Below are 56,232 nucleotides of genomic sequence, written 5' to 3'. Positions count from 1 at the left end.
GCGCGTGCTCGCCGGGCAGCAGCTCGTCGTGGACCGCCTCGCGGATCAGCGCGTGCCGGAACGCGTACGCCCCGCCTTCGGCCACCTGCAGCACGTTGGCCGCGATGGCCGGCCGCAGCGCGTTCTCCAGGTCCACGTCGGACACGCCGCTGACCGCCGCGAGCAGGTCGTGCCCGACGCGTACGCCGCCGGCGGCGGCGATCCGGAGCACCCGCTGGGTCTCCTCGGGCAGCCGCTCCACAGAGCCGATGATCAGGTCGTGCAGCGAGTCGGGGAACGAGCAGTCGTCGCCGCAGTCGAGCAGCGCCTCCACGAACAGCGGGATGCCGCCGCTGCGGTCGAAGACCCGGTCCACCTTGGCGAACTCGGGGGTCACCCCGAGGATCCCGGCCATCTGCGCGGCGACCTCGCCCTGGGTGAAGCGGGGCAGGTCCACCCGCACCACGCCGTCGACCCGCCCCAGCTCGGCCAGCACCGGCCGCAGGGGATGGGTGCGGTGCAACTCGTCCGAGCGGTACGTCATGACCATCAGGACGGGAGCCGACCTGAGGTTGCGGCTGAGGAAGGCGATGAGGTCCCGGCTGGAGCGGTCGGCCCAGTGGATGTCCTCGATGACGAGCACCACCGGCCGCCGCTCGGCGAGGCGTTCGAGCAGGGCGAGGATCAGCTCGAACAGCCGGGCGCGGGCCGACTCGGTCTCCCCGTCGCCACTCGGCTCGCCGAACTCGGGGAGCAGCCTGGCCAGGTCGCGGGCGGCGCCGTCGGGCAGCAGAGCGGCGATCTCGGGCGCGCCGCACTCCCGGACGAGCTGCCGCAGCACGGCGGTGAACGGCGCGTAGGCCAGGCCCTCGGCGGACAGCTCCACGCAGCCCCCGACGAGCACGTGGGCGCCGTCCTGTGAGGCCTGCTCGGCGAACCGGCCGGCAAGACGGGTCTTGCCCACCCCCGCCTCGCCGCCGACGAGGACCGCCGCGGTGGCCTGCTTGCGGGCCTGGTCGTAGGCCTCGCCCAGGGTTTCCAGCTCCGTGCCCCGCCCGACGAAAACGGGGCTTACCGCCCGGCGTGTCATGTCGCCAAGCATGTCATGACCCTTTGTATTGCTTCGCCTGGTTTTTCGGTCAGACCTGTGTGGCCCGTGGGACTCACGGCGGCTGAAGGGCCCGGCCGGGAGGGAGGCTCCGGCCGGGCCTTCGTGCGCGTTTCATGAGGTGCGGAGCTTGCCGAAGGCCGCACGCAGCCGGCGCTGGCCGGAGCGCTGCTGTGCCTTCATCCCCGCCTGCGCCTGGCGGGCGAGACGGTGGTCGGCGGCCTCCTCCTGAAGCTCGGCCGCCCGGCTGATCATTACCTGGTAGTGCAGTTCCGGACCCATCAGAGCGTCTCCTTGGTTCGGGTCTCTTTCCGTACTCCTCAAGGTTCGGTCTAAGGCGTGGTGCGGCACATCGGGCGGATGCCCTATCTCTGACAGGCCCGGCGGCCTAGGACTTCTAAGGCGGGTAGGGCGATGCCTTAGGAACGCCGGGATCCCCGGGTTTGGAATCATTCCTCGTGGTCGGGGATGCTGGTGTCGTGCCAACTATGACTACTCCGCTCGCGGAGGTCGCCTCCTCACCCTCGACGTTGCGGGCGTTCCTGCACGGCCTTCCCGGGGTCGACAGGGTCGGGGCGGACGCCCGGGCCGCGATGCTGGGCACGCGATCCATCAAGACGACCGCCAAGAAACAGGCCATCGACCTGGCCATCGGCATGGTCGACCTCACCACCCTGGAAGGCGCGGACACCCCCGGCAAGATCAGGGCGATGTGCGCCAAGGCGGTGCGGCCCGACCCCGCCGACGCGTCGGTGCCGCCGGTCGCCGCCGTCTGCGTCTATCCCGACCTGGTGGCGACCGCCGTCGAAGCGCTGGCCGGGTCCGGCGTGAAGGTGGCGTCCGTCGCCACGTCGTTCCCCAGCGGCCGGTCCTCCCTTGAGGTGAAGGTCGCCGAGACGTCCCTGGCCGTGGCCGCCGGAGCATCCGAGATCGACATGGTCATCGACCGCGGCGCGTTCCTCGCCGGCGACTACCTCAAGGTGTACGAGGAGATCGTCGCCACCAAGCACGCCTGTGCCGACGCGCATCTGAAGGTGATCCTGGAGACCGGCGAGCTCGCGACGTACGACAACGTGCGGCGGGCCTCCTGGCTCGCGATGATCGCCGGGGCGGACTTCATCAAGACCTCGACCGGCAAGGTGTCGCCGGCCGCGACGCTCCCGGTGACGCTCGTCATGCTGGAGGCCGTGCGCGACTTCATGGCCGCGACCGGCCGCAAGGTGGGCGTGAAGCCCGCGGGCGGCATCCGCACCACCAAGGACGCCATCAAGTATCTGGTGCTGGTCAACGAGACCGCCGGGCCGGACTGGCTGCACGCCGACTGGTTCCGCCTCGGCGCCTCCTCGCTGCTGAACGACCTGCTCATGCAGCGGCAGAAGATGGCAACCGGCCGGTACGCCGGTCCCGACTACTTCACGCTGGACTGAGGGCTGAGGCATGTTCGAATACGCACCCGCGCCCGAGTCGCGGGACATCGTCGACATCCGGCCGTCGTACGGCCTGTTCATCAACGGCGAGTGGGTCGAGCCGCAGAGCGAGGCACGCCACAAGACCGTCAACCCGGCCACCGAGGAGGTGCTCGCGGAGGTCGCGTGGGCGGGGGAGGCCGACGTCGACCGCGCGGTCCAGGCCGCGGCCAAGGCGTTCCCCGTGTGGTCGGCCATGCCGGGCGCGGAGCGGGCCAAATACCTGTTCCGGATCGCCCGGCTCATCCAGGAACGGGCGCGTGAGCTGGCCGTCCTGGAGACGCTCGACAACGGCAAGCCGATCAGGGAGTCCCGCGACGTGGACCTCCCGCTGGTCGCCGCCCACTTCTTCTACTACGCCGGCTGGGCCGACAAGCTGGCCTATGCGGGGTTCGGCCCTGATCCCCGTCCGCTGGGCGTGGCCGGGCAGGTCATCCCGTGGAACTTCCCGCTGCTCATGCTGGCCTGGAAGATCGCGCCCGCGCTGGCCTGCGGCAACACGGTCGTGCTCAAGCCGGCCGAGACCACGCCGCTGACCGCGCTGGCGTTCGCCGACATCTGCCGCCAGGCCGACCTGCCGCCGGGGGTCGTCAACATCGTCACCGGCGCGGGCGAGACGGGCGCCGCGCTCGTGAATCACCCCGGTGTGGACAAGGTCGCCTTCACCGGCTCGACCGAGGTCGGCCGCCTCATCGCCAGGAGCCTCGCGGGGACCCGCAAGAAGCTCACGCTGGAGCTCGGCGGCAAGGCCGCCAACATCGTGTTCGAGGACGCGCCGCTGGACCAGGCCGTCGAGGGTGTCGTCAACGGCATCTTCTTCAACCAGGGCCACGTCTGCTGCGCCGGATCGCGGCTGCTGGTGCAGGAGTCGATCGCCGCCGACCTGCTGGAGGCGCTCAAGCGGCGCCTCGGCACGATGCGGCTCGGCGACCCGCTGGACAAGAACACCGACATCGGCGCGATCAACTCGGCCGAGCAGCTCGCCAAGATCCGCGAGCTGTCGGAGGCCGGGGAGGCCGAGGGCGCCGAGCGGTGGTCGCCCGCCTGCCCGATCCCCGACCGCGGCTACTGGTTCCCGCCCACCGTCTTCACCGGCGTGGCCCAGTCGCACCGGATCGCCCGGGAGGAGATCTTCGGGCCGGTGCTGTCGGTGCTGACCTTCCGCACCCCCGCCGAGGCGGTGGAGAAGGCCAACAACACGCCGTACGGGCTGTCGGCGGGCGTGTGGACCGAGAAGGGCTCGCTCATGCTGTGGACGGCGTCCCGGCTGCGGGCCGGCGTCGTCTGGTCCAACACGTTCAACCGGTTCGACCCGACGTCGCCGTTCGGCGGCTACAAGGAGTCGGGCTACGGTCGCGAGGGCGGGCGGCACGGTCTGGAGGGCTATCTTGCGCTGTGATCATTCCTCCGGCCGCCCGGCCGGCAGGTGCGACGACGGGCAGCGCCGCCGCCTGGTCCGCCGGGCCCGCGCGGGGGCCGGCGAGGGCTTCTCCCGGGGCCGCCGCTCCCGTCGCTTCGCCGTACGGCACGGGTGGTTCGCGCACCGCGGCGGCGTGTGCCGGTGCGGCCAGACCTATCAGCCGGCCCGTCCACTGGAGATTGGAAGTTTCGATGAGTGAGCGGCTGGCCGTGAACAAGACGTACAAGCTGTTCATCGGGGGCGCGTTCCCGCGTTCGGAGAGCGGAAGGTCGTATGTGGTGACCTCCTCCAAGGGCGACTTCCTCGCCAACGCGGCCAGGGCCTCGCGCAAGGACGCCAGGGACGCGGTCGCGGCCGCGCGGAAGGCGTTCCCCGGCTGGTCGCGCGCCACGGCGTACAACAGGGGCCAGATCCTGTACCGGATCGCCGAGATGCTGGAGGGCCGCCGCGCGCAGTTCGTCGCGGAGATCACCGCCATGGGCGGCGTGGGGGTCAAGCAGGCCGGCGAGATGGTGGACGCGGCGGTCGACCGGCTGGTCTGGTACGCGGGCTGGTCCGACAAGATCGGGGCGGTCCTCGGGTCGGCCAACCCGGTCGCCGGGCCGTACTTCAACCTGTCGAGTCCGGAGCCGAGCGGCGTGGTGGCCGTGGTCGCCCCGCAGGGACCGCTGCTGGGACTGGTCAGCGTGATCGCGCCGGTGATCGTGACGGGCAACACCTGTGTGGTGGTGGCCTGTGAGCGGGCGCCGCTGCCCGCGATCACGCTGGCCGAGGTGCTGGCGACCTCCGACCTTCCGGGCGGGGTGGTGAACATCCTCACCGGCTCGGCCGCCGAGATCGCCCCCTGGCTGGCGGGCCACATGGACGTCAACGGCATCGACCTGACGGGCGCCGACCCCGAGCTGGCGGTCACGTGTGAGGAACTGGCCGCGGAGAACCTCAAGCGGGTGCTCCGGCCGCCGGCCGCTCCCGTGAACTGGCTCGCCGACCCCGGCATCGAGCGGATGACGGCGTTCCTGGAGACCAAGACCGTCTGGCATCCGATCGGGGTTTAGGTCGTGGCTGCCTGACCCTTCGTCAGGGCCAGGAGGAGCTCGCCGTTCGAGCCGGTGTTCTTCATCGAGGCGAGGAAGCGTTCGAACCCCTCCTGGTCCTGCAACGCCCGGCGCAGCCGCCAGATCAGCGGCTGCTCCGCGGGGTGGAGCAGCAGTTCCTCGCGGCGCGTGCCGGAGGCGACGACGTCGACGGCGGGGAAGACGCGGCGGTCGGCCAGGCTCCGGCTCAGCTTCAGCTCCATGTTGCCGGTGCTCTTGAACTCCTCGAAGAGGTTGTCGTCCATCTTCGAGCCGGTCTCGACCAGCGCGGTGGCGATGATCGTGAGCGAGCCGCCGCCCTCGATGTTGCGGGCGGCGCCGAGCACCCTCTTGGGCCGGTGCAGGGCCCCGGCGTCCATTCCGCCCGTGAGCACCCGTCCGCCGCTCGGCGCGGCCATGTTGTACGCCCGGCCGAGGCGGGTGATCGAGTCGATGAGAACGACCACGTCACGGCCCGTCTCCACCAGCCGCTTGGCCCGCTCGACGGCGAGCTCGGCCGCGGTGATGTGGTCCTGCGGCACGCGGTCGAAGGTCGAGGCGACCACCTCGGCCCGGACCGACTCGCGCATGTCGGTGACCTCCTCGGGCCGCTCGTCCACCAGGACGACGATGAGGTGGCATTCGGGGTGGTTGGTCGTGATCGCGTTCGCGATGGCCTTGAGGAACATCGTCTTGCCGGCCTTCGGCGGGGCGACGATCAGGCCGCGCTGGCCCTTGCCGATCGGCGCGAACAGGTCGATGACCCGCGTGGCCAGCACGGTGCGCGTCGTCTCCAGGCGCAGCCGCTCGTCGGGGTGGATCGGCACGAGGTCGGTGAAGTGCGGCCGCGCGGTGTCCACGGGCGCGCCGTTCACGATCGTGACGGCGGTGAGCATGCCGTTCTGCGCGATGCCGCGGATGTGGTCGCCGCGGCGCAGGTCGAGCGCGTCCGCGAGGGCGGCCGGGACGGTCACGTCCTTCGGGCCGGGCAGGTAGCCGTTCGTACGGATCACCGTGTTCCTGCCCGACGTGTCGAACAGGCCGGTGACCTCGGTGGTTCGGGTGTTCGCCGCCCGCGCCGGCCTGGTGCGGGAGACGTTGCGCGGTTTGGGAACGCTGAGAGTGCTGGCGGTCATGGGACTCCTAGGGCTTGAAGATGTCTGGGGAGGGTAGGCGGGACCACGGCGAAGGCCCGGGCGGAGCGGGCTTCACGGGACCGGAGTTCCTCCCGGCGCGGCGTCTCGTACAGATGGACGGACGGCTGACCAGGCATGCTGTGCACGTATGGGCTCGACAGCGTTCACTGGCGGTTGCCAGACCGCGGAGCCAGAACCATACGGCTTGTCGCCGACTATAACAGGCTCACTCCACTCGGCAATTCCCCGGAGAGCTATCGAGCCTGGAGGGCGTCGAGCGCCACGGCCATGGCGATGACCAGGCGGCGGTCGAGGCGCGGGTCGCGGATCTCGATGGCGTACCGGTCGCGCAGGCCCCACCTGCGGTCCACCGAGAACGCGATCGAGGCGCCGATGCTGAAGTCGAAGTGGTACGGCAGCCACTCCAGGGAGTCGGAGAACCGGCGCAGCAGGGCGACCGCCAGGCGCCGCTCCTGCCCGGTCATCGTCGGCAGTCCCGGCTGCTGGAGGTGCCAGGTGGAGCGGAGCAGCGAGCGGCCGAAATCCTTGCGGAACGTCCCGATGGGGTTCCCCGCGTCGTCCACCACGTCGTACTCGCCGGCGAGGTCGAGGACCTTGCGCGCCTTGAACGCGGCCAGCGTCGCCTGCCGGGACTCGTCGGTGTAGAGCGTCACCTGCTCCTTGAGCGTCATCCGCTTCTGCTCGGCGAAGGCCACGGCCTCGCCCTCGGAGCCGTCGGGGAGAGCCGCATGGACGACGTACCGGTTCACCATCATGGTGATCTTCTGACGCAGGTACAGGCGGGTCTGTGCCTGCAGGGTCGCTATATCCATGGGAGTCTCCAAGAACGGTCCTTTGCCTCCCTATATGCCCTCTTCTCGAAGAAGATCACCAGCCGGTTACCCCTCAATCGACCCGTTGGTGACCATAACCACACCTTTCGGGCTTGATGGAACCAGGGAAGATGCCTATAAGGTAAGCCTTACCTAATCTTTACTGTCTCGGCAGGGAGCCCTGTATGTTTCTCCGGCACCGCGGTATCGGTCTCGGTATCGGCGCCGTCGCGGTCGCACTCTCGCTGGCCGCCTGCGGCGCCTCCTCCGGCGCGTCCTCCGGCGCCGGCACCGGTGCGGGCGCCGCCGAGGCCGCCAAGGCCGTCGCCAAGGGCGGCGCGGACTTCGGCACCGCCGCGGAGAAGACCGCCGCGATGGGCACCACCGCGAAGCCGGGCCAGTGGCCGCGCATCATCACCCACGCCATGGGCACGACCGAGATCAAGGCCCCGCCCTCGCGGGTCGTCGTCCTGGACGTCGGAGAGCTCGACAACGTCGTGTCCCTGGGCGTCAAGCCGGTCGGCTTCGCGCCCAGCGAGGGCTCGCCCGAGCTGCCGTCCTACCTGAAGAAGGACGCCGGCACCCCGAAGAACGTCGGCACCATCAACAGCCTCAACCTGGAGGCGATCGCCGGCCTGCACCCGGATCTGATCCTGGGCAGCCAGCTGCGCGCCGCCGAGCAGTACGACGAGCTGTCGAAGATCGCCCCGACCGTGTTCTCCATCCGTCCCGGTTTCACGTGGAAGGAGAACTACCTCCTGAACGCGGCCGCCCTCGACAAGACCGAGGAGGCCAAGGCGAAACTCGCCGAGTACGACCGCAAGGTGAAGGACCTCGGCAGCAAGCTGGGCGACGACAAGCCCGTCGTCTCGATGGTGCGTTTCCTGCCGAACGGCGTGATCCGGCTCTACGCCAACGCCTCCTTCATCGGCACCATCCTCCAGGACGCCGGCATCCCGCGCCCCGTCAACCAGAACATCCCGGACCTCGCCGCCGAGGTGAGCGCGGAGAACATCGACCAGGCGGACGCGGACGTCATCTTCACCGGTGTCTACGGCGATCCGAAGGCGACCCAGAAGTCGGCGGTCCAGGGCAATCCGCTGTGGAAGAACCTCAAGGCGGTCAAGGCCGGGCACGCCTACGAGGTTCCGGACGAGACCTGGTATCTCGGCCTCGGTGTCACCGCCGCGATGGAGGTCGTCGGGGACCTGGAGAGGTACCTCGCCGGATAGGCGCACGTGGTCCCTCACCGGCTCCGAGAAAGCGAACGAATGCCCCGCGCCACCCGACGCCGCATCGGCCCGACCGCCGGCAGCGCGCTCCTGCTGGTCCTCGCCGGACTGCTGCTCCTTGCCGTACTGCTCAGCCTCGCGGCGGGCAGCCGCCAGATCGCGCCGAGCGTCGTGGTGGACGCCCTGCTGCACGGCGGCGGCAGCGACGACGCCCAGGTCATATGGTCGTTGCGGGTGCCTCGCACCCTCATCGGGGTGATGGCCGGCGTCGCCCTCGCCGTGGCCGGCACGGTCATGCAGGGCATCACCCGCAACCCCATCGCCGAACCCGGAATCCTGGGCGTCAGCCAGGGCGCCTCGGTGGGCGTGGTGTGCGCGATCGCCTTCCTCGGAGTGCACTCGCTGAACGGGTATGTGTGGTTCGCCTTCGCCGGCGCGGGGATCGCGGCGGTCGCGGTCTACGTCATCGCCAGCGGCGGTCGCGGCGGCGCCTCACCGGTCAAGCTCGCCCTGGCCGGCACCGCGATGAACGCCCTGCTCGCCTCCGTGGTCTCCGGCATCGCGACGACGGACGCCCGGGCCCTGGACGAGTTCCGGTTCTGGCATGTCGGCTCGCTCAGCGGCCGGAGCGCCGAGATCGCCGGTCAGACCTGGCCGTTCCTCCTCGCGGGGCTGCTGCTGGTCGCCGCGATGGCCCGAGGGCTCGACGCGCTCGCGCTCGGGGAGGACGTGGCCAAGGGGCTCGGCCACAACGTCCCCCTGCTGCGGATCCTCGGAGGTCTCGGCGCCACCGTCCTGACCGGCGTCGCGGTCGCCGCCGCCGGTCCGATCGCCTTCACCGGCCTGGCCGTCCCGCACATCGCGCGAGCGCTCGTAGGCGCGGACCACCGCTGGGTCCTTCCCGCGGCGGCCCTGCTCGGCCCCGTGATGCTCCTGGTCGCGGACGTCCTCGGCCGCGTCGTCTTCCCGCCCTCGGAGGTGCCGGTGGCCGTCATGACCGCACTGCTCGGCGTGCCTTTCCTGATCGCACTGGTACGCAGGAAGGCGGTGGTGGCGGCGTGACGAGCCTTACACGCCCCGTGCGCCCGACCGGCTTCTCCGTCCTGCGCGTGGGACGGGGCAGCTTCCTGCTGCACCGCAGGGCGACCCTCGTCGCCGTCCTGCTCGGCGCGGTGCTCGCGGTGACCGCCGTCGTCTATCTGTGCGTCGGTGAGTCCTTCGTCGGTCCCACGGAGGTCGTCCGGGTGCTCTGCTCGGCTGTCGGAGGGGGGCAGCCGAGCCCCGATGAGTTCGTGGTCGGCACCCTGCGGATGCCCCGCCTCGCGGTCGGCCTGCTCGCCGGCGCCGCCTTCGGCATCGCCGGATCCTTCATCCAGACCGTGGCCCGCAACCCGCTCGCCAGTCCGGACGTGATCGGTGTGACGCAGGGCGCGGGCGCGGCGACCGTCGCCGCGATGACCTTCGGCCTCGCCGCGCCCGGCACCCTGCCGTACGTCTCGATCCTCGGCGGCCTGGCCGCCGCCGCGCTGGTCTACGTCTTCGCCTGGCGCAGGGGCCTGCACGCCGCCCGCTTCGTGCTCATCGGCATCGGCATCTCGGTGGCCCTCGGCTCCCTGACGCAGCTGTTCCTCACCAAGGGCGACTTCCTGGTGGCCCAGCAGGCCAAGGTCTGGCTCACCGGATCGCTCAACGGCCGCGGCTATGACCACGCCGCACCGCTCGCCTTGATCCTGCTCGTGCTGACGCCGGCGCTGCTGTGGGCGGCCCGGGCCCAGCGCACGGTGTTGTTCGACGACGACACGGCGACCGCTCAAGGCGTACGGCTCGGCCGGGTCCGCCTGTGCCTGACCGTCCTCGGCGTCGTCCTGGCATCGGTGGCGACGGCCGCGGCAGGCCCGGTCGACTTCGTCGCGCTGCTCGCCCCGCAGATCGCCCGCCGCCTCACCCGCACCGCACACATCCCCCTGGTCGGCTCCGCGCTGACCGGCGCCCTGATCGTGACCGTCGCGGATCTGCTGGCCCGCAAGCTGTTCTCCCCGATCGAGCTGCCGGTCGGCGTGTTCACCGCGGTGGTGGGCGCCCCGTATCTGATGTGGCTGATCGTCCGCACCCGCAGCCGTTCTGGAGGCACCTCATGACCGGCAACCGCGTGACCGGCAACCGCCTCAGGGCCGAAGGGCTCGTGCTCACCTACGAGGACCGTACGGTCGTGGACGGCCTCGACCTGGAGATCCCGGATGGGCAGGTCACCGTCATCATCGGACCCAACGCGTGCGGCAAGTCCACCCTCCTGCGCGCGTTGGGGCGGCTGCTCAAGCCGCGGCGTGGCTCGGTGCTACTGGACGGCGCCGAGCTGGCGCGCATCCCCACCAGGCGGGTCGCCCAGGAGATCGGGCTGCTGCCGCAGACCCCGGTGCCGCCGGAGGGCATCACGGTCTCCGAACTGGTGACCCGCGGGCGGCAGCCACACCACAAGTGGTGGCAGCAGTGGACGGAGGCGGACGAGAAGGCCGTCGGCGAGGCGATGGACCGCACCGCGACCGGTGACCTCGCGGAGCGGCTGGTCGACGAGCTGTCCGGCGGTCAGCGGCAGCGGGCCTGGATCGCGATGGCCCTCGCCCAGGACACCGGCCTCCTGCTGCTCGACGAGCCGACGACATACCTTGACATCGCGCACCAGGTCGAGGTGCTCGACCTGGTGCGGCAGCTCAACCGCGAGCGCGGCCGGACCGTCGTCGTCGTCCTGCACGACCTCAACCAGGCCGCCCGCTACGCCGACCACCTCATCGCCATGAAGGCGGGACGCATCGTCGCCCAGGGCGCGCCGAGCGACGTCATCACCGCCGATCTGGTCCACGAGGTCTTCGGGCTCACGTCGGTCGTCGTGCCGGACCCGGTCACGGGCGGACCGCTGGTCGTCCCGGCCGCGCCCTGGCAGTGCGGGTAGCCGCAGATTCGTCTCAGGGTCCGGGATAGGGGTTTTCTCAGGGTTCCTCGTGGAACGTGAAGCTCACGGCCGTCCGTTGAACCGGATGACGAAAGGAGCCGATCGATGTACCGATCGAGGCAGCACAAGATCATCGCTGGCGTGTGCGGGGGGATCGCGGACCGGTACGGCATGTCGCCGACGGTCGTGCGCGTGCTGTTCCTGCTGTCCTGCATTCTGCCCGGTCCGCAGTTCGTGGCCTACCTCATCATGTGGGTGCTGTTCCCCAAGGCCCCGGCTGCCGCCGCCCCGGGCTACGACTACTCGTACGGGCGGAGGTAGGCGGCAACCCATCGCGCGGGCCCGTTTATGCTCACATCAGGAGAGGTGAGCGATGATGCGGCAACGGCCCCTGACGCTGGTCCAGGACGACCTGGTCGACTACGAGAAGGCCATGGAGCGCATGGCCGCGCTGGTCGAGGAACGACAGGACGACGCGCGGCCCGACACGTTGTGGCTGCTCAGCCACCCGCCGGTCTTCACGGTCGGCAAGCGGACGCTGGAGACCCACCTGCCCGACCCGTCGGCCGGCATCCCCGTGGTGCCGACCGGCCGCGGCGGCCAGCTCACCTATCACGGGCCCGGGCAGCTCGTCGGCTATCTCATTGTGAAGCTGCGGGCCGGCGAGGGCGTGGTCGACTACATCCGCGAGGTCGAGCTGCGCCTGGTCGAGGCGCTGGGCAAGCTCGGCGTCCCGGCCGAGCGCCGCGACACCCCGCCCGGGTCGGAGCTGCTCACCGGCGTGTGGACCCGCGACACCGGGCGGAAGATCGTCTCGATCGGCATGCGGTCGAGCCGGTCGGTCACCAGCCACGGCTTCGCGCTCAACGTGGACGGCGACCTCACACCGTGGGACCTCGCGATCCCCTGCGGCATGCCCGACGTGGAGATGACCTCGATCGCCCACGAGCTCGGGCGGGCCACCATGGAGGAGACCCGCCCAGTCGTCGCGGAGGCGTTCGAGGCCTCCTGAGGGGTTACGCGACCGGTTCGCGGTCGCCCGCGTCGTCGACCGTACGGCGAGGGCCGGCGAACCAGTGCCTGGCCGACAGGTGCCACCACAGGGCGATGCCGACGAGCACGGCGCCCACGGCGATGGGGGCGTAGTTCACCGAGGTCCAGGCGAAGTCCTTGTTGCCCGGCACGCCCGCGGGGGCGATGGGCAGGATGAAGTAGATCGAGATGATCGCGATCTCGATCACGGCGATCCAGGACAGCGCCTTGTACTTGCGTCCGAGGGTCCACGGCCCGGGCTGGAAGGAGTCCCCGGCGCGCAGGCGCAGCCAGATCGGGATGAGGAACGCCAGGTAGAGCCCGATCACCGCGATGGACACCACCGCGAGGAACGCCACGGGGGTCGTCGTGCCCTCGGGCGCGTAGAGCGCGGGCAGCGTGATCAGCAGTGCGACCCCGCAACCGCCGATGATCGCGTTGACCGGCGTGCGGTTGCGGTCGACCTTCGACCACAGCCGCCAGCCCGGCACCGCGCCGTCACGGGAGAACGCGTATGTCATCCGCGACATCGAGGTCACGCAGCTCATGCCGCAGAAGAACTGCCCGACCGTGGAGATGCCGAAGATGACGGTGGCGAGGGTGGACGACAGCGACGAGGTGAAAATGGCCCCGACGAAGCCGCCCTCGGCGTCGACAGCGTCCACGTTCGTGGCCGCGAACAGGAACGACAGCAGCAGGACCCAGCCGCCGATCGCGGAGTAGAAGATCGACTGCCACAGGCCCTTGGCCGCGGAGCGGGCCGCGCCGTGGGTCTCCTCCGACACATGGGCGCAGGCGTCGAAGCCGGTGATCGTGTACTGCGTGAGCAGGAAGCCCAGCGGCAGCACGTACAGCCAGAACGCCGGGCCCGACTCGCCCTCGCCGAAACCGGAGTGGTTGAACGTCTCGAACAGGAAACCCACGCTCTGGTGCTTCGACGGGCCGAAGATCAGGATCAGCACGACGGCCGCCGCGCCGAACACGTGCCACCACACCGAGACGTTCTGCAGCAGTGAGATCAGGCGGTGGCTGAAGATGTTGATCAACGCGTGCAGCACCAGGACGATCGCGAACAGCAGGAAGGTCTGGTGCAGCGCGTTGCCGTTCGCCCAGGAGTCGCTGAACCGGCCGATCGTGATGTTCAGGAACGTCGCGCAGCCGTAGTCGACCGACGCGGTCACCGCGATCAGGCCGATCAGGTTGAGCCAGCCGGTGAACCAGCCGTGGACGGGCCGGCCCAGCTTCGCGGCCCACCAGTAGATGCCGCCCGCCGTGGGGTAGGCGGAGACCAGTTCCGCCATGCAGAACCCGATGATCAGGATGAACGCCGAGATCAGCGGCCAGCCGAGGGAGATCGCGAGGGGCCCTCCGTTGTTCCACGCCTGGCTGAAGGTGGTGAAACACCCGGCCAGGATCGAGATGATGGAGAAGGAGATCGCGAAGTTGGAGAACCCGCTCCACGTGCGGGCCAGTTCCTGCTTGTAGCCGAGTTCCGCTAGTCGTTTGGCGTCGTCGTCGAGGGCTTGCGCCACTGAGGCCTCCTCTAACTGGTGCGGAGTTTCCGGACGCCGTCGAGCAGGCGTCCGAAGCTGGGATCCCCGAGATCGCGTACGGCCTGGGCGAACTTGTCGGCGGCCTCGGCGGAGTAGTCGAATCCGGGCAGGGTCACTGCGCGGACCAGACCCTCGTGGATGACGAACCAGAGCGCCCAGGTGAGGTTGGACATGATCAGGTTCAGCCGCACCCGGGGGACGTGCTCGTCGTCGCCGAAGTAGGCCCGCGTGAGCCGTACGACCTGGTCGGGGTCGAAGTCGGACTCGGCGGCCAGGTCCCCCAGCTCGAAACAGGGGTCGTTGTTGCCGGAGAGCTGGTAGTCGACGATCCGGACGCCGTCGCCGGTGGTGATGAGGTTCTCGGCCAGCAGGTCGTTGTGGCAGGGGACCGTGGGAAGCGGGCGCCGCGCCAGCGCCGCCTCGACGTCGGCCACGACCGGCAGCACGTCCTCGTATCCGGCGGGGAGGGCCAGGTCGTGGGCGCGGCAGCGCGCCACGTACTCCCGGAGCTTGCCGAAGATCGAGAAGTCGTTGCCGAAGCGAGGACCGGCGTGCAGGCGGCGGCAGGCGTCCGCTACCCCCTCGATCCGCGCGGCCACCGCCCCGGTGTCGAGGGTGACCCCCTCGACGTACTCCAGGAGGAGGGCACCTGGCAGCACGTGGACGACGCGGGGGCCGATCCCGGACGCCGCCGCCGCGACCGTGTTGGCGATCTCCTGGTCGAGCGGGATGCCGAGTCCGGTCTCGGCGATGCGCGGGTCGAGCACCCGCAGGAGCCAGCGGTCGCCGTCCTCACTGTCGAGCCTGGCGATGTGGTGGCTGAGCCCGCCCTTGATCGTCGTGACGGTCAACGGCCGCCCGGCCCAGGCCGTGACGAGATCCATTGCGTCTGCGACGGGATCTGGCATGCCCGGCTCCTTTTGGTCTACCTTCAGACCATTGATCCGATTGTCTGGGCCGGGTGTTACAGGACGGTACCGATGTCGCAACTTCCCGCAGACGCCCGCGCCGTCGTCATCGGCGGCGGAGTGGCCGGATGCAGCGTCGCCTATCACCTCGCCCGGCTCGGCTGGACCGACGTGATCCTGGTCGAGCGACACCACCTCACCGAGGGCACGACCTGGCACTCCGCCGGCTTCGTCGGCCAGCTCAGGTCCACCGTCACGCAGACCCGAATGATCATGTACTCGGCCGGTCTCTACCCCGAGTTGCGCGAGCTGACCGGGCTCGATCCGGGCTGGCACGGCGTGGGCGGGCTGCGCCTGGCCACCACCCCCGAGCGCATGGAGGAACTGCTGCGCCAAGCCGGGGCCGCCGAGACGTACGGGCTCGATCTGGAGGTGCTCGACCCCCGGGGCACGCACGACCGGCTGCCGCTGCTGGAGGTGGGCGACGTCCTCGGGTCGCTGTGGCTGCCCGGGGACGGGTGGCTCGACCCGGCCCGGCTCGGTCACGCCCTGGCCGAGGGCGCCCGCGCGCTCGGCGTACGGATCTTCACCGGTGTGGAGGTCACCGGTATCGACGTCCATGACGGCCGCGTGACCGCCGTACGGCTGCGCGGCGAGGACGGCGAGCACAGCGAGGACGGCGAGCACGTCGTGCGCACGGAGACCGTCGTGAACGCGGCGGGGGCGGCGGCCGGAGTGGTCGGCCGGATGGCCGGGGCCGACATCCCGATCGTGCCGATCAAGCACCAGTACGTGGTGACTCCGGCGTCCGGCGTCCCGGCGGAGACCCCGACCGTCCGGGACCCGGACAACATCGTGTACTTCCGCGAGGAGGACGGCGGCATCCTCGTGGGCGGCTACATCAGGAGCCCTCAGGTCTGGGACACCGACCGGCCGTTGTCCGAGCCCCGGACCCTCTTCACGCCCGACATGCCGAAGTTCCGCGAATCGTGGGACTCGGCGGTCCGGCGGGTGCCGTCACTGAAGCCGGTCGGGGCCGGCGACGACCCGGCGGCGTTTCGCAAGGTCGTGCACGGACCGGAGGCGTTCACGCCCGACGGGGAGTTCCTGCTGGGGGAGACCGCGGTCGCCGGGCTCTGGGTGGCGGCCGGCTTCTGCGTGCACGGCCTGGCCGCCGCCGGCGGCGTGGGCAAGGTCATGGCCGAGTGGATCGTCGAGGGCGCTCCGGAGTATGACGTCTTCGGCATGGACGTGCGTCGTTTCGGCTCTTACGCCCGGTCGGCCCACTGGGCCCGCGCCAGAGCTCTGGACTCCTACAGCACGTACTACGACATCGTCTATCCCGGCGAGGAGCGCACCGCCGCCCGGCCGCTGCGCCGTTCGCCGGCCTGGGTGCGGCATGAGGCGCTGGGCGCTACCTTCGGTGAGAAGGCCGGTTGGGAGCGGGCCAACTGGTACCCGCCCACGCCCGACGCCGGGACTGCGCATAGTGCACAGAGTGCACAGGCTGCACAGGCAGTGCGGACTGTGCGGCCGAGGGGCTGGGCGGGCCGCGTGTGGTCTCCGGCGATCCGGGAGGAGTGCCTGGCGACGCGGGACGCCGCCGGGCTGTTCGACCAGACGTCCTTCGCCAAGCTGGAAATATCCGGATCTGTCGCTGACCTGGAGCGGCTCGCCGGCAACGCTCTGGACCGGCCCGTCAGCGCAGAGGTCTCCGCGCGGGGCTACCCGGTGGTCTACACGCAACTGCTCAACGAGCGCGGTGGCATCGAGGCGGACGTGACCGTGACCCGGCTGGCGGAGGACCGGTTCCGCCTCGTCACCGGCACCGCCTTCGGGGTCCACGACGCCGCACTGCTGCGCCGTCACGGGCTTGCGGTCGCCGACGTCACCTCCGCGTACGCGTGCTACTGCCTGTGGGGGCCTCGCGCGTACGAAATCCTGGCGTCGCTGACGGATGACGATCTGACCTTTGGTTACCTGCGGGCCGCCGAGATCAGCGTGGGGCACGTCCCGGTGCTCGCCCTGCGGGTCACGTTCGTGGGCGAGTTCGGCTGGGAGCTCTACTGCCCGTCCGAGTACGGGCTGACGTTGTGGGACTCCCTCATGGAGGCGGGCCTGCCGCACGGCATGCGGCCGGCGGGATACCGCGCGCTCGACTCGCTGCGGCTGGAGAAGGGCTACCGCGTCTGGGGCCTCGACGTCACGCCCGAGACCACCCCGCTGGAGGCCGGTCTCGGCTTCGCCGTACGGCCGGAGCGCCGGGCCGCCCTGCCGAGTCCTCGTGTGGCGCTGCGCTGCCTGGTGCTCGACGACGAGCGTGACGTCTGCCAGGGCGGCGAGCCCCTCCGCCTGGACGGCCGTCCGGTCTCCCGCGTGACCAGCGGTGGGTTCGGCCACCGGGTCGGCCGCTCGATCGCGTACGCCTATCTGCCGGTGGAGGTAGAGCCCGGCGAACGCGTCGAGATAGGCGTCAACGGCCGCCGCGTGGGCGCCACGATCAATCGCGAGCCGCTCTACGACCCCGAGGGCGCCCGCGTCAGGGCCGAGCCCTGGGCGGCAGCCGATAGGTGAAGGTCCAGCGGTCGGTGCCGGTTTGGTGGCGGGTGTAGCGGTCGGGGTGCTGGTAGCGGTCGCGGTTGTGGAACTGGCAGGCGGGGCCGAGGAGTTTCAGGTCGGTGAGGCCGCCGGTGCTCCAGTTGTCGGCGTGGTCGATCTGGCCCATGGTGGCGGGCAGCGGGCAGCCGTCGATCCAGCAGGTGGCGTAGCGGGCGTAAACGGCCCGTCGCTGAGCGGGGGTGGCCAGGCGGACCTTGCGGCCCATGTCCAGCACCTGCCCCTCGGCATCCATCACCAACCGCACCAGAGCGGAGGTGCGGGCCAGGCGATGCACGCTGGAGACCGGCAACATCTGCCCGGTCGCCAGCAACAACCCCGGCGCCGCCCCCAGCAAAGCTCCCGGCACCGCCCCCAGCCCCGGCTCACCCGGCGCTGTTCCCGGCAGCGTTCGTGACGCTGTTCCCGTTGGCCTCCCCGGCGGCCTCCCCGGCGCTGCTCCCAGTGGCTTGCCTGGTGGTGTCCCCGGCGCAGGCTCGCTCGACGGTGTCCCGGGCTCTGGCTCCGATGGCCTCCCCGGCGGTGTCCCCGGCTCCGGTCTTGGCGCTCCCGGTGCTGCGCTTCGCGCCGTCCCTGCTGACGGCTGCTCATGGTGTACGTCGTTGCGGCCTTCGGGCGTGCCCTGCGCATGCCGGCAGTCCCCCGCAGGCTGGTGCCCGAAGTGGGTGTGCGCGGCGGCGTCCTCGGGAGGAGGGTCCGGCCATTCCGCCGCGCGAGAATGCGCCGCGCGGGGACGCACCGCATGTGGTGGCGCTGCGTGTGGAGGTGTGCTTCCGCTGTAGGCGGGCCGTGCTGCTGCGCGCTCGGGGTCTGTTTCAGCTTGGGCCGCCGCATGGTCTCGGTCTGCGCCCCTACGTGGTGCGGTGACGTCGCCTGCGGCAGAGGCCATGCTCACGTCACCATCACCAGCACCACTGCCCTCGGCCGGGGCGGCGTTCGCGGTGTCGTGATCGCTGGCCCGCTGCTCACAACCCCCGCAACCACCGGCATCGCGCTCACAAGTCCCGCGCTCATCGGTCCCGCCTTCGCAGGGTCGGTGCTCGTTGGCTTCGGGGTCGTGAGACTCCTCATCGCGGGGGCCGGTTCCGGCAAGGTCAAGCTCGGTGCTCCCGGCAGCGGCCTCCGCGACCGCCCCGGCATCGGCTGCTGTCTCGGCATCGGCTGTCGGAGCGGCTGCTGTCTCGGCCTCGGCGGTGCCGGGGTCACGTGGCCGGTAGGGGCCCTCCCCCCGAGCAGACGCGGCATCGGTCATGCCCACGTCGACCGCGTCGGCGAAGTCGACGTCGCTGAGGTTGCCGGGGTCGTCGTCGCTGGGGATGGCGTCTTCGATGTCGTCGTCGCCCACGGGGCAGGGCCCGGCAACGCTACCGGTGTCGCCGAACGCGCCGGTGTCCCCGCTGTCCCGGCCGTCCTCGGCACTGGTCGCACCCTGGACGTCCTGGGTGTCCTCGGCACTCTGGGCGTCCTGGGCGGCTTCGGGGTGGTCGGGTTGGGGGTCGGTGGGGAGGGATTCGGCGTTGACCAGAACCAGGAGCTCAGCGACGATCTTCTGCTCCATCAACGCGATGAACGCATCCGCCTGGCGAACCCGCAACGGCCGATCATCGCCCTCCGCACGTGGCTTGGCATAAGCATCCAACAGCGCCCGCAACCGGGCCGCCGCCTCACGCGGCAGATAAAACTCCCCTTCCAGGCCGCCACCCGCGGTGGGGCGGATCCGCAGAAACCGCCGCCCGTAGTCGGCCCGCTCGTCCCGCTCCTCACCATCGGGGTCGAGCACCGCCCGCAAGTAACGGCCGGCCTTGGCCACCTCCGCCGGCCCCGCCTTACCCGCCAACTCCAGCAAAATCGGCTCAGCCAGGCCCGCGTGCTCATCACTCAACCGCGCGGTGGCCGTGCAGATCGCCTCCACCACCCCCGCCGACAACACCCCCGCGGCGAACTTCTCCCGCACCCTCGGCAGACGCGCCAGCTCCACCGCCAAGGTCAGCAGACGGCCCGCTCCGGCCACGCTCATTCCCGCGGCGGTGCGCAACCAGCTACGGGTGGAGGCATGCCCATGCTGCCTGGCCTGCCCCGCCCCATGCACCCGCCCCACCCGATCCGCCAACGCGCACGTGATCCGATCCCGCGCGAACAGCAAATCCTCGGCCTCGGCCACGCAGATGTCCGCATCGCCCGGCAATGCCGCCAACGCCAACGCCTGCGCCGACTCACGAAGAGAGCCCACCAAAACCCACGACGACCGGCCCCGAGCAGCACCAGTAGCAGCATCGCGGGCACCGGCACCACGTGCACTCCCGGCACCGGCACCGACACCACCAGCGCTGTCGGCGCTCGCGGCACCGGACGCGTCGCCGCTGGTGGGTTCACTGTCTGTGAGCCCGCTGCCGGTGCTGCTGCCGGTGCTCTTGGTGCTGCTGTCGGCCTTGGTGCGGCTCGCGTGCTGCGCCGGCTGGGGATCGGCGATCGGAAAGTGCTCACGAGCGGCCGAGCCATCCGCGGACCACCACCGGGAACCGGAGGTCAACCGGTCCCACCAGCCAGCAGAACCACCAGAACCACTAGAACCATCAAGGCTGCTGCCAGAGCTGTCAGAGTTATTCAAACGACGAAGGTGATCGGGGTCGAAGTCGGCCGGACCCATCACACCTCCTCGCTAGTTTCGAAAACTTGTTTTAATTCTTTCGTGCCCGCTTGGCTGGTGCAAGCTCACGCGAGAATCTCCTGGAGTCACAGATGGTGGACCGCGCAAGCAGGAGGGCGGCCACTCCAGCACGGTCGGCTCGGGCCGCTGGCGGCGCCATCACGCTGTCTTGGTCTCGTAGACCTCATGCGAGGCAAGCAGGGGATTTGGGGCGTACGACGAGGTCGAACACGTCGGAGAGGCCGTGTGGTCCACAGGCGCCACACCCGCCACACACGCTACGCCACACTTGCCACATCCGGTCACACTGGCCACACACGTGAACACGCGCCGAGCGGTTCGGCGCGGTCTCAGACGGCTCAGATGGTTGCGGCGAAGTGGTCGATGGTCGACTACATGGATGCGTGCGGAGCGCAGGGGGTGCCGGACTTCTGCTCGCACCAGAGGGGGACGCGAGCAGCGGCAGGCGGCCGACCACCGCCCCATGTCCTGCCACGGGTCACGGGGGCAGCTCGCCGCGGGTGGGCAGGCCCTGCCAGGAGCTGTGGCCGGCGACCGCGAAGGCGGCCACCGAGATGCCGCGCTTGAGGCGGTCCGCCGGGTGCAGCCCTTCCAGGATCGCGCTGAGGTAGCCCGCGACGAACGCGCCGCCGACCTCGGAGGGGTCGACAGCGGTCACGGGGGCGGCCTGGGTGTCGTAGCGCAGGCCCTCGACGGTGGCGCTGGCGCCCTTGGCGCCCCGGGTCACGACCAGCTCGGGCCTCGACGCGAGCACGGGCTCCACGAGCGTGAGCTCGTCCTGCGTCGCGAAGAGCACGTCGGCGCAGGCGGCGAGTTCGGTGAGTCCCTGCCGCGCCTCCTCCGCGCTTTCCCAGAGGTTCGCGCGGTGGTTGACGTCCACGGAGACGAGCACCCCGGCGTCCCTGGCGAGCTTGACGGCATGGTGGACGGCGCTCCACGCGAGGCCGCTCAGCCCGAGGGTGACGCCGCTGACGTGCAGGATCCGCGCCGACTGCACCGCCTCGCCGGGCACGTCGCCGGTCGACAGGTGCGACCCGGCCGAGCCCTCCCGGTAGTGGACGGCGTGCGACGATCGGCCGATGCGCCGCTGGCGGAGGATCAGCCCGGTGGCCGCCGTCTCGTCCACGCGTACGTGGGAGACGTCCACGCCTTCGCCGCGCAGCACGGTCAGCGTGCGCATGCCCAGTTCGTCGGCGCTGACCCGGCCCAGCCAGCTCACTGTGTGGCCGAGCCGGGCCAGGCCGACCGCCGTCGTCAGCTCGGGCCCCTCCACGTCGAGGCGGATGGTCATGTCATGCCGGAGCCGGTCGCCGGAGACGACGCCCAACGCCTCTCCGAGCGTGAAAACCTCGGTCATGCCGTAAGTCCGCGGGATCGCACCCCGAAAGCATGGCAGAGCCTGATCCGCCCGGGAAAGCCCCTTGCTCAGGCGCCGAACGCGTCCACGGCGGCCTGGCAGAAGGCCTTCAGGTCATCCGGCTTCCGGCTGGTCACCAGAGTGTTCGGACCCGCCGCGCAGACCGTGACCTCCTGGTCCACCCAGGTCGCCCCCGCGTTGCGCAGGTCGGTCTGGAGGCTGGGCCAGGAGGTCAGCGTGCGTCCGCGCACCACGTCGGCCTCCACCAGCGTCCACGGCGCGTGGCAGATCGCCGCGACCGGCTTGCCCGCGTCGAAGAACTCCCTGACGAACCGTACGGCCTCCGGCCGCATCCGCAGGAAGTCGGGGTTGGCCACCCCTCCGGGGAGGACCAGCCCGTCGAATTCGGCGGCGGAGACCTCTCCGGCCACGGCGTCCACGGGGAAGGTGCCGGCCTTGTCGAGGTGGTTGAACGCCTGGATCTCCCCGGGCTCCACCGAGACCAGCCTCGGCGTGCCGCCCGCCTGCTGGACGGCCTTCCACGGCTCGGTGAGCTCGACCTGCTCGACCCCTTCGGGGGCGACGAGGAATGCGATCGTCTTGCCCTGGATCATCGTGCTCCCCTTTCGTGCGTTTTTGCGTGTTCTTGACGTCGCGTGCCCCGCTGACCGCGATCTATGCCGTCCGCTGGGTAGGAGAGGGACATGCCCGTGCTGGTGGGGACCTCTGGCTGGCAGTACGCCGACTGGCGTGACCTCGTCTACGCCGGCGTACCCCAGCGGCTGTGGCTGGAGCGCTATGGCGAGATCTTCGGCACGGTGGAGAACAACAACGCCTTCTATCGGCTGCCGAAGCGGGAGACCTTCGAGTCGTGGCGGGAGCGCACGCCGCCGGACTTCGTCATGGCGGTCAAGGCCAGCCGCTTCCTGACGCACATCAAGCGGCTGAAGGACCCGGAGGAGCCGGTCGAGCGGCTGATGGGCGTGGCCGAGGGCCTCGGCCCGAAGCTGGGCCCCGTCCTGCTGCAACTGCCGCCGACCCTGCAGGTGGACGCCGGGCGGCTGCGGGCCTGCCTGGCCCGGTTTCCGCGGGCCGTACGGGTCGCCGTCGAGCCGCGGCATGCCTCGTGGTGGACCGACGAGATCCGCGCCCTGCTGACCGAGTTCGGGGCCGCGTTGTGCTGGGCGGACCGGCTAGGCCGGCCGGCCGGGCCCCTGTGGCGTACGGCCGGCTGGGTCTACCTGCGTTTCCACGAGGGAGGGGCAGAACCCTGGCCCGCCTACGGCCGGCGCGCGCTGCGTAGTTGGGTGGACCGCCTGGGGGACGTGCCGGACGCCTACGTCTACTTCAACAACGACCCCGGGGGTGCCGCCGTACGCAACGCGATCACTTTCGCGGAGCTGGCGTGCGCGCAGGGGCGGGACGTCGGCAGGGCGAGGCTTCCCGAGCGGACCCCCGAGCCCGTCCGGTCATGACCGGACGGGCGGGTGTCACCCCCGGCATGACGGATCAGGCGCGGCGCTCGTCGGACGCGTGACGCCCGCCCGCCACCAGCTGGTCGGGGGACGACTGCTGGGCGGGTACGGAAAGGCGGTTGTGCGGCGCGGTGGGACGCTCGGCCCGGTCGTCGACGCCGTCGCGGTCCCGGTCGACCTTCGGATACTGCTTGGTGACGGGCTCGTCGGCGACGGGCTCGGCCGCCGGAGTGGTCGTCGTGTTCGTCTCCAGCCGGCGCTCCAGGTCGCGCTTCTCGGCCTCCAGACGGGACACGCGGTCCCGCTCCGCCAGGCGCGTCTCACGCGTCCGGCGACGCCTGACGGCGGCACGGCGCATGCCGCCGGTGATGAGCAGCAGGCCGACGACGAACACGGCGGCGGTCACGACGCCGGCGATGAACAGCTCGAACGGGCTGAGATTGAACGTGCGGTCCAGGACCGTCATCGGCAAGGTGTTCGCGGTGTCGTTGACCGACACCTCGATGACGGCCGCCGCCGCGATAAGGATCAGAAGCAGGCCCAGTAAGACCATCTGCCCTCACTCCCAAATAGCCGGTTGCTGTGCGGTTGCGATTCGTGGACGCTTGTCCGACTGCCCGCACAGACGCGATTCATGTGCGCCGCGTCACACCGGGACCAAGGCAAAGCATGCGCGTTAACACCATGTTCACAAACGGGCAAAAGCTACGAAATCCCAGAACGGCAATCTTGAGCGTGGCGGACGAACGCCAGGCCGCCTCGCTCGAAGGGATCGACGTGACCTACAAGGCCGAGTACATCTGGATCGACGGCACGGAGCCGACCGCGAAGCTCCGCTCCAAGACCAAGGTTCTTGCCGACGGCGCCGAGCCGCCGCTGTGGGGCTTCGACGGGTCCAGCACCAACCAGGCCACCGGTCACTCCTCCGACCTGGTGCTCAAGCCGGTGTTCACCTGCCCCGACCCGATCCGCGGCGGCGACAACGTGCTGGTCATGTGCGAGGTCCTGCACACCGACATGACGCCCCACGCCACCAACACCCGCTCCCTGCTCGCGGGGGTGGCCGAGCGGTTCGCCGACCAGGAGTCGTGGTTCGGCATCGAGCAGGAGTACACCTTCTTCAAGGACAGCCGCCCGCTCGGCTTCCCGCTGGGCGGTTTCCCCGCTCCGCAGGGCGGCTACTACTGCGGTGTCGGCGCCGACGAGGTCTTCGGCCGTGACATCGTCGAGCTGCACCTCGACCGCTGCCTGGCCGCCGGCCTCAAGATCTCCGGCATCAACGCCGAGGTCATGCCCGGCCAGTGGGAGTTCCAGGTTGGTCCCGCCGGTCCGCTGGAGGTCTCCGACCACATGTGGGTCGCCCGCTGGCTGCTCTACCGCACCGCCGAGGAGTTCGACGTGGCCGCCACGCTCGACCCCAAGCCGGTGAAGGGCGACTGGAACGGCGCCGGCGCGCACACCAACTTCTCCACCAAGGCCATGCGCGAGGGCTACGACCCGATCATCACCGCCTGCGAGGCCCTGGGCGGCAACGCCATGGAGCACGTCAAGAACTACGGCCACGGCATCGAGGACCGCCTCACCGGTCACCACGAGACCGCCCGGTGGGACAAGTTCAGCTACGGCGTCTCCGACCGCGGCGCCTCCGTCCGCATCCCGTGGCAGGTCGAGGTGGACAAGAAGGGCTACATCGAGGACCGGCGCCCCAACGCCAACGTCGACCCCTACGTCGTCACCCGCCTGATCGTCGACACCTGCTGCGCCGCTCTGGCGAAGGCCGGCCAGGTCTGATCGGCCCCACGAGGAACTGACACAGTTCCGCCATCTCCGTACGGCTCCCGCGTCCCGGCGCGGGAGCCGTACGCGTATGTCGGGACACATGCGGTGGCCGAGCGGCGGCGAAGTGCCCCAAGTTGACAATGATTTTCATTTGCGAGACATTTGAAAGGGATGTTTCCCGTGATGCATCTCTTTGATGCACTGCTTTGATAAGCCGACTTGAGGATTCGTCGTGCTCTCGCCGCTCGCCCGTGTGTTCTCGTCCGCCGCTCTGCTCGTGCTGTTCGCCGCCGGATGCGGTGGCGGGGACACGCACCCTTCCCCTTCCGATCCGGCCCAGCCGCTGAAGGTGGTGGCGACCACCACGCAGGTGGCCGACTTCGCCCGCAACGTCGGCGGCGACCGGGTCCGCGTCCACCAGTTGCTCAGGCCGAACGTCGATCCCCACGACTACGAGCCGTCCCCGGCGGACATGAAGGCCATCGCCGAGGCCGACGTGCTCGTCAAGAACGGGGTGGGCCTGGAGAAATGGCTGGACGAGACGATCTCGGCCGCCGGTTTCGACGGGCCGGTGGTCGACGCCTCCCAGGGCGTGCCGATCCGCGACGGCGATCCGCACATCTGGCACAACCCGCTGAACGTCAAGACGATGGCCGCCACGATCGAGAGGGCCTTCGCCGCCGCCGATCCGCGCGACACCGCGGCCTACCAGGCCAACCGGGCGGCGTACGACGCGAAGCTGGACGCGCTCGACGGCGAGATCTCGAAGAAGATCGAGTCGGTCCCCGCCGACCGACGCACGCTCGTGACCAACCACGACGCCTTCGGCTACTACCTCGACCGTTACAAGCTGACGTTCGTCGGCTCGATCATCCCGAGCTTCGACACCTCGGCCGAGCTGTCCGCCAAGCAGGTGGCCGACCTCGTCGCCGAGATCAAGGCGACCGGGGTGGTCGCGATCTTCTCGGAGGCGTCGCTGCCGCCCAAGACGGCCGAGGCGGTCGGCCGCGAGGCGGGGGTGACGGTCGTGGCCGGGCAGGACGCGCTGTACGGCGACTCGCTGGGCCCGGAAGGGTCGGCCGGTGCGACCTACCTGCAGATGGAGGAGCACAATACCGACACCATCGTCAACGCGTTGAGGGGGACCGCCGCATGAGTGAGCACGCGCCGACCCTGGTGCTCGACCGGGCGAGCGTGGCCTACGGCGACGTCCCCGTTCTGGAAGAACTGCACGGTGTCGTCCACGAGGGCGAGGCCGTGGCGCTGATCGGCCCGAACGGCGCCGGCAAGTCCACGTTCATCAAGGCGCTGCTCGGCCTGGTGCCGGTCGTGCGCGGACGGATCGAGGTGCTGGGCCGGCCCCCGGCGCAGGCCCGCCGCGACGTCGCCTATGTGCCGCAGGCCGACACGCTCGACCCGGACTTCCCGGTGTCGGTCGAGCAGGTGGTGATGATGGGCCGCTACCGGCGGATCGGCTGGCTGCGCCGCCCCTCCGCCGCCGACCGGGCCGAGGTGGCCGACGCCCTGGAGCAGGTCGGGCTGGCCGGCCGGGCCCGCGACCGGTTCGGCACGCTGTCGGGCGGGCAGCGCCAGCGGGTGCTGCTGGCCAGGGCCATCGCCGCCAAGCCGCGGATGCTGCTGCTCGACGAGCCGTTCAACGGCGTGGACGCGGTCAGCCAGCACGCGTTGCTGGAGGCGATCGGTGCACTGAAGGCGCAGGGCGCCTCCGTCGTCGTCAGCACCCACGACCTCGCCATCGCCCACCTCGCCTGCGATGAGGTGTGCCTGCTCAACCGGCACCAGTTCGGCTTCGGCCCGACCGGCGACGTGCTGACGCCCGAGCGGCTGCGCGCGACGTACGGCGGGCACGCGCTCGAACTGCGCGGCGACCGCGTGATCGTGACCCAGACATGATCCTCTTCGAACCCTTCCATCTGCCGTTCATGGCCCGCGCGCTGGTCGAACTGCTCGTCCTCGGCGCGCTCGCGGGCACGGTCGGCGTGCTGGTGCTCCTGCGCCGGCTGGCCTTCGTGAGCGACACCCTGACGCACACCGTCTTTCCCGGCGTGGTCATCGGCCACCTCATGGCCGGAAACGGCGGCATCTTCTGGGGTGCGCTGGCCGCCGGGGTCGTCACGGCCGTCCTGCTCACGCTGCTCACCCAGCGCCGCCGGGTGAACGAGGACGCCGCGCTCGCCATGCTGCTGACCACGCTGTTCGCGGTCGGCGTGGTGCTGGTGTCGCGGCAGACCGGCTTCACCTCCGACCTCACCGCGTTCCTGTTCGGCCGGGTGCTGACGGTCACCGAGGCGCAACTCGCGCAGACCGCCGTCGTGACGGTCGTGGTCGTGGCGTTGCTGGCGGTGCTGCGGCGTCCGCTGCTGCTGCGCGCCTTCGACCCCGAGGGCGCCCAGGCGGCCGGTGTGCGCGTGGGCCTGCTCGACCTCGTGCTGAACGTCGCGGTCGCGCTGGTCGTCGTGGCCGCCGTCAAGGCGGTCGGCACGGTCCTCGTGATCGCGCTGCTCATCGTGCCGGCCGCGGCGGCGCGCAGGCTGTCGGACCGGCTCGCGGTCATCGTGCCGCTCGCCTGCGTGGTCGGCGCGGCCGCCGGGTGGCTCGGGCTCGTCGTGAGCTACGAGGCGTCGGTCGGGCACGGCGTCAGGCTCGCCTCCGGCGCGACCGTGGTGCTCGTCCTGGTGACGATGTACGTCCTGGCCCACGTCGCCGGATTCGTCCGCAGGAAGGCGGGCCTGAGCCGGGCCCGCCGCCGCTCGGTCCTGGAGGCGGCGTGAACTGGCTCGACTCCACCGTCCACCGGGCCCTCGTCGAGGCCGTCCTGGTCGGCGTGCTGGGAGGGGTGGTCGGGGTCTTCGTGATCGCGCGGCGGCTGCCGTTCTTCACGATGGCCCTCACGCACGCGACGTTCCCCGGCATCGTCGTCGCCGCCATGCTCGGGGTGAACCTCTACCTCGGAGGCGGGCTGTTCGGGCTGCTGGTGGTCGCCGCCGTCCTGGCGTTCGGCCGGGGACGGGGGCAGGACTTCACCACCGCCACGGGCATCGCGCTGTCGGGTGGCTTCGCGCTCGGCGTGGTGCTGGTGTCGGCCCAGGACGGCTTCACCAGGGACCTGGCGGCCTACACGGTGGGCGACGTCCTCGCCGTCGGCACGGGCGACCTGGTGGCGACCGCCGCCGTCGCCGTGGGCGTGCTGCTCCTGCTCGCCCTGCTGGGCAAGGAACTGCTGCTCGCGGCGTTCGATCCGGTGGGGGCGGCGGCGCTCGGGCTGCCCACCGTGCTGCTGGACTTCGCGCTGCTCGCGGTGGTCGAGGTGACCGTCGTCGCCACCGTTCCGGCGCTGGGGACGATCCTCGCCGTGGCGCTGATCGTGGGCCCGGCCGCGACCGCCCGCCTGCTCACCGACCGGCTCGCGCCGCTGTTCCCGCTCGCCGCCGCGATCGGCGTCGCGTGCGCGCTCGCGGGCGTGTGGGTCTCCACGCAGTGGGACGTCGCGACCGGGGCCTCCATCGCCCTGTTCGTGGGCCTGGTGTTCGGGGCGGCCTTCCTCGGCACCGCCGTACGCGGCCGGGTCAGACGGGCCGCGGCCGTCAGGGCTTGATCATTAGGGCGTGAGCAGCACCTTGATCGCGCCGTCCTCCTTCTTCTGGAAGATCTCGTAGCCGTGCGGGGCCTGGTCGAGCGGCAGGCGGTGGGTCGCCAGGTCCTCGACCCCCAGGGGATCGCCGTCGCCGGTCAGGAGCGGCATGAGATCGTCCACCCACCGCTTGACGTGGGCCTGGCCCATCCTGAGCGTGATGCCCTTGTCGAACATCTGCAGCATGGGCATGGGGTCGGTCATCCCGCCGTACACACCGCTGACCGAGATCGTGCCGCCGCGGCGTACGGTCTCGATGGCGTCCTGCAGCGCGGCGAGCCGGTCGAGCCCGGCGCGGGTCATCATGGCGGCGGCGGCCCTGTCGGGAAGCATCCCGGTGACGGTCTGGGCGAGTTTGCCCACCGTGTAGCCGTGCGCCTCCATGCCGACGGCGTCGATGACCGAGTCGGTGCCCCTGCCCGCGGTCATCGACCGGATCGCCTCGGGCACGTCGTCGGTCTCGTTCCCGTCGATCACCTCGATGCCGTGCCGCCGGGCCATCTCCAGGCGTTCGGGGACGATGTCCACGCCGATCACCCGGTAGCCGCGGTGACGCGCGATGCGGGCGGACATCTGCCCGATCGGGCCGAGGCCGAAGACGGTGACGCTGCCGCCGTCGGGCACCTCGGCCCACTCGACGGCCTGCCATGAAGTGGGCAGCACGTCGGAGAGGTAGACGAACCTCTCGTCCGGCGGCCCGTCCGGCACCTTGATCGGTCCGAAGTGCGCCTGCGGCACGCGCAGGTACTGCGCCTGTCCGCCGGGCACCTCGCCGTACAGCTTGGTGTAGCCGAAGAGCGCGGCGCCCGTGTCGTACTCGCGGACCTGGGTGGTCTCGCACTGGGCGTACAGCGCGCGGTCGCACATGTAGCAGTGGCCGCACGAGATGTTGAACGGGATCACGACGCGGTCGCCGGGGGAGATGTGGGTGACCTCCGCGCCGACCTCCTCGACGACGCCCATCGGTTCGTGGCCCAGGATGTCGCCCTCGCCGATGAACGGGCCGAGCACCTCGTAGAGGTGCAGATCGGAGCCGCAGATCGCGGTCGTGGTGACCCGGATGATCGCGTCGGTGGGTTCCTTGACGGCCGGGTCGGGGACCTCCTCCACCCGTACGTCGCGCTTGCCGTGCCAGGTAACTGCTTTCATGGTTTCCCCGTATGCCCTGCGTCGGGCAGGGGAAACGGCACCCTCGCCGTCAGAGGTGCAGCACGCCGCCCTGGTCGTCCACCTGGTCGGCGTTGTCGTCGTCGAACCACACGCCGCCCGTCGCGAGGTAGCGGAACCGGTGTGCGCCGGGTGGGAGGATCACCGACACGGTGCGGGTGCCGTTCCTGCGCCGCAGCAGTTCGTGACGTCCGGGCAGCCAGTCGTTGAAGTCGCCGACCACGCTGACCGCCCCCGAGGGCTCGTCAACGGGCAGGGCAAAGGTGACTCGGGTTTTCCGCCCGAACAGCCTGGTGCGCTTGAGCATGCCGCATAGTTTGGCGTAACACACCTAAAGGAAGAAACAAGTACACACAGGACGTAACACAATATTCACGCCCTTTTCAGGGCGCGTGCCCGACCCCGCAGAGAAACCACGTGGGCAGGTGGCGGCGGGCCTGCCGGGCGAGCGGGTTCTCGTCGTCGGGCCGCCAGTCGTCGAGCGGGACGAGTCCCGGTTCGATGAGCTGGAAGCCGTCGAACAGCTCGTGGATCTGCTCGCGGCTCCGCAGGGTGATGCCGCTGCTGGCCTGCTGGTAGACGGCCGCCCCGTCGCGGGCGGCGCCGGCCCGTTCCTCGTCGGTGACGTGTGTCAGCACGAGGTGGCTTCCCGGGGCGACGGACTCCCTGAGGCGGGCCACGAGCTCGGCTGGCTTGTCGTCGCCGGAGAGGAAGTGCACCACGGCCACGAGCAGGATCGCGACCGGCTCCGCGAGGTCGATCAGCGACCGAAGCTCAGGATCGGCCAGGATCTCCTCGGGGCGCCGCAGGTCCCCCTGCACGGTGACGGTGGCGGCGGCGGTGCCCGACAGCAGCGCCCGGGAGTGCGCGAGCACGACCGGGTCGTTGTCGACGTACGCCACCCGGACGCCGGGGTCCATCTCGTGCGCCACCTCGTGGACGCTGCCCTCGGTCGGCAGCCCGGTGCCGATGTCCACGAACTGCCGGATCCCCGCCTCGGCCACCAGGTGGCGTACGGCCCGGCGCAGGAAGGCGCGGTTGCGACGGGCGAGCGCGGGGGCCTCGGGCGCGACCTGCATGACCCGCTCGGCGGCTTCTCGGTCGGCGGCGAAATTGTCCTTTCCGCCGAGAAAATAGTTGTACATACGCGCGGGATTGGGGATGCCCGCATCGATTCCGGGTGGCGGCTCGTCATCGGCCACGCAATATCTCCTCACTCACGGTAGTAAAGAGGACGTGGTGCGAGCATAAGGGCCACAAGGGAAAAACCCAACGAAGAACGCCACAACTCTGTGACCCCATTCCACCCGCCACCACTGCGGCCGGGGGACCTAGGACCATCGTCCGATGTGGGGGCGTGGTTCGGGGATCTATAACGGGACACATGTACGCCATTCGACTCCACGCCTTTGGTCCTGCCGAGAATCTCGTCTACGAGGAGGTCGAGGATCCCGAGCCGGGACCAGGCCAGGTCCGCGTGGCCGTACGGGCGGCGGGGGTGCACCTCGTCGACACCACGTTGCGGGCCGGGAAGTACGCCGGCGGCCCGATCCCCGTCCCCGACCTGCCCACGATCCCCGGCCGGGAGGTCGCCGGGGTCGTCGACGCCGTCGGTCCCGGGGTCGATCCCGGCCTGGTCGGCAGGCGGGTGGTGACCCACCTCGGGATGGCTCCCGGCGGATACGCGGAACTGGCCGTACGGGACGCCTCGGCGATCCACGAGATCCCGGACGGCCTCGGGTACGGCGAGGCGGTGGCGATGATCGGCACCGGCCGGACGACCATGGGCATCCTCGACGTCGCGGAGATCCGGGCGGACGACGTCGTCCTGGTGACGGCGGCGGCCGGAGGCATCGGCAACCTGCTCGTGCAGGCGGCGGTGCGGGCCGGCGCCACGGTCGTGGGGCTGGCCGGCGGCGCGGCCAAGGTGAGCAGGGTGCTGGAGCTGGGCGCGCACCACGCCGTGGACTACGCCGTGCCCGGCTGGCCCGGCGAGGTGAGGGCGATCCTCGGCGACCGGGAGGTCACGCTGGCGCTCGACGGCGTCGGCGGGGACCTCGGGCGGGCGACCCTGGAGTTGCTCGGCGTCGGCGGCAGGATCGTGCTGTTCGGCTGGGCGGACGCCGAGGGCGGCCCGACCGCGCTGACCACGCAGGACCTGTACGCGCGCGGCATCACCGCGGCGGTGGCGGTCGGCCCGCGAGTGCTGAAGCGGCCGGGTGGCCTGCGGGGCCTGGAGGAGCGGGCGCTGGCGGCGGCGGCGGGGTCGGGCGCGCTGGTCCCGCTGGTGCAGAGCTTCCCGCTCAAGGACGCCGCCGCCGCGCACGCCGCGCTGGAGACCCGCGCGACCACGGGAAAGGTCGTGCTCGTCCCCTAGGCGACGCACCCTAGGTCACGAGCACGGGGTGGGGGAGCACCGAGGTGTGGCAGTAGCCGAGGTCGTTCCAGGGGGTGGCCTCGGGTTGGGTGCGGCCGTGCTCGTCGGTGGCCCGCACGCGTACGACGTGGGCGCCTGGGGTGGGATCCCAGGGGAACCGCCAGCGGGTCCAGGCGCCCGCGAGGTCCGGCCCGTCGAGGGCGGCCGGTTGCCAGGGACCGTCGTCGATCCGGTAGTCGACGGCGGCGATGCGGTCCTCCCCGGCGTACGCCCGGACACGGATCGTCTGCGGGCCCGGGTGCAGCCGCGCGGGCCAGGGCAGCTCGACCAGGCTCGCGACCGGCGTGGAGGTGATCGGCACGGCCGGCCGCCCGGAGGCGACGATCACGTAGTCCTCGGTGTTCCACGGCACGCTCAGCGGCCGGTCGGACACCTCGATCCGGCCCACCCACTTGATGCTCGCCGCGCCGAGCCAGCCGGAGACCACCACGCGGGCGGGGAAGCCATGGTCGGGCGGCAGGATCTCGCCGTTCATGGCGAGCGCGAGCAGGGTGTCGGGGGCCAGGGCCTTGGCGAGGGGCATCGGGCGGCGCCCGCGCGGTTCGTCGAGCCCTTCGGGCATGACCTCGACGGCGGCGTCCGTCAGGCCCGCGGGTTCGAGCAGGTCGCGCAGCGGGATCCCGGTCCACTCGGCGGTCCCGATCGCGCCGCGGCCCCATTGCACCCCGTCGAAGCGGTGGCCGTGCTCGGCGCCGAAGAGGGCGCGCCTGTTGCCCGCGCACTCCAGTGTGCGGACGACGGACACGAGCGGGAACCGGCGCCACAGGTCGTCGTAGGTGTAGCGGACAGTTTGGCGCACACCGCCGCCCTCGACGCGCAGCGTCCAGGTGCTCGCGTCGAGACGGGGGGTCGGGGCGTGGTTGCGGACGAAGAAGCGGTCAAGGGGGGTGAGCAGTCCCGGCAGGCGGTCGGGCCGGGTGCCGTAGTCGAGGCCGGTGCCCGCGTCCTCCATGAGGGCGGCGATGACCGGCTTCACCACCGCCGTGCGGGTGCCACGTGTCGTACGCATCGGCCCTTCCCTTCCGGTCCCTTCTGGTCCCTTCCGGACCGACGCGGTGACGGCCGTCAGCCCAGGTCGTGGCTCGCCTTCCGGGCCTGACGCTGAGCCCAGGACGCGAGGCGCGACCAGCGCCGGGCCGCGACCAGGCGGCTGGCGACGCGTGCGTTGTCGGCCTCGCGGTGCAACTCGGTGACGCGCTCGGTGATGCGCTCGGTGGCCAGGGAGTAGTCGTAGAACATCATTACCGTCCAGCTCGCCGTTGTAACTGTCTTAATTTTCTTTGGCAGTTACAAAGCTAGGGCAAAGGGGCGTAACTGGTCAAGTTGATTTGGGCAGTGACAAGAGCCGAGCTCGCTGGGCGTCGTACCCGATGCAGTGGGTAGGGGTGGCCGTATGGCAGAGATCGGTTTCACCCTGATGTGCGAGCAGACGCCCGCGAAGGAGCTGGTGGAGGACGCGGTCACCGCCGAGCGCGTGGGCTTCGACTACGCGGTCATCTCCGACCACTACTTCCCGTGGCTGGAGGAGATGGGCCACTCTCCGTACGCCTGGTCGGTGCTGGGCGCGGCGGCGCAGGCCACCGAGCGGCTGCCGCTGATGACGTACGTGACGTGCCCGATCATGCGCTATCACCCGGCCGTGGTGGCGCAGAAGGCGGCCACGATGGGAGTGCTCAGCGACGGCCGGTTCACCCTCGGTGTGGGCGCGGGCGAGAACCTGAACGAGCACGTGGTGGGGCACGGCTGGCCGCCGGTCAACACCCGCCACGACATGTTCCGCGAGGCCATCGAGGTCATCAAGGAGCTCTTCCAGGGCGGTTACCGCAACTACCGCGGTGAGTACTTCGACATCGACTCGGCCCGGCTGTTCGACCTGCCGGAGCGGCCGGTGCCCATCGCGGTCGCCGCGTCCGGCGAGCAGTCGGCGGACATCGCGGCCGAGCTCGGCGACGGCCTCGTGTCGACCGACCCGGACGGGTCGCTGGTGGAGAAGTTCGCCGCGTCCGGCGGCGAGGGCAAGCCCGTCTACGGCCAGCTGGCCGTCTGCTACGACCCCGACAAGGACGCCGCGGTCGAGCGGGCGCACCGCCTGTGGCGCTGGTCGGTGGCAGGCTGGAAGGTCATGTCGGAGCTGCCCGCGCCGGTCAACTTCGCCGCCGCGACCGAGACCGTACGGCCCGAGGATGTGGCGGAGAAGGTGCCCTGCGGCGCGGACGTCGGCGCCGTGGTGGAGGCCGTGCGGCAGTACACCGAGGCCGGTTTCACCCACCTCGCGCTCGTGCAGATCGGACGGGAGCGCCAGCGGGAGTTCTTCGAGTGGTCGGAGAAGGAGCTCCTCCCCGCGCTGCGCGATCTATAGGCGCGAGACGATCGCCGTCGGCTCGGACTTCCTGCGCCGTCACCTCCCGGCGGTCTGCGCCTCCCGCCTCCAGGGAAGCGCGGGCAGGCCGCACCGTACCCGCAGGACCATCCAGAAGGCCGGGGCGAGCAGCAGCACGGCGACCAGCACCCAGACGGTCTGGGTGTTGCCGATGCCGAACATCTTCAGCGCCGAGGCGAGCAGCACGAACGCCAGGACGCGGCGGATCAGCCCGCCGGGGGCGCGCGAGGAGATCCGCGAGCCGAGGTAGACGCCGGGGATGGAGCCCACCAGCAGCGCGACCGTGACCGACAGCGTGAACTCGCCGAACAGCAGGTGCCCGAACGCGGCCGACATGACGAGCGGCACGGCCTGCACCAGGTCGGTGCCGACGAGCTGGTTGGCCTTCAACGCGGGATAGAGCGCCAGCAGGGCCACGATGATCAGAGAGCCGGAGCCGACCGAGGTGACGCCGACCACCAGTCCGCCGACGGCCCCCACCAGTGCGGTCGGCAACGGCCGTACGGCGACGGAGGGCATCTCGGTCGCGGCCGGTTCGCCGGGGGAGGCGGTGCGGCGGCCGGTCTCGGGGGTGCGGCCCTCGGCGCGGTCGCGCATCGCGAGGTAGCCGCGCACGGCCAGGCCGCCGGCCGCGATGAGCAGGGCGATGCCGAGGCCCTTCTGGATCACCTCCTGCACGGCCTCGCCGCTGCCCAGGGCGCGGGCGATGAGCACTCCACAGAACGCCGCGGGGACCGAGCCCGCGCACAACCAGGCGACGAGCCGCAGGTTGACCGTCCCGCGGCGCAGATGCACGAAGCTGCCCACCGGTTTCATGACGGCGGCGGCGACGAGGTCGCTGGAGACGGCGGCGAGGGGTGGCACGCCGAAGAACGTCACGAGCATGGGCGTCATCAGGGCGCCGCCGCCCATCCCGGTGAGGCCGACGACGACGGCGACCAGGAACGAGCCGATCGCCATGGTGTAGTCGAAATGCACTCACTAACCCTACCTAACCCATCGGAATTATGGATACCCCCCTGCCGTGGTGAACCCGAAGATCATCAACCTGTCGATTTTCTGGGCAAAGGTAGTGTGGAGTGACGAACAGGAATCGGGGGACGCGGCCATGGCGGGAACGCACGGGTGAGAGGCGCCGCGGGTTCGGCCGGCCCGGTCCCCGACCTCATGGCGGCGCTGCTCGAAGGCAGCGGCGAGGGCATCGTGCTGTGCGACGCCGACGGCGTCGTGACGCTGGCCAACGCGGCGGCGGCCCGCATGGTGCCGCGGGTCGAGCCGGGCCTTCCCGCGCCCGCGCCGCTCGACTCCGTCCCGCCGTCCCCCGAAGGCAGGGTCGTGCTGCACGGCGGCCGGGCGATCCGGATCCGCGCACAGGCGGTCAGCGGCGGCATGCTCGCGTGGTACCTCACCGACCTGAGCGCGGCACGGCGCACCGAGTTCCTGCTGGAGGCCGGCCGCCGCCTGTCCGCCTCGCTCAACCCGCACCGGTGCGCCCGGGCCGCGGCGGAGCTGGGCGCCGACTTCCTGGCCGACATGGCGATCGTGCTGCTGCCGCCCACCTACCGCCGCCGGATCGAGTGGGTGCGCGCCGTCTCCGGCCGGTACGGCCCCGAGGAGGGCGTCCTGCCGGCCGCCGAGGCGGCGGAGGTGCCCGGCCTGAGCGACGCGCTCGCGGGCCTGCGGCACGGGGTCGCGGGGCAACAGGACCCGGGCGGCGCACCGGGCTGGCTGCTGCCGGAGGGGTTCGGTCCGGCCGGCCACCTGCTGGTGCTCCCGATGCCCGGCAACGGCGTGCCCGCCGGGGCGATCGTGCTCGCCCGCCGCGCCGGACGGCCGCCGTTCGACGACGACGACCAGGTGATGGCGCGCGACCTCGCGGCCCGGGCCGGCGCCGCGGTCTCGGCGGCGTCCCTGTTCCGGGAGCAGAGCACGATCAACGACATCCTGACCGGCGACCTGCTGCCGCCCGAGTTGCCCGAGATCGAGGGCATGCGGCTGGCCGGCCGGCTGCGGGCCTCGCAGCAGGCGGGCGCCATCGGCGGCGACTTCTACGACGTCTACCTGCCCGACGCGGCACCCGACGGCGGGATCGTGGAGCGGCCGCCGCTGGTCATCCTGGGCGACGTCTGCGGCAAGGGCGCCGGCGCGGCGGTCCTGGCCGGTCAGGTCCGGCACAGCCTGCGTACGCTGCTGCTGCTGGAGTGCCGTCTCGACCGGCTGCTTGAACTGCTCAACCGGTCCCTGATCGCTTCTCCATCGCCCAATTCCTACGTCACGATGATTCTTGCCGCGCTGCGGACCGGGCCCGACGATCATGTGCTGGTCGACCTGGTCGTGGCCGGGCATCCGCCGCCGCTGGTCCTGCGCAAGGACGGCACGGTGGAGGAGGTCGCCGCACGGGGTTCCCTCCTCGGCGCGTTGAAGGAGATCAGTCTGTGGCCCGCCACACTCGATCTGGAGCCCGGCGAGGTGTGCCTGCTGTACAGCGACGGCATCACCGAGGCGTTCGGCGGCCCGAGCGGGCGGGAGATGTACGGTGAGGCGCGGCTGAAGGAGGCGCTGGCGACCTGCGCGGGAATGCCGGTCGAGGCCCTGGTGGAGCGGCTGGAGCAGCTCAGCACCGAGTGGCTGGGCGGCGGCCCGGGCGGTGGTGCGGACGACCGCGCCCTGCTCGCCGTACGCGCGGGGGCGGGACGGACGGAGACGTCATGGTGACAACGTGGTGAGGCAGGATCTGGAGGCCGCCACCGGGCGTTACCTGAACCTGATCGGCCGGGCCGACGAGGAGGGCGCGGCCGGCCTGGTCCTGGGGCTGATCGGCGAGGGCGTCCCCGCGGAGGACGTGCTGCTGCGGGTCATCGCCCCGTGCCAGCGCCGGGTGGGCGAGCTGTGGGCGTCGAACGAGTGGCCGGTGGCGCGCGAGCACGGGGCGACCGCGGTCAGCGAGCGGGTCGTGGCCGCCGTCAGCGGACGCGTCCGGCCCACGGAGACCCGCGGCCGGGTGGCCGTCGCCTGCGCCGACGGCGAATATCACGTTCTTCCCACCCGGATCATGGCGGAGGTGCTGCGGCTGCGGGGATGGCAGGTCGACTTCCTGGGGGCCAGCGTGCCCGGCCCGCACCTGATCACGCACCTGCACCAGACCGGGCCCGACGTGGTCGCGCTCGGCTGCATGCTGCCGACCCGGCTGCCCCGCGCGCACGCCACGATCGCCGCCTGCCAGGCCGTGGGCATCCCCGTGCTGGCCGGTGGGGCCGGGTTCGGCGCCGACGGCCGCTTCGCGCGCCTGCTCGGCGCGGACGCGTGGGCGCCCACCGCCGACGCGGCGGCCGACCGCCTCGCCGCCGGGCTGCCGTCCTTCCCCGCCGTGCCGGACGACTCAGGCGACACCGCGGTTCATCTCGGCGGCGAGGAGTACGCGTACCTGACCCGGCACCGTGCCGACCTGCTGGCCCGCGTCATGGACACGCTGACAGGGCGACCGGAGCACACCGCCGAGGATCTCGGTAACATGGCCGACTTCCTGATCGCCGCGACGTACGTCCACGACGCCGCGCTGTTCACCGATTTCGTCGTCTGGACCTGCCGGGTGCTGGAGGCCAGGCAGGTGCCTGCGGAGTCCGTCGTACTCGGGCTGGGTGCTTTCCACGACGTACTGACCGACTGCCCCGACGCCCGGGCGCTGCTGAACGAGGGCGTCGCCGCGGCACAGGCGTGCTGTGGCCGATCGGCCCGGCCCGCGGACCAACGAACAGAGACGAGCGTCTGATGCAGGACATGCCCCCGTTGCAGGTCGAGTCGCTCATTCCCGAGCCGGGCGCGGCGCGCCTGGTGATGACCGGTGAGCTCGACTACACCACCGCTCGGGACGCGTCCGCCGAGGTGGCCAGGACGCTCGCGGCGGGCGTCGACGTGCTCGAATTCGATTTGGCGGGGCTGAAGTTCATCGACTCATCGGGCATGGCCGTCGTGATGAACGCCTACACCGACGCGGAGGAGCGCGGGACGGCCTTCCGGATCGTCGCCCTCACCCCCTACCTGCGTCATCTGATCGAGGTCGTCGCCCTCGACGACGTGCTCGACCTGCCCGGCTGAGTCATCGGGCGGGAGCGGTGCCGGGATCGAGCTGGATGGATTCGAGGACGAGGCTGTCCCCGCCCTCCGCGTCGACGTCGATCCCCCCGCACAGCCCGCAGATCGTGAGCGGGTTCGCGCACAGCGCCGAATGCCCGCACTCCCGGCAGATGAGCCGGGTGGGCTCGATGACCAGGTCGAGCGTCGCCCCTTCGGCGACCGTCCCGGCGGCGGCCAGGCAGAAGGCCTGGTCCAAGGCCGCGGGGGCGATGCGCAGCAGGGCGCCCGCCCGCACCCGGGCCCGGCGCACCCGTCTGCCGTCCGCCCGGCGCTCGACGGTTTCCAGCACCGCCTCGGCGATCCCGAACTCGTGCATCGGGGTCACCTCCTTCTTATGCGGGTTCCACCTCGTCCGGCGCGAAGTAGAGGAACCGTCCCTGCTCACGCTGGAGATCGGAGCCGGGATCGTCCTCCGGCGTCACGGCCAGGTGGCGCACCCCGTCCACGTCGAGGAACACCGCCTCGACTCGGGCGGTCCGCCCGGCCAGGAACATGTCGTCCGCGTCCGTACGGCGGTGGCCGGGCCGTAGCCGCACCCGGCTCCCCCTGGCGATCCGCACCCCGGCCACGATCACGGCGTCGTCCTCCGGAGTCGTCCTGGCGGGGACCTCCAGGCGATGGATGGCGCCGTGGAGACGTTCGAGCAGCTCCGGCGGCAGATCGGCGGCCCGTTCGAGGATCTCGGCGGCGCGCGGGTCGGTGACCCGGGCTTCCCGCTTCTCCTCCTCGGTCAGGGTCAGTGTGCGCAGCGTGAGCAACTCGTCGATCTCGGTCGAGTCGAACAGGTCTCCCGGGCTCTCCGGGTCGATGGACGGGTGGTCGTACAGGATGATCGGGGAGGACAGCACGACGTCGCGGCGCCCGCGCTCGCCCACCAGGACCGGCCAGGTGTTCTTGTTGCGGCACTGCCGCGCCGACGCCTCGGCCCACAGCGGCGGGTCGAGCAGCGAGACGAAGGCCCCTCCGCTCACCCCGATCAGCAGGTGGGCGGCGACCAGCGAGCGGCGCACGGCCTCCTCGCGCGGCACGTCCGCCCGCTCCCAGTGGGCCGTGTTGTCCACCTCGATGCGCAGGCGGACCAGCCCGTACGGCCCGGGCAGCCGTTCGGCGGAGATCCGCATCTCCGCGTCGAGTCGCTGGTGCTCGCAGACGACCCGGCCGGTCCGCTCGCCGCCGGGTCCGGGGATGTTCTCGATGACGCGGTCGCCGGGCACCCGGACCTCGATCGTGCGCGGCCCACTCGTCACGTGTGTCAGGCTCAGCCCGGCGCGGGCCTCCCGCTCGGTGGCCTCGTCGAAGCTGAGGTAGTCGCGTCCGCCGACGGTCAGTTTCGGCACGGGCCAGTAGCCGTCGTCCTCCTCCCGCTCGACCGTCCTGCTCCTGACGTGCAGGAACCGCAGGCGCAAATCAAGCTGGGCCTCGCCGGGGGCCTCCAGCAGGCACTCCGTCACGCTGCCGGACGGCTCACCGGGGTAGTTCGGCGGCACGAGCACACCGAACTGCCAGCGCATGCGGTTCCTGACGGCCGAGGCGCGGTAGGGGCGGAGCAAATAGCTCTCGTACAGCACGGCGTCCGCGACGCGGCGGGCCGCCTCCATCGGCGCGGTCACCGGCCCGGCTCCCGCGGCCCGTACGGCCTGCGGCGCGGCTCGGAATCACCGTCCAAGTTCAGCCCCTTTCAACGGACCGTGCCTGCTTGGGGAAAGCCCCTGGTTAATGACCGTACGCCGAGGCGTGACGGGGAGAATCAATAGATGTCGGTGATTTCGCAAAGACCGCGACAGACCGCGACAGACCGCGACAGACCATGACATGCGATGGCCCCGGTCCGCGCCGGGGCCATCGGCGGAGCCAGGACCTACCCGACGCTTCTGCGGCGGTACAGCGCCACCGCGGCCACGACACCGGCGGCGGCGAGGACCACCTGGATGATCAGTTCGATCCAGTCGATCCCGGGAGTCGTGGCGACTCCCAGGCCACGGGCGATCGCCGAGCCGATGAGGGCGGCGATGATACCGATGACCACGGTCAGCCAGATAGGGATGGCCTGACGCCCCGGCACGACCAGCCGGCCGAGAGCGCCGATGATGAGTCCGATGATTATGGCGGAGATGATGCCGCTGACGGCCATGCTGCCACCCTCCTTGTGTTCGGCTGCCTGCCTTCTGCCCAGGCAAAACCGGACAAAACACGACAAAAAGGGAGGATTAGGGTTGCGTGATGCGGTTCTCCCAGGCCCAGGCCGCGATCTCGACCCGGTTGCGCAGGCCGAGCTTGGCCTGGATGCCGGCCACATGGCTCTTGACCGTGCTCAGCGAGATGAACAGCTCGGCCGCGATCTCCTGGTTCGTACGGCCCCGGGCGACGGCCCGGACGACCTCCACCTCCCGGTTGGAGAGGGGATGGTCCGCCCCGCCGGCGGCCGGCAGCTGAGCCGACAGCTGAGCCGGCAGCTGAGCCGTCAGATGGCGCAGCAGCCGCAGGGTGACCGACGGGGAGACCAGGGCGTCACCCTGGTGGGCGGCCCGTACGGCCTCCACGAGCAGGGCGGGGCCGCAGTCCTTGAGCACGAAGCCGGTCGCACCCGCCCGCAACGCGCCGTAGACGTACTCGTCCAGGTCGAACGTGGTGACCACGACCACCCGCAGCGGGTCGGGGACGCCCGGCCCGGCCAGGGCACGGGTGACCTCGATGCCGTCGAGCCGGGGCATGCGCACGTCCACCAGGCTCACGTCGGGCCGCAGCCGCCGGGCCGCCTCCACGGCCTCGGCGCCGTCGGCCGCCTCGGCGACCACCGCGATGTCGGGCTGGTCCTCCAGGATCAGCCGCAGGCCGCCGCGGACCATCGCCTGGTCGTCGGCCACCAACACCCTGATCGTCATCGGCGTGCCCGCTCCGGCAGCGCCTGCGACCGGGGCACGGGCAGGGTGGCGAGCACCGACCAGCCGGATCCGGGGCGCGCCCCGGCGCGCAGCGTGCCGCCGAGTGCCTCGACCCGCTCGCGCATCCCGATCAGGCCGTACCCGCCGCGCTGGTGGTGCCGCGAGGGGCTCCGGGGAGAGTCGTCGGCGACCTCGACGGTGAGCGTCTCACGGTCGCGCTCCACGCTGACCGTGACCGAGCGGGCGTGTGGGGCATGGCGGGAGACGTTGGTCAGCGACTCCTGCACGATCCTGTAGACCGTGCCGGCCACCTCGGGCGGCCACGTCGCCGTCTCCTCCTCGCCCGGCAGCCGCAGGCGCACCGCACGGCCGCCCGCCTCGAAGCGCCCGACCAGCTCGTCCAGCCCGCCGGGCGCGGGGGCGGCGGGCTCGTCCGGGTCGCGCAGCAGGCCGACGACGCGGCGCATCGCGGCCAGTGCGCCGGACCCGGCGGCCTCGATCTCGGCCAGGGCGTCGCCCGCCTTCTCCGGGCTCTTCCGTGCGATCAGGCGGGCGGCCTGGGCCTGCACTACGATGCCGGTGACGTGGTGGGCGACGACGTCGTGCAACTCGCGGGCGAGCCTCAGCCGTTCCGCGCGGCGCACCTCGTCGGCGACGGCCCGCCTTCGGGCGTCGAGCAGCCGCGGGCACAGCCCGGCCACGACGGCGACGGCCCAGGCCAGGACGTTCATCGCGGTGACCAAGGGCATCGCGGCGGCGAGCGTGTGCGCCGTCAGCAGGCTGCCGACGGCCACGGCCACGGCCAGCCCGCCGGCCGCCACGCCGCAGGCCGTGAGGGCCGGCAGCGCCCTGACCGCCGCGCCGACCAGCACCGCCAGGCCGAGGGCCATCCCGGGTCCGGGTTCGCTGGGCAGATCGGCGAACCTGGCGGCCAGGACGGCGGTCGCCGCGACCGCCAGACCGGCCGCGGCCGCCCGCGCCGGGTCGAACCGGCGCGCCAGGGCGATCAGGCACACCACCGCGCCCGCGGCGAAGTCGAACCTCCAGTAGCCGCCGCCCCAGCTGCCGGCGATCCGGGAAGCCCAGAAGACCAGCACCACGGCGAAAACGGCGCCGAGCCCGACGTCGGCCGCCCATCCCCTTACCCGCACAGCAGCGAGGCTACGAGATCGGTCGCCCGGACAGAACCGGCCAAAAGTACTGTTATTGCTGGGCCGGTTATTGCTGTGCCGGTTATCGGTGCGGCGGTGCGGTGCTCTCCCGTACGACGAGGGTGGTCGCGAGCTCGACCCGGTGCTGTTCGAGCGGCTCGCCCTCCGCGAGGGCCGCGACCATCCGCGCGGCGGCGGCCCCCATCTGCACGAGCGGCTGCCGTACGGTCGTCATGGGCGGCCCGGCCCACTGGGTGAACGACAGGTCGTCGAACCCGACGACGCTCAGGTCCTCGGGGATGCGCAGCCCGGCCCGCCTCGCGGCCTCGTACACGCCGAGCGCCTGCAGGTCGTTGGCGGCGAAGACGGCGGTCGGGGGATCGGGCAGGCGCAGCAGTTCGGTCCCGTCACGCAGGCCGCCCTCCATGTACAGGGTGCTGACGCGCACGAGATCGGGGTCCACGGGCACGTCCGCCGCGTCCATCGCGGCGCGGTAGCCGTCGAGCCGGGCCCGGCAGCACGGCCACTGCGTCGGCCCGCTCAGCATCGCGATGCGGCGGTGGCCGAGGTCGAGCAGGTGGCGGGTCGCGGCCATCCCGCCGCTCCAGTTGGTGGCGCCGACCGACGGGGTCTCATGCAGCGGCTCGCCGGTCGGGTCGAGCACGACGAGGGGAATCGAGCGGGTGGCGAGCTGCGACTGCTGCTGCACGGTGAGCTCGGAGAAGACCGCGACGACGCCGGTGGGGCGGCGGGCGAGCACCTGCTCGGTCCAGGCCCTGCCCGGGGTGAGCCGGCCCTGCATCTCGGTCAGCACCACGGCCAGCTCATGCTCCCTGGCGACCTGCTCGACCCCCTGGATGATCTCCAGTGCCCACAGGCTCTCCAGAGCGTGGAAGACGAGCTCGATGATCGCGGCGGGCTCGCTGTCGCGGCGCCGGTATCCGTGCTCCCGCAGCACCGCCTCCACCCGCTGCCGCGTGGTCAGGGCGACTCCCGCATGCCCGTTGAGCACCCGCGACACGGTCGGCGCGGACACCCCCGCCAGGTGGGCGATCTCGGCCACGGTCAGCCTCTGACGCGGAAGATCCCCATCGAGGGCCCGGTCGGTCGAGGTCACGGCGAACAGTCTATGGGCCTTCGCCCTCTTTCGGCTGGATCAGGCCGCCCGTCGGCGCCCGGGCCCTTCGGCCCTACCGCGGACGGCGGTGGAGGGAGACGGTGAAAACAGAGGTGGAAGGCGGGGGTGACCGCCGTGTTCGTCGATCGTCGTGACGCGGGCCTGCGCCTGGGCGAGCGCTTGCGCGGACTCCGGGGAACGGGGGACGTGGTCGTCCTCGGGCTGCCCCGAGGGGGCGTGCCGGTGGCGTTCCAGGTGGCCAGGGCCCTCGGCGCCCCCCTGGACGTGATCGTCGTACGCAAGCTCGGCGTGCCGTACCAGCCGGAGCTGGGCTTCGGCGCCATCGGCGAGGGCGGGGTGCGGGTGGTGAACCCCGACGTCGTACGGCTCGCCAACATCACCCGCAGCGAGATGGCCGAGGTGGAGCGCCGCGAGCGGGCCGAGCTGGAGCGCAGGGCCCGCCGCTTCCGGGCCGGTCGCGAGCCGGTGGACCTGGCCGGCCGGACGGTGATCGTGGTGGACGACGGGATCGCGACGGGCGGGACGGCCCGCGCCGCCTGCCAGGTGGCGCGCGCGCACGGGGCCTCCAGGGTGGTGCTCGCGGTGCCGGTCGGCGCCCCCGAGACGATCGCGAGCCTGCGCAGGGACGCCGACGAGGTCGTCTGCCTGGACACGCCCGACCACTTCTACGCGATCGGCTCGTGGTACGACGACTTCACCCAGGCGAGCGACGAGGACGTGGTCGAATGTCTGCGGCTCGCCGGTGGTCAGGGGCTCTCGGGCGACCGCTCCCAGTAGTGCTCGATCCGGGCGTCGGGCCCGGGGTAGAAGCACGGCGTCTCCCGCTCCTCGTCGAGCCATCGCACGAGATAGGGGGGCGAGCCGTCGGTGTGGTAGAGCGCGACCACGATCCCGATGCGGCCCGCCCTGCCCCCGTGGATGCTCTCGACGATCAGGTGGTCGCCGACCGACGCCTTCATGGTTACGGCCTGAGCAATCCGGAGGGCTTCGCCCGTTCGCCGGCCTCGATGATGCTCCGCGTGACCATGGGACCACCTCCATCTCCATGTTTATTCGAACTTAGGCGGATAAATAGGGCATTAGGTCACAAGTGGGGCGGGCTTCCGTGCGAGGGGGAGAGCCGACCGTGAAGATCAAAGATGTCATGTCCACGCCGGTGGTCGTGGTCCCGCCGATCACGCCGGTGCGGGACGTCGCGCGGCACATGGACTACTCGGGCGTCGGCTGCGTCGTGGTGTCGGAGGGGCGGGGCGTCGCCGGCATCGTGACCGACCGCGACCTCGCCGTACGCGTGCTCGCCCAGGACAGGACCGGCGACACACCGGTCGGCCAGGTGATGTCGGAGCACCCGGTGGTGGTGCAGGCGGAGGACGAGGTCGAGGTGGCCTTCGACACGTTCCGCCGCCACTCCTTCCGCAGGCTCCCGGTGGACGCCGAGGGAGGCGTGGTCGGCATGCTGACGATCGACGACCTGCTCCTCCAGATGCACCAGCTCACCGCCGACCTGCTCACGCCGGTGGTCAAGGAGATCAGCGAGCCGCAGCATCAGAGCGACTAGATGTTCACCCCACTGCGGCGTACGGCGGAGCGCACGCCGCCCGGCCGCGACCGTCACATCGACCTGCTCCGCGCCGTCGCCATCGCGCTGGTGGTCCTCGGGCACTGGCTGGCCGTCGTGGTGACGTACGGCGAGCGGGTCGGCGGCGACACGATCCTCGCGTTCGTCTCCTGGGCCAGGCCGCTCACCTGGCTGTTCCAGGTCATGCCGGTCTTCTTCCTGGTGGGCGGCTTCGCGGGAGCCGCGTCGCTCGGCTCCTACCGGCGGCGGGGCGGCGACGCGATCGGCTGGTTCCTGTGCCGCACCGACCGCCTGATCCGCCCGACGACGGCGTTCCTGCTCGCGCTGGGCGGCGCGGCCCTGCTCACGCTCCTCCTGGGGGTCGACCCCGCCGTCGTGGGCATGGGAGTCTGGCTCGCCTGCCTGCCGTTGTGGTTCCTCATCGCGTACGTCACGGTCGTCCTGCTCACCCCGATCCTGCTCGCGCTGCACCGCAGGGCGGGCCTCGCGGTGCCCGCCGCGCTCGCGGTGGCGGTGGCGTTCGGCGACGCGGCGCGGCTGCTCGGCGGCCCGGCCGTGCTAGGCACGGCCAACTACCTGCTGGCCTGGGCGGCGGTCTACCAGCTCGGCATCGCCTGGCGGGAGGGGGCCCTGCCCGCCTGTCCCCGTGTGGCCGTGCCCATGATCGCGGGCGGCCTGACGGCCCTCGTGCTGCTCACCGTTCCTGGGCCCTACCCGGTGAGCATGGTGACCGATCCCGGCGGCCGCCTGCAGAACACCTCGCCGCCGACGCTCGCGCTGCTCGCCCTGGCGGTCACGCAGACGGGGATCGCCCTGCTCCTGCACGAGCGCGGCGGGCGCATGCTGCGCCGTACGCGCCCGTGGACCGCCGTCGTCGCCGCCAACTCCGTGATCATGACGGTGTTCCTCTGGCACATGACCGCGGTCGTGATCGCCGTGCCCGCCCTCTACATGACCGGCCTGCTGCCGCAGCCGCCTCCCGGGTCGGCCGCCTGGCTGCTCCTGCGCGTGCCCTGGCTCGCGTTCCTGACGGCGACCCTCGCGGTCCTCGTCGTCCTGTTCGCCTTCGTGGAGCGGCGCGGAGGCCCCTGCCCGGCGCCGGAGGCCGGGAGGTCGGGGGCGGGAACGGGGGCCAGGACGGTGGCCGTGACCCTGGCGGGGACCGGCCTGGTCGTCGCGGGCCTGCTCGGCGCGGCGCTCACCGGCGCGCAGGGCCTGCCCGCGCCGATGCTCCCCGTCCACTTCGCCGTCTACTTCGCCGTCTATTTCGCCGGCGCCGCGCTGCTGCGGGCCGCCCGATCGGCGCACCGGCCATGAGAGCGCCGGCGCAGGACCGGAAGGGGATCCTTCTGGAGGTCGCGGCTCTCACCAATTGGGAACAAAAGGGCGACTCGTCCGGATAGGTCCGTGTCAAGTGACCTTGATGGGGCAGCAGTGGGGGCGTGTCCGACAGCGGTCTATCCCCAGGCAGCGGCATCTCCAGCGTGTTCCCCTCACTCCCCGGCCAGGGGGAGGCGACCCCGGCCCCCGGCCGATCTTCGGACGGCGTGAGCCGACCGGGCGTCGATCACGTCGATCCCATCGATCCCATTGATCCCATCGGTCACGGCGCCGACGGTGTGACGGCCTCCGACCGGCCGTTCGGCCTGCCGGGACGTCCGCTGCGCAGCAACCCGTTCATGTTCGGCCTGACCGGCGCCCTGGGCGTGCTCACCGCATGGCTCCTGGTGCAGGCGATCTCCGGCGCCGTCTCGGCGATCGTGCTGATCGTGGTCTCGCTGTTCCTGGCCATCGGCCTGAACCCCGCGGTCGAGGCGCTGCAGCGGCGCAACCTGTCCCGCCGTCTCGCGATCACGATCGTGTTCGGGTCGGTCATCGCGTGCTTCGTGGTCTTCGGGCTCGCGGTCGTGCCGCCGCTGACCGAGCAGACCACCGGGTTCGCCCGGGAACTGCCCGACTACGTGCAGCAGCTCCAGAACCACCCGATGATCCGCTCGGTGGACGAGCGCTACCAGATCCTCGACAAGATCCAGCAATACGTCGCGGGCGGCGGGCTGGCCACGCAGATGTTCGGCGGGCTCCTCGGTGTGGCGAGCATAGTGATCAGCGCGCTGTTCAGCGGCTTCACGGTGCTCGTGCTCACGCTCTACTTCCTCGGGTCGCTCAACTCCATGAAGGAGACGGCCTACCGGTTCGTGCCCCGCTCCCGCCGTACGCGGGTCCGCCTGCTCGGGGACGAGATCATTAACCAGATCGGCGGCTACGTCGCGGGCAACCTGATCATCTCGCTGATCGCCGGCGTGGTGACCTTCCTGTTCTTGGCCATGCTGAAGGTGCCGTACGCGCTCGCGCTGGCGATCTTCGTCGCGGTCACCGACCTGATTCCCCTGGTCGGCGCGGTCATCGGCGCTGTCGTGGCCTCGGGGGTGGGCTTCCTCTCCTCGGTGCAGGTCGGCATCGCCTGCGTGGTCTTCTTCGTCGTCTACCAGCAGGTCGAGAACTACTTGATCTCCCCAAAGGTGTTCAAGTCGTCGGTCGACGTGCCGCCCGTGGCGACCATCGTGGGAGCCCTGCTCGGCGGGGCGCTGCTCGGCATCGTGGGCGCCCTGCTCGGCATTCCGCTGGCGGCGGCCCTGCTCCTCCTGGCCCGCGAGGTGGTGCTGCCCCGCCAGGAGCGGCTATAGCCGTTTCAGGAAGAGGGGTGCCGTCACGCACCCGCTGACAGAGGATCGCGTCATGCGACTTGCGTACCGAATCGCAGGGTTATGGGGGCGTGTGGCGTTGCTCGTCGTGCTGCTGTGGGGCGCTCTGGTGACCGCGCTCAGCATGACCCCGCGCGAGCGCACCCTCGCCGACTTCCACACCGCGCTCCGGACCGGGCAGGTCACGTACGTCATCTACCACGGCACCCCGGTGGATCTGCGGTGGTCGACGGGCCCTCTGTTCTGGTATCACGCCGATCGCTCTGCGAACGGCGCCTACACCGCCGGCGCACTCCTGCGCGACTTGAACACCGCCGTTCCCCGCCCGGAGGCCACGCTCGCCCACCCGCGCCAAGGGCTCTTCCCGGACTGGCCGTTCCGCGTGCCGTTCCGCCTGCCGTTCCATGGCGCGACCTGGCTCGTCGGCGGGGCCTGGATCGTCGCGCTCCTCATCATGATGGGTACGGACGGGCCCAGGCTGGGAAACAGATGGGCCTGGTTCTGGCTGTTCACCGTGGGCGAGGTGGGCGCGATGCTGTTCCTTCTCCTCGAACCCCGGCCGCTGTGGCGCGGACTGGAGCCACAGAATCCGGTTCGCAATCGGATGGGCGGAGGTGGCGGCTGCGTGCTGGCTCTCTGTCTCAGCCTGGTGATCCCCGTTCTCGTCGCGGTCGGGCTCTCCCGGGTGTTGCACACTCTGCTCGATCTCCTGTCCGCGGCTCCGTAAGCCTGTAGCTCCAACAAATCGCCTCGCAAGGTTGCTCTGTGTGATGTTGGTGGGAGAAAATTGAAACAGAATTTCGAATCTCGTTGGGAGGTGCAATGGATATGTTCGATATCGATCCTGAGCACTCCCATCGTTCGAATGACTCTGGAGACTGGTGGGACCGGTTGACCTCCGGTTCCCGGTTGTGGTCCGCGGATGGCTCGGCCGCTCGTGAGCACTTTCCGATCGCCGATCCCCAGCCGACGCGGCACGCGAGCCGCACCAAGGCCGACAGCAGCACCAGCACCAACAGCAGCACCGGCAGCGGGCTCACGGACGGTGAGGGCGTCGACGACGACGCGTCCGGTGCCGCGAGCGCCGACAGCGCTGGTGGTGTCGGTGCCGGTGCCGGGAGCGCCCGTGGTGCGGGCGGTGGCGGGAGTGCTGGTGGTGCCGGTGCCGATGCCGGGAGCGCCGGTGGTGGTCAGGCCGGTCCCGGTCAGGGCAAGGGCCGGTCGTCGTGGGTGCTCGTGGGTTCGTTGCGTGAGTCGGCGCAGGCGTTGGCGTTGGCGGCGTTGCCGGGCGATGCGGATGTCTGTCTTGCTGAGGCTGAGGATTTGTTGTTCGCGCGGGATCGGATCACGTGCGCGTTGGCGGATCGGGTGGGGCGGGTGCATGGGGCGGGGCAGGCCAGGCAGCATGGGCATGCCTCGACCCGTAGTTGGTTGCGCACCGCCGCCGGGATGAGCGTGGCGGGGGCGGGTCGTCTGCTGACTTTGGCGGTGGAGTTGGCGCGTCTGCCGAGGGTGCGGGAGAAGTTCGCCGCGGGGGTGTTGTCGGCGGGGGTGGTGGAGGCGATCTGTACGGCCACCGCGCGGTTGAGTGATGAGCATGCGGGGCTGGCTGAGCCGATTTTGCTGGAGTTGGCGGGTAAGGCGGGGCCGGCGGAGGTGGCCAAGGCGGGGCGGTATCTGCGGGCGGTGTTGGACCCTGATGGTGAGGAGCGGGACGAGCGGGCCGATTACGGGCGGCGGTTTTTGCGGGTCCGCCCCACTGCGGGTGGGGGCTTGGAGGGGGAGTTCTATCTGCCGCGTGAGGCGGCGGCGCGGTTGCGGGCGCTGTTGGATGCTTATGCCAAGCCGCGTGCGGAGGGCGATGATCGGCCGCTGCGGGTTCGCCAGGCGGATGCGTTCATCGCGTTGATGGAGCAGAAGATCGTCGCTGAGCTTCTGGTACTGGTCAACGCCGAATCCCTCCCCACCGACCCCGAACCCGACCACCCCGACCACCCCGAAGACCCCGCCCCCGACCACTCAGAAGACGCCCAGGACGGCGAGAACGCCCAGGGTGCGGACAGCGCCGAGGGCGGCCGGGACGGCCAGGACGGCGAGAACGCCGAGAACGGTGAGGGCACCGAGGGCGCGCAGGGTGGCGAAGGTGCCGGCGACGGCCAGGACGCTCAGGATGCCGAGGGTGCGGACAGTGCCGAGGATGGCGACAGTGAGGACACCGGCGCGTTCGGCGACCGCGGTAGCGTTGCCGGGCCGTGCCCTATGGAAGACGGCGACGTCGAAGACGCCATCCCCACCGACGAGGCCCCCGGCAACCTCGGCGACGATGAGGCCGACAGCCTCGGCGACGCGGACCCCGGCGATGTGGGCATGACCGGTGCTGCCGCACCTGCTCAGGGTGAGGGCCCCTACCGGCCGCGTCAGCCCGGCAGCGCCGAAGCCGAGACAGCAGCCGCTCCGGCAGCCGATGCCGATGCCGGGGCAGCCGCGGACGCCGCCGCCGGGAGCACCGACCTTGACCTTGCCTCTGCCGAGGGCGACGACACTGCACCGCCCAGGGGCGCAGACCGCGACCATGCCGCGGCCCACGCTGGAACAGACCCCGAGTGTGCACCAGCATGGCCTGCCTACGGCGGTAGCGCGCCTCCACACGCAGCATCTCCACAAGCAGCACCTCCACACGCGGTGCCTCCGAGCGGAGCGCATTCCTGCGCGGCGCAATGGCCGGATCCTCCTCCCGAGGACGCCGCCGCGCATCACACCCACGCCGGGCACCAGCCTGCGGGGGACTGCCGGCATGCGCAGGGCACGCCCGAAGGCCACGGCGACGTGCACCATGAGCAGTCGGGAGCAGGGACGGCGCGAGGCGCGGCACCGAGAGCGCCGAGACCGGAGCCGGGGACACCGCCGGGGAGGCCATCGGAGCCAGAGCCCGGGACACCGTCGAGCGAGCCTGGGCCGGGGACGCCGCCGGGCAAGCCACTGGGAGCAGCGCCGGGGAGGCCGCCGGGGAGGCCAACGGGGACAGCGTCAGGGACGCTGCCGGGGGCAGCGCCGGGCGAGCCGGGGGCGAGGGCAGCGCTGGGGGCGGTGCCGGGGGCTTTGCTGGGCACCGCGCCGGGGTTGTTGCTGGCGATCGGGCAGATGCTGCCGGTTTCCAGTGTGCATCGCCTGGCCCGCACAAGCGCGCTGGTGCGGTTGGTGATGGATGCCGAGGGGCAGGTGCTGGACATGGGCCGCAAGGTTCGCCTGGCCACGCCCGCCCAGCGGCGGGCCGTTTACGCCCGCTACGCCACCTGCTGGATTGACGGCTGTCCGCTGCCCGCCATCATGTGCCAGATCGACCACGCCGACAACTGGAGCACCGGCGGCCTGACCGACCTGAAACTCCTCGGCCCGGCCTGCCAGTTCCACAACCGCGACCGCTACCAGCACCCCGACCGCTACACCCGGCACAAGACCGGCACCGACCGCTGGACCTTCACCTACCAGCAGACCCGCATCAACCGGCTACGGATTTAGCGGGCCGCTGGCGACACGGACACGCGCTGACCGCGGTGCCCAGGGCGCCCTGGTCGCCCGGGGCGCTCAGCGCAAAGAAGGCATCAGCAACCGCACAGCACATCACACCCCGGGAGAAGGGAGGCGAAGTGAGGGGTATGAGCCGGATGCGTCGCTTGTGTGCCAATGCAAAGGCAGGTGTGGATCGGATGGGCGACATCAGGGCAGAAAGAACCCGCGTCGTGTCCATGTCCGCTCGGCGCATGGCCGTCGCCGCGCTCCTCATCGTGATGCCGAGCGTCGCCGTGGTGCCGCAGGCGCTGGCCGCGCCGGTCCCGGCCGCCGGTCACGGCCCGCATGGCCACGGCGGCAAGAGTGGACAGGGTGGTCATGGCGGCCAGGGCAAGAAGGGCCAGGGCAAGAAAGGCAAAGGGAAGAAGGGCAAGGGCCACGGTCACGGCGGCGCCCGTCTCGCCGGTTTCGGTGGCGGGTTGGGTGACGGCGGCGGCGGTGGTACGCAGCGCACGGCCGGCGTGAACACCGCCAACGCGCCGACGATCAGCAGCCCCCCCTACCAGCTCAATACGGGCAAGCGCAACGTGAACGCCCCCGCGGGCAACAGCGCCGTCGACTTCGCCGGCGTCCAGCAGGTGTCGAGCGTCAGCGTCTTCACCGACTCCCTGAGCGGCAACTGCAGAGGCGGGATCAAGAACTGCTCGATCAACCAGACCCTGGAGTCCAACGAGAGCAGGGGCGAAGGCATCGGGCACTGACAGGAGACGGGCGTCTCCCGCACGGAAGACGCCCGCCTTTCCCATGTTGGCCCGAGGATCAGAGCTCGCCGCTCTCGATCGCGTCTTTGAGGGCCTCCTGCAACTGCTGGTGCGAGGCGGTGCCGTTCGCGGCGACGAAGTCGATCAGCGAAGAGTCCGCTTCGAAGGTGAGGTTCTCCGTGACCCGGGTCTTCCCGCCGGGCAGTGGCGAGAAGTCGATCTTCTGGTGCGTTACCACGTTGGGCTGCGACCAACTGTCGGTCTCGTAGTAGAACCCGTCCGGGTGGAGGCGCTGCTGGGCGTGGGTCTTGCTGACCACGATCGTGCCCTCGTACGGGATCTCCTCGATCGCCGTGAGGTTGCGGTAGGTCGCGGGGGCCTCGCGCCACTCCTTGTGCGTGACGACCCGCTTCAGGAACGGGTTCTTACCGAGGTGGTTGTTGAAGTCCGAGTACTTGTAGAAGGTCAGCGGCATCGGCGAGTCGATGTCGACCGAGATGCTGTTCGTGACCCGGCTCCGGCCCGAGTCGGGCGCGGGCGGGGTGGTGTCGGTGAAGTGGTAGGTGTCCCAGGCGGTCTGCCACTCGGCGGCGATATCGGCGTCGCTCTCGGTCGTGCCGGGGGTGGTGTCGGCGTTCGCGGGAGCGGACAGGGCGGCCAGGACGAAGGCGGCGGCGAACACGGGGGCCGCAGTCGCTCGCAGGGTCTTTCTCACATGTACCTCGAAAGGAGGAGAAATAGTACGAGTGATCTTCTATCGCAACCGCAACCTGTTACAGAAGAGGCCATGCCGAAAATGACGATGCAAAAGGTGCGGTGCAGGAAGGTGACGGTGCAGAAGGCGACGGTGCAGAAGGCGACGGTGTAGCGGGGCCGCCGACGTCGGGAAGATCTCGATCTCGTCCCGTTCGAGCATGCGAGCGTGATCGGGACTTGGTACCGGCCGTCGCGACGAGCATCGTTGGACTCATGAGCACAACGAACATGCGCGTCAAGGGTTTCGATCATCTGGTGCTGACCGTGGAGGACGTCGAGCGGTCGCTGGCGTTCTACTGCGACGTCCTCGGCCTTGAGCCGGTGCGGGTGGACGAGTGGCGAGCGGGAAAGGCGCCGTTCCCCTCGGTGCGGGTGTCTCCGGACACGATCATCGATCTGCTGCGCGGCGACCGCGGCGAGCCGAACGTCGACCACTTCTGCCTGGTCGTCGAGCCGCTGGACTGGCAGGAGGTCGTCGACTCCGGCGCTCTCACCGTCATCGACGGACCCGGCCCCCGGTTCGGGGCGCGCGGCGTCGCCACTTCGGTCTACCTGAAGGACCCCGACGGCAACGTCATCGAACTGCGCTGGTATCCCCAGGACAAGGGGGAATGAGGGTTCGGTCGTATTGGCGCGGCGCCGAGGCCCGAGCCGTCCGAACGCGGTAGATCCACGTGAGGGCGGTCGGAAGAAGGGCTGGTGCCGATGGCCGGGATGGACAAGCGGGCCGATCTGGTGCTGGAGGGCGGCGGCGTCAAGGGCGTGGGCCTGGTCGGCGCGCTGCACGAACTGCACACCGCCGGATACCGGTTCGGACGGGCCGCCGGCACTCGTGTCGCCGGGACCTCCGCGGGGGCGGTGGTGGGAGCGCTGGCCGCGGCCGGAATGCCGCCGGAGCGCATGCGCGAGCTCCTGTTCGACGTCGACTACCGCAGGTTCAGGGACGCGTCCGCCGCGGAGCGCGTCCCGCTGGTCGGCAGGGGGTTCTCGCTGCTGTCCCTGCTGTTCGAACAGGGCGTGTTCGAGGGCGACTACCTGCGGGAGTGGCTGGGCAACGAGTTGGCCGGCCTGGGTGTCGAGACGTTCGACGACCTGGCCCTCGACGACCCGGCGCCCTGGATGGGCGAGGACCAGCGCTACAGCCTGGTGGTGACGGCCACGGACGTCACCCTGGGCCGGCTGGTGCGCCTGCCGTGGGACTACCGGAGCGTCTACGGCGTGGCGGAGCCGGGCAGGCAGCGGGTGGCCGACGCGGTCCGCGCCTCGATGTCGATCCCCTTCTTCTTCGAGCCCGTCACGATCGCCAATCCCGGCACCGGGCTGGTGTCGACGCTGGTGGACGGCGGCGTGCTGTCCAACTTCCCCATCGACACGCTCGACCGGCCCGACGGGCGGCAGCCGCGCTGGCCCACGTTCGGGGTCAAACTGCTCCCCGCGTTCGGGGAGGACACGCTCAGGCTGCCGCTTGTCGGGACTCCTCACCTGCCCGCCCTGCGGCTGCTGACGTCCCTGGTCGGGACCGCGATCGTCGGCCACGACCAGACGTACCTCGACCAGCCCTGGGTCAGGGCCCGCACCATTCAGGTCGACACCGAGGGCGTGGGGATGGTCGACTTCGACCTCGACGAGGGGCAGAGGCACCACCTCTACCGCAACGGCCGGACGGCCGCGGCGGCCTTCCTGGCCACCTGGGACTGGGACGACTACCGCGCCCGCTACCGTCCCCCCGCGAGAACGAGTGGCCGGAAAACCAGTGGCAGGGCCGAAACGGCCGGGAGTCTACTTGGCCCATGATCGTGATCTCAGCCGCCTCCGGCGCGCTCGGCCGCCTCGTCATCGACCGTTTACGCACCCGTACGGAGGTGGTGGCCGCGGTGCGCGACCTCGGCCGCGCGCCGGAGGGTGTGCCGGCCCGCCGCGGTGACTACGACGACCCGGCGAGTCTGCGCGAGGCGTTCGACGGGGCCGCCCGTCTCCTCCTGATCTCCTCTCCTGAGCTCGACACCCCCCGCAGGATCGAGCAGCACCTGAACGCGGTGACCGCGGCTAAGGAGGCCGGCGTCGGCGCGGTCGTCTTCACCAGCTTCCTGGGGGCCGGCGCCGGCGCGACCGGCATGACGGAGGCCTATCACGCCACCGAGCAGGCCATACTCCGCAGCGGCCTGCCGTACACGTTCCTGCGCCACCCCTTCTACAGCGACGCGTTCGTCCCGCGGGTCGTCGAGGGTGAGATCACCAGCAGCACCGGTGGACGCGGCCTGAACACGGCGTTCCGGTCGGATCTCGCCGAGGCGGCGGCCAACGTGCTGACCGGTGAGGGGCATCTGGGCCGGGCGTACGACTTCACCGGGCCACTGTGGAGCTATCCCGAGGTGGCCGAGGCGCTCGGCGTGCCCTACCGCGAGGTGGCCGACGCCGGGCCGGGCCCGATGAGCTGGATCAACGCGCAGATCCGCGCGGGGAAGCTGGAGCAGCGGACCGACGACCTCGAACGGGTGCTCGGCCGGCCCGCCGAGACGGTCGCCTCACGCGTCCTGGAGGTAGTAGCCGACAAATAGAGGTGTCTTGACAAATAAATTCGTCGGTAGCTACCGTGGGAACCACGACGGAGCCGGTGGACACAGACCGGTGGGCACAGACGGGTACACACGGAGGAGAGCGCGATGCGCATCGTGGTCATCGAATTCATGAGCGTGGACGGCGTCGTGCAGGCGCCGGGTGGTCCCGAGGAGGACACCGACGGCGGCTTCGCCCACGGCGGCTGGACGCATCCGTTCTTCGACCCGGAGATCGTCGGCGGCGCCTTCTACGACACGGTGAGCAAGGCGGAGGGACTGCTCTACGGCCGCCGCACCTGGCAGAACATGGCCGCCGCATGGCCCGAGCGGGCCGGCGACCCGTTCGCCGACCGGATGAACGCGATGCCGAAATACGTGGTGTCCGAGACGCTGAGCGACGACGAGCTGACCTGGAACACCACGCGAATCCCCGGCGACGCGGCCGTCGCCCGCCTCCGCGAGCTGCGGGACGCGGGCGACGGCGACCTGGTCGTCATGGGGAGCCCGAGCCTCGTGCGCACCCTCCTGCACGAGGGCCTGGTCGACGAGCTCCGGCTGATCGTCATGCCGGTGATCCTCGGCGGCGGAAAGACGATCTTCCCGAGCGACGGCCTGCGGCACAGGCTCGAACTCGTCTCCGCGACCACCGGCGGCACCGGCGTGCAGGTGTGCACCTACCGCCGGGCCGTCGAGTAGCGAGTCTTCCTGGTCCTTTCGTCTCAGGGGGTGGTGAGGTCGAAGCGGTTGACGGTGACCGCGCCGCCCAGGGACTGGGTGGCGTAGTTGAAGATGGCGAAGCGGTAGCCCATGAAGAACTGCCAGGCGTTGCCCATGGTGAAGGCC

Annotated in this window: 55 protein-coding genes and 1 pseudogene (1 of these 56 only partly in view); 32 read left to right on the top strand and 24 right to left on the bottom strand. The window is 71.0% G+C overall.

Translation table 11 applies throughout. The features are described 5' to 3' along the window. Positions 1–1,069 carry the start of an ATP-binding protein gene (locus FLX07_RS38210; protein WP_280116524.1) on the bottom strand. It extends 1,796 nt beyond the left edge of the window, so only the first 1,069 of its 2,865 coding nucleotides appear in the window; the start codon lies at positions 1,067–1,069; the stop codon falls past the left edge of the window. A 132-nt stretch (positions 1,070–1,201) separates the two neighbouring features. Next, on the bottom strand, positions 1,202–1,369 hold the full coding sequence (locus FLX07_RS36215) for a hypothetical protein (RefSeq protein WP_167748058.1): 168 nt from the start codon (positions 1,367–1,369) through the stop codon (positions 1,202–1,204). A 206-nt stretch (positions 1,370–1,575) separates the two neighbouring features. Between FLX07_RS36215 and deoC the strand changes: the two genes are divergently transcribed. The 3 genes from deoC (at position 1,576) to FLX07_RS00255 (ending at position 5,028) form a co-directional block, all read left to right on the top strand. Continuing rightward, complete coding sequence (gene deoC, locus FLX07_RS00265; protein WP_142567391.1) at positions 1,576–2,514, top strand: deoxyribose-phosphate aldolase; 939 nt, start codon at positions 1,576–1,578, stop codon at positions 2,512–2,514. A gap of 10 nt (positions 2,515–2,524) precedes the next feature. Then, positions 2,525–3,952, top strand: coding sequence for an aldehyde dehydrogenase family protein (locus tag FLX07_RS00260; RefSeq protein WP_142567390.1), 1,428 nt, complete (start codon positions 2,525–2,527; stop codon positions 3,950–3,952). Positions 3,953–4,164: 212 nt separating this feature from the next. Further along, complete coding sequence (locus tag FLX07_RS00255; RefSeq protein ID WP_142567389.1) at positions 4,165–5,028, top strand: aldehyde dehydrogenase family protein; 864 nt, start codon at positions 4,165–4,167, stop codon at positions 5,026–5,028. Here FLX07_RS00255 and rho read toward each other — a convergent pair. After that, a pseudogene (gene rho / locus FLX07_RS00250) lies at positions 5,025–6,095 on the bottom strand (transcription termination factor Rho); the annotation flags it as partial. The gene FLX07_RS00255 and the pseudogene rho overlap by 4 nt on opposite strands. 341 nt (positions 6,096–6,436) lie before the next feature. Further along, positions 6,437–7,015: an LURP-one-related family protein gene (locus FLX07_RS00245; RefSeq protein ID WP_142567387.1), complete on the bottom strand. Its 579-nt coding sequence runs from the start codon at positions 7,013–7,015 to the stop codon at positions 6,437–6,439. Between the two features lie 185 nt (positions 7,016–7,200). Here FLX07_RS00245 and FLX07_RS00240 point away from each other — a divergent pair, with 185 nt between their 5' ends. The 6 genes from FLX07_RS00240 to lipB all read left to right on the top strand — a co-directional run bounded on the left by FLX07_RS00240 (position 7,201) and on the right by lipB (position 12,206). Then, positions 7,201–8,247, top strand: a complete 1,047-nt coding sequence (locus FLX07_RS00240) for an ABC transporter substrate-binding protein (RefSeq protein WP_142567386.1) — start codon at positions 7,201–7,203, stop codon at positions 8,245–8,247. A gap of 39 nt (positions 8,248–8,286) precedes the next feature. Then, positions 8,287–9,309 carry a FecCD family ABC transporter permease gene (locus FLX07_RS00235; RefSeq protein ID WP_142567385.1) on the top strand — a complete coding sequence of 341 codons (1,023 nt, stop codon included), beginning with the start codon at positions 8,287–8,289 and terminating at the stop codon, positions 9,307–9,309. Beyond that, on the top strand, positions 9,306–10,385 hold the full coding sequence (locus tag FLX07_RS00230; protein ID WP_142567384.1) for a FecCD family ABC transporter permease: 1,080 nt from the start codon (positions 9,306–9,308) through the stop codon (positions 10,383–10,385). The genes FLX07_RS00235 and FLX07_RS00230 overlap by 4 nt, the downstream gene beginning before the upstream one ends. Further along, the gene (locus FLX07_RS00225; protein WP_142567383.1) at positions 10,382–11,194 is read left to right on the top strand and encodes an ABC transporter ATP-binding protein; all 813 of its coding nucleotides are present in this window, start codon (positions 10,382–10,384) and stop codon (positions 11,192–11,194) included. Before FLX07_RS00230 ends, FLX07_RS00225 begins: the two co-directional genes overlap by 4 nt. Positions 11,195–11,299: 105 nt before the next feature. Continuing rightward, a complete protein-coding gene (locus FLX07_RS00220; protein ID WP_142567382.1) occupies positions 11,300–11,515 on the top strand; it encodes a PspC domain-containing protein in 216 nt (71 codons plus the stop codon). Positions 11,516–11,567: 52 nt separating this feature from the next. Beyond that, positions 11,568–12,206 (top strand): lipoyl(octanoyl) transferase LipB, encoded by a 639-nt coding sequence (gene lipB, locus FLX07_RS00215; protein WP_142567381.1) that lies wholly within the window; start codon positions 11,568–11,570, stop codon positions 12,204–12,206. A 4-nt stretch (positions 12,207–12,210) separates the two neighbouring features. On the opposite strand, the gene FLX07_RS00210 is transcribed toward lipB, so the two are convergent. Both FLX07_RS00210 and FLX07_RS00205 read right to left on the bottom strand, forming a co-directional pair. Beyond that, entirely contained in the window at positions 12,211–13,758 is a 1,548-nt protein-coding gene (locus FLX07_RS00210; RefSeq protein WP_142567380.1) for an amino acid permease, read from the bottom strand. 11 nt (positions 13,759–13,769) lie between these two features. Further along, positions 13,770–14,687: a choline/ethanolamine kinase family protein gene (locus tag FLX07_RS00205; RefSeq protein ID WP_142567379.1), complete on the bottom strand. Its 918-nt coding sequence runs from the start codon at positions 14,685–14,687 to the stop codon at positions 13,770–13,772. A 72-nt stretch (positions 14,688–14,759) separates the two neighbouring features. On the opposite strand from FLX07_RS00205, the gene FLX07_RS00200 reads away from it, so the two are divergent. Then, the gene (locus FLX07_RS00200; protein WP_142567378.1) at positions 14,760–17,261 is read left to right on the top strand and encodes a GcvT family protein; all 2,502 of its coding nucleotides are present in this window, start codon (positions 14,760–14,762) and stop codon (positions 17,259–17,261) included. Here FLX07_RS00200 and FLX07_RS00195 read toward each other — a convergent pair. The 3 genes from FLX07_RS00195 to FLX07_RS00185 all read right to left on the bottom strand — a co-directional run bounded on the left by FLX07_RS00195 (position 17,227) and on the right by FLX07_RS00185 (position 21,942). Next, on the bottom strand, positions 17,227–19,950 hold the full coding sequence (locus tag FLX07_RS00195) for an HNH endonuclease (RefSeq protein ID WP_142567377.1): 2,724 nt from the start codon (positions 19,948–19,950) through the stop codon (positions 17,227–17,229). The two genes, FLX07_RS00200 and FLX07_RS00195, sit on opposite strands and share 35 nt — an antisense overlap. A gap of 499 nt (positions 19,951–20,449) precedes the next feature. Continuing rightward, complete coding sequence (locus FLX07_RS00190) at positions 20,450–21,328, bottom strand: sugar kinase (RefSeq protein WP_142567376.1); 879 nt, start codon at positions 21,326–21,328, stop codon at positions 20,450–20,452. A gap of 68 nt (positions 21,329–21,396) precedes the next feature. Next, positions 21,397–21,942, bottom strand: a complete 546-nt coding sequence (locus FLX07_RS00185; RefSeq protein WP_142567375.1) for a type 1 glutamine amidotransferase domain-containing protein — start codon at positions 21,940–21,942, stop codon at positions 21,397–21,399. A 90-nt stretch (positions 21,943–22,032) separates the two neighbouring features. Between FLX07_RS00185 and FLX07_RS00180 the strand changes: the two genes are divergently transcribed. Continuing rightward, positions 22,033–22,803: a DUF72 domain-containing protein gene (locus FLX07_RS00180; protein WP_142567374.1), complete on the top strand. Its 771-nt coding sequence runs from the start codon at positions 22,033–22,035 to the stop codon at positions 22,801–22,803. Positions 22,804–22,837: 34 nt separating this feature from the next. Here the strand turns inward: FLX07_RS00180 and FLX07_RS00175 are convergent, their stop codons facing one another. Then, positions 22,838–23,356 (bottom strand): hypothetical protein, encoded by a 519-nt coding sequence (locus FLX07_RS00175; protein WP_142567373.1) that lies wholly within the window; start codon positions 23,354–23,356, stop codon positions 22,838–22,840. Positions 23,357–23,538: 182 nt separating this feature from the next. Between FLX07_RS00175 and glnII the strand changes: the two genes are divergently transcribed. The 5 genes from glnII (at position 23,539) to FLX07_RS00150 (ending at position 28,198) form a co-directional block, all read left to right on the top strand. Next, complete coding sequence (glnII, locus tag FLX07_RS00170; RefSeq protein WP_229689432.1) at positions 23,539–24,594, top strand: glutamine synthetase; 1,056 nt, start codon at positions 23,539–23,541, stop codon at positions 24,592–24,594. 220 nt (positions 24,595–24,814) lie between these two features. Then, the gene (locus tag FLX07_RS00165; protein WP_142567372.1) at positions 24,815–25,738 is read left to right on the top strand and encodes a metal ABC transporter substrate-binding protein; all 924 of its coding nucleotides are present in this window, start codon (positions 24,815–24,817) and stop codon (positions 25,736–25,738) included. After that, the gene (locus FLX07_RS00160) at positions 25,735–26,496 is read left to right on the top strand and encodes a metal ABC transporter ATP-binding protein (RefSeq protein ID WP_142567371.1); all 762 of its coding nucleotides are present in this window, start codon (positions 25,735–25,737) and stop codon (positions 26,494–26,496) included. The genes FLX07_RS00165 and FLX07_RS00160 overlap by 4 nt, the downstream gene beginning before the upstream one ends. After that, on the top strand, positions 26,493–27,374 hold the full coding sequence (locus FLX07_RS00155) for a metal ABC transporter permease (RefSeq protein WP_142567370.1): 882 nt from the start codon (positions 26,493–26,495) through the stop codon (positions 27,372–27,374). The genes FLX07_RS00160 and FLX07_RS00155 overlap by 4 nt, the downstream gene beginning before the upstream one ends. Then, positions 27,371–28,198, top strand: coding sequence for a metal ABC transporter permease (locus tag FLX07_RS00150; RefSeq protein ID WP_142567369.1), 828 nt, complete (start codon positions 27,371–27,373; stop codon positions 28,196–28,198). Before FLX07_RS00155 ends, FLX07_RS00150 begins: the two co-directional genes overlap by 4 nt. Positions 28,199–28,201: 3 nt before the next feature. On the opposite strand, the gene FLX07_RS00145 is transcribed toward FLX07_RS00150, so the two are convergent. The 3 genes from FLX07_RS00145 to FLX07_RS00135 form a co-directional block, all read right to left on the bottom strand. After that, a complete protein-coding gene (locus FLX07_RS00145; protein ID WP_142567368.1) occupies positions 28,202–29,383 on the bottom strand; it encodes a zinc-dependent alcohol dehydrogenase in 1,182 nt (393 codons plus the stop codon). Positions 29,384–29,432: 49 nt separating this feature from the next. Then, a complete protein-coding gene (locus tag FLX07_RS00140) occupies positions 29,433–29,708 on the bottom strand; it encodes an isoamylase early set domain-containing protein (RefSeq protein ID WP_142567367.1) in 276 nt (91 codons plus the stop codon). A gap of 76 nt (positions 29,709–29,784) precedes the next feature. Continuing rightward, positions 29,785–30,603 (bottom strand): SAM-dependent methyltransferase, encoded by an 819-nt coding sequence (locus FLX07_RS00135; RefSeq protein WP_229689431.1) that lies wholly within the window; start codon positions 30,601–30,603, stop codon positions 29,785–29,787. 182 nt (positions 30,604–30,785) lie between these two features. On the opposite strand from FLX07_RS00135, the gene FLX07_RS00130 reads away from it, so the two are divergent. After that, on the top strand, positions 30,786–31,778 hold the full coding sequence (locus tag FLX07_RS00130; protein WP_142567366.1) for a zinc-binding dehydrogenase: 993 nt from the start codon (positions 30,786–30,788) through the stop codon (positions 31,776–31,778). 10 nt (positions 31,779–31,788) lie between these two features. On the opposite strand, the gene FLX07_RS00125 is transcribed toward FLX07_RS00130, so the two are convergent. Beyond that, positions 31,789–32,847, bottom strand: coding sequence for a sulfite oxidase (locus FLX07_RS00125; protein ID WP_142567365.1), 1,059 nt, complete (start codon positions 32,845–32,847; stop codon positions 31,789–31,791). Between the two features lie 56 nt (positions 32,848–32,903). Next, a complete protein-coding gene (locus FLX07_RS36210; RefSeq protein ID WP_167748057.1) occupies positions 32,904–33,080 on the bottom strand; it encodes a hypothetical protein in 177 nt (58 codons plus the stop codon). A 151-nt stretch (positions 33,081–33,231) separates the two neighbouring features. On the opposite strand from FLX07_RS36210, the gene FLX07_RS00120 reads away from it, so the two are divergent. Beyond that, on the top strand, positions 33,232–34,197 hold the full coding sequence (locus FLX07_RS00120) for an LLM class F420-dependent oxidoreductase (protein ID WP_142567364.1): 966 nt from the start codon (positions 33,232–33,234) through the stop codon (positions 34,195–34,197). Between the two features lie 39 nt (positions 34,198–34,236). Here FLX07_RS00120 and FLX07_RS00115 read toward each other — a convergent pair whose 3' ends face one another. Next, a complete protein-coding gene (locus tag FLX07_RS00115) occupies positions 34,237–35,196 on the bottom strand; it encodes a sulfite exporter TauE/SafE family protein (protein ID WP_229689430.1) in 960 nt (319 codons plus the stop codon). A gap of 147 nt (positions 35,197–35,343) precedes the next feature. Between FLX07_RS00115 and FLX07_RS00110 the strand changes: the two genes are divergently transcribed. Genes FLX07_RS00110 through FLX07_RS00100 form a run of 3 tightly spaced genes read left to right on the top strand, consistent with a single transcriptional unit; the run spans position 35,344 to position 38,313 of the window. Further along, positions 35,344–36,933 carry a PP2C family protein-serine/threonine phosphatase gene (locus FLX07_RS00110; RefSeq protein WP_142567363.1) on the top strand — a complete coding sequence of 530 codons (1,590 nt, stop codon included), beginning with the start codon at positions 35,344–35,346 and terminating at the stop codon, positions 36,931–36,933. Between the two features lie 4 nt (positions 36,934–36,937). Further along, positions 36,938–37,987, top strand: a complete 1,050-nt coding sequence (locus FLX07_RS00105) for a cobalamin B12-binding domain-containing protein (protein WP_142567362.1) — start codon at positions 36,938–36,940, stop codon at positions 37,985–37,987. Beyond that, entirely contained in the window at positions 37,987–38,313 is a 327-nt protein-coding gene (locus FLX07_RS00100; protein ID WP_142567361.1) for an STAS domain-containing protein, read from the top strand. The genes FLX07_RS00105 and FLX07_RS00100 overlap by 1 nt, the downstream gene beginning before the upstream one ends. Position 38,314: 1 nt before the next feature. Here FLX07_RS00100 and FLX07_RS00095 read toward each other — a convergent pair whose 3' ends face one another. The 6 genes from FLX07_RS00095 to FLX07_RS00070 form a co-directional block, all read right to left on the bottom strand. Beyond that, on the bottom strand, positions 38,315–38,668 hold the full coding sequence (locus FLX07_RS00095) for a hydrogenase maturation nickel metallochaperone HypA (protein WP_142567360.1): 354 nt from the start codon (positions 38,666–38,668) through the stop codon (positions 38,315–38,317). 16 nt (positions 38,669–38,684) lie between these two features. Continuing rightward, the gene (locus FLX07_RS00090; protein WP_208762008.1) at positions 38,685–39,962 is read right to left on the bottom strand and encodes a hypothetical protein; all 1,278 of its coding nucleotides are present in this window, start codon (positions 39,960–39,962) and stop codon (positions 38,685–38,687) included. A 248-nt stretch (positions 39,963–40,210) separates the two neighbouring features. Next, positions 40,211–40,483 carry a GlsB/YeaQ/YmgE family stress response membrane protein gene (locus FLX07_RS00085; RefSeq protein ID WP_142567359.1) on the bottom strand — a complete coding sequence of 91 codons (273 nt, stop codon included), beginning with the start codon at positions 40,481–40,483 and terminating at the stop codon, positions 40,211–40,213. Between the two features lie 76 nt (positions 40,484–40,559). After that, positions 40,560–41,234, bottom strand: a complete 675-nt coding sequence (locus tag FLX07_RS00080) for a response regulator (protein WP_142567358.1) — start codon at positions 41,232–41,234, stop codon at positions 40,560–40,562. Then, positions 41,231–42,385, bottom strand: coding sequence for a sensor histidine kinase (locus tag FLX07_RS00075; protein WP_142567357.1), 1,155 nt, complete (start codon positions 42,383–42,385; stop codon positions 41,231–41,233). Before FLX07_RS00075 ends, FLX07_RS00080 begins: the two co-directional genes overlap by 4 nt. A gap of 82 nt (positions 42,386–42,467) precedes the next feature. Next, positions 42,468–43,502 carry a LacI family DNA-binding transcriptional regulator gene (locus tag FLX07_RS00070; RefSeq protein WP_142567356.1) on the bottom strand — a complete coding sequence of 345 codons (1,035 nt, stop codon included), beginning with the start codon at positions 43,500–43,502 and terminating at the stop codon, positions 42,468–42,470. A 126-nt stretch (positions 43,503–43,628) separates the two neighbouring features. Between FLX07_RS00070 and FLX07_RS00065 the strand changes: the two genes are divergently transcribed. After that, the gene (locus tag FLX07_RS00065) at positions 43,629–44,300 is read left to right on the top strand and encodes a phosphoribosyltransferase (RefSeq protein WP_229689429.1); all 672 of its coding nucleotides are present in this window, start codon (positions 43,629–43,631) and stop codon (positions 44,298–44,300) included. On the opposite strand, the gene FLX07_RS00060 is transcribed toward FLX07_RS00065, so the two are convergent. After that, positions 44,270–44,482 carry a DUF1918 domain-containing protein gene (locus FLX07_RS00060; protein WP_142567355.1) on the bottom strand — a complete coding sequence of 71 codons (213 nt, stop codon included), beginning with the start codon at positions 44,480–44,482 and terminating at the stop codon, positions 44,270–44,272. The genes FLX07_RS00065 and FLX07_RS00060 overlap by 31 nt on opposite strands. 167 nt (positions 44,483–44,649) lie before the next feature. Here FLX07_RS00060 and FLX07_RS00055 point away from each other — a divergent pair, with 167 nt between their 5' ends. The 6 genes from FLX07_RS00055 to FLX07_RS36205 all read left to right on the top strand — a co-directional run bounded on the left by FLX07_RS00055 (position 44,650) and on the right by FLX07_RS36205 (position 52,075). Further along, on the top strand, positions 44,650–45,081 hold the full coding sequence (locus FLX07_RS00055) for a CBS domain-containing protein (protein ID WP_142567354.1): 432 nt from the start codon (positions 44,650–44,652) through the stop codon (positions 45,079–45,081). Next, positions 45,082–46,419: an acyltransferase family protein gene (locus FLX07_RS00050; RefSeq protein ID WP_142567353.1), complete on the top strand. Its 1,338-nt coding sequence runs from the start codon at positions 45,082–45,084 to the stop codon at positions 46,417–46,419. It abuts the gene before it with no gap. A 230-nt stretch (positions 46,420–46,649) separates the two neighbouring features. Next, complete coding sequence (locus FLX07_RS00045; protein ID WP_229689428.1) at positions 46,650–47,786, top strand: AI-2E family transporter; 1,137 nt, start codon at positions 46,650–46,652, stop codon at positions 47,784–47,786. Between the two features lie 91 nt (positions 47,787–47,877). Continuing rightward, the gene (locus tag FLX07_RS00040) at positions 47,878–48,531 is read left to right on the top strand and encodes a hypothetical protein (RefSeq protein WP_142567352.1); all 654 of its coding nucleotides are present in this window, start codon (positions 47,878–47,880) and stop codon (positions 48,529–48,531) included. A 95-nt stretch (positions 48,532–48,626) separates the two neighbouring features. Continuing rightward, positions 48,627–51,323 (top strand): HNH endonuclease signature motif containing protein, encoded by a 2,697-nt coding sequence (locus FLX07_RS38205; RefSeq protein ID WP_142567351.1) that lies wholly within the window; start codon positions 48,627–48,629, stop codon positions 51,321–51,323. A gap of 221 nt (positions 51,324–51,544) precedes the next feature. Then, positions 51,545–52,075, top strand: coding sequence for a hypothetical protein (locus FLX07_RS36205; RefSeq protein WP_167748055.1), 531 nt, complete (start codon positions 51,545–51,547; stop codon positions 52,073–52,075). Positions 52,076–52,133: 58 nt separating this feature from the next. Here FLX07_RS36205 and FLX07_RS00025 read toward each other — a convergent pair whose 3' ends face one another. Continuing rightward, entirely contained in the window at positions 52,134–52,790 is a 657-nt protein-coding gene (locus tag FLX07_RS00025; RefSeq protein ID WP_142567349.1) for a hypothetical protein, read from the bottom strand. Between the two features lie 254 nt (positions 52,791–53,044). On the opposite strand from FLX07_RS00025, the gene FLX07_RS00020 reads away from it, so the two are divergent. The 4 genes from FLX07_RS00020 to FLX07_RS00005 all read left to right on the top strand — a co-directional run bounded on the left by FLX07_RS00020 (position 53,045) and on the right by FLX07_RS00005 (position 56,085). After that, positions 53,045–53,446, top strand: a complete 402-nt coding sequence (locus tag FLX07_RS00020; protein WP_223852876.1) for a VOC family protein — start codon at positions 53,045–53,047, stop codon at positions 53,444–53,446. Positions 53,447–53,536: 90 nt separating this feature from the next. Beyond that, positions 53,537–54,625 carry a patatin-like phospholipase family protein gene (locus FLX07_RS00015; protein WP_142568043.1) on the top strand — a complete coding sequence of 363 codons (1,089 nt, stop codon included), beginning with the start codon at positions 53,537–53,539 and terminating at the stop codon, positions 54,623–54,625. Continuing rightward, entirely contained in the window at positions 54,622–55,389 is a 768-nt protein-coding gene (locus tag FLX07_RS00010; protein WP_189104847.1) for an NAD(P)H-binding protein, read from the top strand. The genes FLX07_RS00015 and FLX07_RS00010 overlap by 4 nt, the downstream gene beginning before the upstream one ends. A gap of 105 nt (positions 55,390–55,494) precedes the next feature. Continuing rightward, positions 55,495–56,085, top strand: coding sequence for a dihydrofolate reductase family protein (locus FLX07_RS00005; protein ID WP_142567348.1), 591 nt, complete (start codon positions 55,495–55,497; stop codon positions 56,083–56,085). Positions 56,086–56,232: the final 147 nt, after the last annotated feature.

The sequence above is a fragment of the Microbispora bryophytorum genome (genome assembly GCF_006874465.1).
Lineage (GTDB): Bacteria > Actinomycetota > Actinomycetes > Streptosporangiales > Streptosporangiaceae > Microbispora > Microbispora bryophytorum.
The sequence above is the reverse complement of the archived record's forward strand: the minus strand, read 5'-3'. Positions and strand labels throughout refer to the sequence as shown.

Coding starts and splice junctions, on each gene's coding strand:
- FLX07_RS36215 (WP_167748058.1), bottom strand. CDS start 1,369: ATGGGTCCGGAACTGCACTACCAGGTAATGATCAGCCGGGCGGCCGAG.
- deoC (WP_142567391.1), top strand. CDS start 1,576: ATGACTACTCCGCTCGCGGAGGTCGCCTCCTCACCCTCGACGTTGCGG.
- FLX07_RS00260 (WP_142567390.1), top strand. CDS start 2,525: ATGTTCGAATACGCACCCGCGCCCGAGTCGCGGGACATCGTCGACATC.
- FLX07_RS00255 (WP_142567389.1), top strand. CDS start 4,165: ATGAGTGAGCGGCTGGCCGTGAACAAGACGTACAAGCTGTTCATCGGG.
- FLX07_RS00245 (WP_142567387.1), bottom strand. CDS start 7,015: ATGGATATAGCGACCCTGCAGGCACAGACCCGCCTGTACCTGCGTCAG.
- FLX07_RS00240 (WP_142567386.1), top strand. CDS start 7,201: ATGTTTCTCCGGCACCGCGGTATCGGTCTCGGTATCGGCGCCGTCGCG.
- FLX07_RS00235 (WP_142567385.1), top strand. CDS start 8,287: ATGCCCCGCGCCACCCGACGCCGCATCGGCCCGACCGCCGGCAGCGCG.
- FLX07_RS00225 (WP_142567383.1), top strand. CDS start 10,382: ATGACCGGCAACCGCGTGACCGGCAACCGCCTCAGGGCCGAAGGGCTC.
- FLX07_RS00220 (WP_142567382.1), top strand. CDS start 11,300: ATGTACCGATCGAGGCAGCACAAGATCATCGCTGGCGTGTGCGGGGGG.
- lipB (WP_142567381.1), top strand. CDS start 11,568: ATGATGCGGCAACGGCCCCTGACGCTGGTCCAGGACGACCTGGTCGAC.
- FLX07_RS00205 (WP_142567379.1), bottom strand. CDS start 14,687: ATGCCAGATCCCGTCGCAGACGCAATGGATCTCGTCACGGCCTGGGCC.
- FLX07_RS00200 (WP_142567378.1), top strand. CDS start 14,760: ATGTCGCAACTTCCCGCAGACGCCCGCGCCGTCGTCATCGGCGGCGGA.
- FLX07_RS00195 (WP_142567377.1), bottom strand. CDS start 19,950: ATGGGTCCGGCCGACTTCGACCCCGATCACCTTCGTCGTTTGAATAAC.
- FLX07_RS00190 (WP_142567376.1), bottom strand. CDS start 21,328: ATGACCGAGGTTTTCACGCTCGGAGAGGCGTTGGGCGTCGTCTCCGGC.
- FLX07_RS00185 (WP_142567375.1), bottom strand. CDS start 21,942: ATGATCCAGGGCAAGACGATCGCATTCCTCGTCGCCCCCGAAGGGGTC.
- FLX07_RS00180 (WP_142567374.1), top strand. CDS start 22,033: ATGCCCGTGCTGGTGGGGACCTCTGGCTGGCAGTACGCCGACTGGCGT.
- FLX07_RS00175 (WP_142567373.1), bottom strand. CDS start 23,356: ATGGTCTTACTGGGCCTGCTTCTGATCCTTATCGCGGCGGCGGCCGTC.
- FLX07_RS00160 (WP_142567371.1), top strand. CDS start 25,735: ATGAGTGAGCACGCGCCGACCCTGGTGCTCGACCGGGCGAGCGTGGCC.
- FLX07_RS00155 (WP_142567370.1), top strand. CDS start 26,493: ATGATCCTCTTCGAACCCTTCCATCTGCCGTTCATGGCCCGCGCGCTG.
- FLX07_RS00145 (WP_142567368.1), bottom strand. CDS start 29,383: ATGAAAGCAGTTACCTGGCACGGCAAGCGCGACGTACGGGTGGAGGAG.
- FLX07_RS00140 (WP_142567367.1), bottom strand. CDS start 29,708: ATGCTCAAGCGCACCAGGCTGTTCGGGCGGAAAACCCGAGTCACCTTT.
- FLX07_RS00130 (WP_142567366.1), top strand. CDS start 30,786: ATGTACGCCATTCGACTCCACGCCTTTGGTCCTGCCGAGAATCTCGTC.
- FLX07_RS00125 (WP_142567365.1), bottom strand. CDS start 32,847: ATGCGTACGACACGTGGCACCCGCACGGCGGTGGTGAAGCCGGTCATC.
- FLX07_RS36210 (WP_167748057.1), bottom strand. CDS start 33,080: ATGATGTTCTACGACTACTCCCTGGCCACCGAGCGCATCACCGAGCGC.
- FLX07_RS00120 (WP_142567364.1), top strand. CDS start 33,232: ATGGCAGAGATCGGTTTCACCCTGATGTGCGAGCAGACGCCCGCGAAG.
- FLX07_RS00100 (WP_142567361.1), top strand. CDS start 37,987: ATGCAGGACATGCCCCCGTTGCAGGTCGAGTCGCTCATTCCCGAGCCG.
- FLX07_RS00095 (WP_142567360.1), bottom strand. CDS start 38,668: ATGCACGAGTTCGGGATCGCCGAGGCGGTGCTGGAAACCGTCGAGCGC.
- FLX07_RS00085 (WP_142567359.1), bottom strand. CDS start 40,483: ATGGCCGTCAGCGGCATCATCTCCGCCATAATCATCGGACTCATCATC.
- FLX07_RS00080 (WP_142567358.1), bottom strand. CDS start 41,234: ATGACGATCAGGGTGTTGGTGGCCGACGACCAGGCGATGGTCCGCGGC.
- FLX07_RS00060 (WP_142567355.1), bottom strand. CDS start 44,482: ATGAAGGCGTCGGTCGGCGACCACCTGATCGTCGAGAGCATCCACGGG.
- FLX07_RS00050 (WP_142567353.1), top strand. CDS start 45,082: ATGTTCACCCCACTGCGGCGTACGGCGGAGCGCACGCCGCCCGGCCGC.
- FLX07_RS38205 (WP_142567351.1), top strand. CDS start 48,627: ATGGATATGTTCGATATCGATCCTGAGCACTCCCATCGTTCGAATGAC.
- FLX07_RS00020 (WP_223852876.1), top strand. CDS start 53,045: ATGAGCACAACGAACATGCGCGTCAAGGGTTTCGATCATCTGGTGCTG.
- FLX07_RS00015 (WP_142568043.1), top strand. CDS start 53,537: ATGGCCGGGATGGACAAGCGGGCCGATCTGGTGCTGGAGGGCGGCGGC.
- FLX07_RS00010 (WP_189104847.1), top strand. CDS start 54,622: ATGATCGTGATCTCAGCCGCCTCCGGCGCGCTCGGCCGCCTCGTCATC.
- FLX07_RS00005 (WP_142567348.1), top strand. CDS start 55,495: ATGCGCATCGTGGTCATCGAATTCATGAGCGTGGACGGCGTCGTGCAG.